Origin of the sequence: Streptomyces sp. NPDC089799 (assembly GCF_040684755.1) — a bacterium.
GTDB lineage: Bacteria > Actinomycetota > Actinomycetes > Streptomycetales > Streptomycetaceae > Streptomyces.
The window spans coordinates 245,634-299,129 of record NZ_JBFBGR010000008.1; the positions used below are offsets into that span (position 1 = coordinate 245,634).

General features: G+C 73.2%; 41 protein-coding genes, 1 rRNA gene and 1 other RNA gene (1 of these 43 cut by a window edge). 20 read left to right on the plus strand and 23 right to left on the minus strand.

Translation table 11 applies throughout. From position 1 onward, the window contains the following. Positions 1-1,331: the 3' portion of an SH3 domain-containing protein gene (locus AB0O36_RS11480; protein ID WP_365107445.1), read on the plus strand. Its footprint begins 232 nt before the window's first position; the window shows 1,331 of its 1,563 coding nt (coding positions 233-1,563); its start codon lies beyond the left edge, outside the window; it ends in the stop codon at positions 1,329-1,331. 95 nt (positions 1,332-1,426) lie between these two features. Here AB0O36_RS11480 and AB0O36_RS11485 read toward each other — a convergent pair whose 3' ends face one another. After that, positions 1,427-1,717, minus strand: coding sequence for a hypothetical protein (locus tag AB0O36_RS11485; RefSeq protein ID WP_365107448.1), 291 nt, complete (start codon positions 1,715-1,717; stop codon positions 1,427-1,429). A 75-nt stretch (positions 1,718-1,792) separates the two neighbouring features. Here AB0O36_RS11485 and AB0O36_RS11490 point away from each other — a divergent pair, with 75 nt between their 5' ends. Together AB0O36_RS11490 and AB0O36_RS11495 are read left to right on the plus strand one after the other, a co-directional pair. Continuing rightward, entirely contained in the window at positions 1,793-2,023 is a 231-nt protein-coding gene (locus tag AB0O36_RS11490; RefSeq protein WP_365107451.1) for an antitoxin, read from the plus strand. Between the two features lie 5 nt (positions 2,024-2,028). Continuing rightward, on the plus strand, positions 2,029-2,418 hold the full coding sequence (locus AB0O36_RS11495) for a type II toxin-antitoxin system VapC family toxin (RefSeq protein WP_365107602.1): 390 nt from the start codon (positions 2,029-2,031) through the stop codon (positions 2,416-2,418). Between the two features lie 49 nt (positions 2,419-2,467). Here AB0O36_RS11495 and ssrA read toward each other — a convergent pair. From ssrA to ftsE, 5 genes are all read right to left on the minus strand, one after another. Further along, positions 2,468-2,837: a transfer-messenger RNA gene (gene ssrA / locus AB0O36_RS11500) on the minus strand. 113 nt (positions 2,838-2,950) lie between these two features. After that, entirely contained in the window at positions 2,951-3,493 is a 543-nt protein-coding gene (smpB, locus tag AB0O36_RS11505) for an SsrA-binding protein SmpB (RefSeq protein WP_365107454.1), read from the minus strand. Between the two features lie 18 nt (positions 3,494-3,511). Beyond that, the gene (locus AB0O36_RS11510; RefSeq protein ID WP_365107457.1) at positions 3,512-4,756 is read right to left on the minus strand and encodes a S41 family peptidase; all 1,245 of its coding nucleotides are present in this window, start codon (positions 4,754-4,756) and stop codon (positions 3,512-3,514) included. A 67-nt stretch (positions 4,757-4,823) separates the two neighbouring features. Continuing rightward, a complete protein-coding gene (gene ftsX / locus AB0O36_RS11515) occupies positions 4,824-5,789 on the minus strand; it encodes a permease-like cell division protein FtsX (RefSeq protein WP_365107459.1) in 966 nt (321 codons plus the stop codon). 25 nt (positions 5,790-5,814) lie between these two features. Next, positions 5,815-6,504 carry a cell division ATP-binding protein FtsE gene (gene ftsE / locus AB0O36_RS11520; RefSeq protein ID WP_365107462.1) on the minus strand — a complete coding sequence of 230 codons (690 nt, stop codon included), beginning with the start codon at positions 6,502-6,504 and terminating at the stop codon, positions 5,815-5,817. Between the two features lie 215 nt (positions 6,505-6,719). On the opposite strand from ftsE, the gene AB0O36_RS11525 reads away from it, so the two are divergent. Further along, positions 6,720-6,911, plus strand: a complete 192-nt coding sequence (locus AB0O36_RS11525; protein WP_365107465.1) for a hypothetical protein — start codon at positions 6,720-6,722, stop codon at positions 6,909-6,911. Positions 6,912-7,090: 179 nt separating this feature from the next. Here AB0O36_RS11525 and prfB read toward each other — a convergent pair whose 3' ends face one another. Continuing rightward, the gene (gene prfB, locus AB0O36_RS11530; protein WP_365107468.1) at positions 7,091-8,203 is read right to left on the minus strand and encodes a peptide chain release factor 2; all 1,113 of its coding nucleotides are present in this window, start codon (positions 8,201-8,203) and stop codon (positions 7,091-7,093) included. A 267-nt stretch (positions 8,204-8,470) separates the two neighbouring features. On the opposite strand from prfB, the gene AB0O36_RS11535 reads away from it, so the two are divergent. Further along, on the plus strand, positions 8,471-9,472 hold the full coding sequence (locus AB0O36_RS11535; RefSeq protein ID WP_365107471.1) for a 2-oxoglutarate and iron-dependent oxygenase domain-containing protein: 1,002 nt from the start codon (positions 8,471-8,473) through the stop codon (positions 9,470-9,472). 665 nt (positions 9,473-10,137) lie between these two features. On the opposite strand, the gene AB0O36_RS11540 is transcribed toward AB0O36_RS11535, so the two are convergent. Both AB0O36_RS11540 and AB0O36_RS11545 read right to left on the minus strand, forming a co-directional pair. Next, positions 10,138-11,466, minus strand: a complete 1,329-nt coding sequence (locus AB0O36_RS11540; RefSeq protein ID WP_365107474.1) for a serine/threonine-protein kinase — start codon at positions 11,464-11,466, stop codon at positions 10,138-10,140. A 188-nt stretch (positions 11,467-11,654) separates the two neighbouring features. Next, positions 11,655-13,475: a serine/threonine-protein kinase gene (locus AB0O36_RS11545; protein WP_365107477.1), complete on the minus strand. Its 1,821-nt coding sequence runs from the start codon at positions 13,473-13,475 to the stop codon at positions 11,655-11,657. A 389-nt stretch (positions 13,476-13,864) separates the two neighbouring features. On the opposite strand from AB0O36_RS11545, the gene AB0O36_RS11550 reads away from it, so the two are divergent. The 5 genes from AB0O36_RS11550 (at position 13,865) to AB0O36_RS11570 (ending at position 23,816) form a co-directional block, all read left to right on the plus strand. After that, on the plus strand, positions 13,865-17,575 hold the full coding sequence (locus AB0O36_RS11550; protein ID WP_365107480.1) for an FHA domain-containing protein: 3,711 nt from the start codon (positions 13,865-13,867) through the stop codon (positions 17,573-17,575). Positions 17,576-17,788: 213 nt separating this feature from the next. Then, positions 17,789-19,159, plus strand: coding sequence for an ABC transporter substrate-binding protein (locus tag AB0O36_RS11555; protein WP_365107483.1), 1,371 nt, complete (start codon positions 17,789-17,791; stop codon positions 19,157-19,159). 35 nt (positions 19,160-19,194) lie between these two features. Next, entirely contained in the window at positions 19,195-20,502 is a 1,308-nt protein-coding gene (locus tag AB0O36_RS11560) for a sugar ABC transporter permease (RefSeq protein ID WP_365107486.1), read from the plus strand. After that, positions 20,499-21,419, plus strand: coding sequence for a carbohydrate ABC transporter permease (locus AB0O36_RS11565; protein WP_365107489.1), 921 nt, complete (start codon positions 20,499-20,501; stop codon positions 21,417-21,419). The genes AB0O36_RS11560 and AB0O36_RS11565 overlap by 4 nt, the downstream gene beginning before the upstream one ends. 108 nt (positions 21,420-21,527) lie before the next feature. Then, positions 21,528-23,816 carry a bifunctional glycosyltransferase family 2 protein/CDP-glycerol:glycerophosphate glycerophosphotransferase gene (locus tag AB0O36_RS11570; protein ID WP_365107492.1) on the plus strand — a complete coding sequence of 763 codons (2,289 nt, stop codon included), beginning with the start codon at positions 21,528-21,530 and terminating at the stop codon, positions 23,814-23,816. A gap of 248 nt (positions 23,817-24,064) precedes the next feature. Here the strand turns inward: AB0O36_RS11570 and AB0O36_RS11575 are convergent, their stop codons facing one another. After that, positions 24,065-24,724: a TetR/AcrR family transcriptional regulator gene (locus AB0O36_RS11575; RefSeq protein ID WP_365107495.1), complete on the minus strand. Its 660-nt coding sequence runs from the start codon at positions 24,722-24,724 to the stop codon at positions 24,065-24,067. Between the two features lie 160 nt (positions 24,725-24,884). On the opposite strand from AB0O36_RS11575, the gene AB0O36_RS11580 reads away from it, so the two are divergent. Both AB0O36_RS11580 and AB0O36_RS11585 read left to right on the plus strand, forming a co-directional pair. After that, positions 24,885-25,787, plus strand: a complete 903-nt coding sequence (locus tag AB0O36_RS11580; protein ID WP_365107498.1) for an ABC transporter permease — start codon at positions 24,885-24,887, stop codon at positions 25,785-25,787. Beyond that, positions 25,780-26,553, plus strand: a complete 774-nt coding sequence (locus AB0O36_RS11585; protein WP_365107501.1) for an ABC transporter ATP-binding protein — start codon at positions 25,780-25,782, stop codon at positions 26,551-26,553. The genes AB0O36_RS11580 and AB0O36_RS11585 overlap by 8 nt, the downstream gene beginning before the upstream one ends. Before the next feature lie 128 nt (positions 26,554-26,681). Here the strand turns inward: AB0O36_RS11585 and AB0O36_RS11590 are convergent, their stop codons facing one another. From AB0O36_RS11590 to AB0O36_RS11610, 5 genes are all read right to left on the minus strand, one after another. Next, positions 26,682-31,697 (minus strand): NAD-glutamate dehydrogenase, encoded by a 5,016-nt coding sequence (locus AB0O36_RS11590; RefSeq protein ID WP_365107504.1) that lies wholly within the window; start codon positions 31,695-31,697, stop codon positions 26,682-26,684. Positions 31,698-32,051: 354 nt separating this feature from the next. Beyond that, positions 32,052-32,765, minus strand: coding sequence for an HAD hydrolase-like protein (locus AB0O36_RS11595; protein WP_365107507.1), 714 nt, complete (start codon positions 32,763-32,765; stop codon positions 32,052-32,054). Then, complete coding sequence (locus tag AB0O36_RS11600; protein WP_365107510.1) at positions 32,762-33,262, minus strand: hypothetical protein; 501 nt, start codon at positions 33,260-33,262, stop codon at positions 32,762-32,764. Before AB0O36_RS11600 ends, AB0O36_RS11595 begins: the two co-directional genes overlap by 4 nt. 68 nt (positions 33,263-33,330) lie before the next feature. Continuing rightward, entirely contained in the window at positions 33,331-33,612 is a 282-nt protein-coding gene (locus tag AB0O36_RS11605; RefSeq protein WP_365107513.1) for a helix-turn-helix transcriptional regulator, read from the minus strand. Further along, positions 33,612-34,097, minus strand: coding sequence for a DUF2975 domain-containing protein (locus AB0O36_RS11610; protein WP_365107516.1), 486 nt, complete (start codon positions 34,095-34,097; stop codon positions 33,612-33,614). The genes AB0O36_RS11605 and AB0O36_RS11610 overlap by 1 nt, the downstream gene beginning before the upstream one ends. 489 nt (positions 34,098-34,586) lie before the next feature. On the opposite strand from AB0O36_RS11610, the gene AB0O36_RS11615 reads away from it, so the two are divergent. Further along, positions 34,587-35,099, plus strand: coding sequence for an Rv3235 family protein (locus AB0O36_RS11615; RefSeq protein ID WP_365107519.1), 513 nt, complete (start codon positions 34,587-34,589; stop codon positions 35,097-35,099). 235 nt (positions 35,100-35,334) lie between these two features. Here the strand turns inward: AB0O36_RS11615 and secA are convergent, their stop codons facing one another. After that, the gene (gene secA / locus AB0O36_RS11620) at positions 35,335-38,148 is read right to left on the minus strand and encodes a preprotein translocase subunit SecA (RefSeq protein ID WP_365107522.1); all 2,814 of its coding nucleotides are present in this window, start codon (positions 38,146-38,148) and stop codon (positions 35,335-35,337) included. A gap of 227 nt (positions 38,149-38,375) precedes the next feature. On the opposite strand from secA, the gene AB0O36_RS11625 reads away from it, so the two are divergent. Next, positions 38,376-38,969 (plus strand): GNAT family N-acetyltransferase, encoded by a 594-nt coding sequence (locus AB0O36_RS11625; protein WP_365107525.1) that lies wholly within the window; start codon positions 38,376-38,378, stop codon positions 38,967-38,969. 9 nt (positions 38,970-38,978) lie between these two features. Then, entirely contained in the window at positions 38,979-40,142 is a 1,164-nt protein-coding gene (locus AB0O36_RS11630) for a crosslink repair DNA glycosylase YcaQ family protein (RefSeq protein WP_365107528.1), read from the plus strand. Between the two features lie 51 nt (positions 40,143-40,193). On the opposite strand, the gene AB0O36_RS11635 is transcribed toward AB0O36_RS11630, so the two are convergent. The 6 genes from AB0O36_RS11635 to mtrA all read right to left on the minus strand — a co-directional run bounded on the left by AB0O36_RS11635 (position 40,194) and on the right by mtrA (position 47,575). Continuing rightward, complete coding sequence (locus AB0O36_RS11635; protein WP_365107531.1) at positions 40,194-40,907, minus strand: response regulator transcription factor; 714 nt, start codon at positions 40,905-40,907, stop codon at positions 40,194-40,196. A 183-nt stretch (positions 40,908-41,090) separates the two neighbouring features. Then, positions 41,091-41,846, minus strand: coding sequence for a ribosome-associated translation inhibitor RaiA (gene raiA / locus AB0O36_RS11640; protein ID WP_365107534.1), 756 nt, complete (start codon positions 41,844-41,846; stop codon positions 41,091-41,093). Between the two features lie 273 nt (positions 41,847-42,119). Continuing rightward, positions 42,120-42,872: a ComF family protein gene (locus AB0O36_RS11645; protein ID WP_365107537.1), complete on the minus strand. Its 753-nt coding sequence runs from the start codon at positions 42,870-42,872 to the stop codon at positions 42,120-42,122. Between the two features lie 232 nt (positions 42,873-43,104). Next, the gene (locus tag AB0O36_RS11650) at positions 43,105-44,961 is read right to left on the minus strand and encodes an LpqB family beta-propeller domain-containing protein (protein WP_365107540.1); all 1,857 of its coding nucleotides are present in this window, start codon (positions 44,959-44,961) and stop codon (positions 43,105-43,107) included. Next, positions 44,958-46,883: an MtrAB system histidine kinase MtrB gene (mtrB, locus tag AB0O36_RS11655; protein WP_365107542.1), complete on the minus strand. Its 1,926-nt coding sequence runs from the start codon at positions 46,881-46,883 to the stop codon at positions 44,958-44,960. Before mtrB ends, AB0O36_RS11650 begins: the two co-directional genes overlap by 4 nt. Before the next feature lie 2 nt (positions 46,884-46,885). Next, positions 46,886-47,575, minus strand: a complete 690-nt coding sequence (gene mtrA, locus AB0O36_RS11660; protein ID WP_199922743.1) for a two-component system response regulator MtrA — start codon at positions 47,573-47,575, stop codon at positions 46,886-46,888. Between the two features lie 244 nt (positions 47,576-47,819). Here mtrA and AB0O36_RS11665 point away from each other — a divergent pair, with 244 nt between their 5' ends. From AB0O36_RS11665 to AB0O36_RS11685, 5 genes are read left to right on the plus strand one after another with little or no spacing between them, the layout of a single operon-like run. Then, complete coding sequence (locus AB0O36_RS11665) at positions 47,820-49,112, plus strand: hypothetical protein (RefSeq protein ID WP_365107546.1); 1,293 nt, start codon at positions 47,820-47,822, stop codon at positions 49,110-49,112. 4 nt (positions 49,113-49,116) lie between these two features. After that, positions 49,117-49,782: a DUF4129 domain-containing protein gene (locus AB0O36_RS11670; RefSeq protein WP_365107549.1), complete on the plus strand. Its 666-nt coding sequence runs from the start codon at positions 49,117-49,119 to the stop codon at positions 49,780-49,782. Further along, positions 49,779-51,011 carry a DUF4350 domain-containing protein gene (locus tag AB0O36_RS11675; protein ID WP_365107552.1) on the plus strand — a complete coding sequence of 411 codons (1,233 nt, stop codon included), beginning with the start codon at positions 49,779-49,781 and terminating at the stop codon, positions 51,009-51,011. The genes AB0O36_RS11670 and AB0O36_RS11675 overlap by 4 nt, the downstream gene beginning before the upstream one ends. Beyond that, on the plus strand, positions 51,008-51,982 hold the full coding sequence (locus AB0O36_RS11680) for a MoxR family ATPase (protein ID WP_365107555.1): 975 nt from the start codon (positions 51,008-51,010) through the stop codon (positions 51,980-51,982). Before AB0O36_RS11675 ends, AB0O36_RS11680 begins: the two co-directional genes overlap by 4 nt. Continuing rightward, positions 51,982-53,292: a DUF58 domain-containing protein gene (locus AB0O36_RS11685; RefSeq protein ID WP_365107557.1), complete on the plus strand. Its 1,311-nt coding sequence runs from the start codon at positions 51,982-51,984 to the stop codon at positions 53,290-53,292. The genes AB0O36_RS11680 and AB0O36_RS11685 overlap by 1 nt, the downstream gene beginning before the upstream one ends. A 111-nt stretch (positions 53,293-53,403) precedes the next feature. Here the strand turns inward: AB0O36_RS11685 and rrf are convergent. Next, positions 53,404-53,496: ribosomal RNA gene (rrf, locus tag AB0O36_RS11690) — 5S ribosomal RNA — on the minus strand; the annotation flags it as partial.

A 53,496-nucleotide genomic window follows, 5' to 3' on the forward strand; every position in this document is an offset into this window, starting at 1 on the left:
GGACCACCTTCCCGGAGGCCCGCTTCTACTGGAACAACCAGCGGGCCGGCGCGCCCTGCACGCTGTCGGCCAACGCCCGGCAGCTGACCTGCAACGCGGCCACCCGGGCGGGCTTCACCTTCGCGGCGAACACCCGGACCAAGCTGGCCGTGACCGTGCGCGTGGACGCGAAGGCTCCCGAGGGCACCACGCTGGACGGCGGCGAGTGGACGACGGGCGCGTCCGACAGCGCGCTGTTCGCGGTCGCCACCCCGGTGACCGGGCCGAAGGGCGACAGGGGCGAGCGCGGCAACCCGGGTCCCGACGGGCCGCCCGGACCCGAGGGCCCTCCCGGACACGAGGGCAGGCCGGGCCACGAAGGCAAGCCGGGGCACGAGGGCAAGCCCGGCCACCACGGCAAGCCGGGGAAGCCCGGTCCCCCCGGACCCACCGGCCCCACGGGCGACACCGGCCCGACGGGCCCCACGGGCGACACGGGCCCCACCGGCCCCACGGGCGACACGGGCCCCACCGGCCCGACCGGCACCACCGGAGCAACCGGAGCAACGGGTGCCACAGGAGCGACGGGTGCCACGGGCAGCACCGGCTCGACCGGACCCACCGGGCCCACCGGACCCACCGGCTCGACGGGCGCCACCGGCCCGACCGGCCCGCAGGGCGCCACCGGGCCCACGGGACCGACCGGCCCCACCGGACCTTCGCAGGGCCCGACCGGACCGCAGGGCCCGACCGGACCGACCGGACCCACCGGCCCCTCGCAGGGCCCGACCGGACCGCAGGGCCCCACCGGCCCCCAGGGCGACACCGGTCCGACCGGACCGTCGGGCAACACCGGCGCCACCGGCCCGCAGGGCGACACCGGCCCGTCGGGACCGACCGGACCGACCGGCCCCTCGCAGGGCCCCACCGGCCCCCAGGGCCCGAAGGGTGACACCGGCCCCACCGGCCCCACAGGCCCCCAGGGCCCGAAGGGCGTCTGCAAGAAGTGCGGCAAGCCCCACCACGGCAAGGACCACGACCACGGGGGCAAGGACCACGGCGGCAAGGACCACGGCGGTAAAGACCACGGCGGCAAGGACCACGGCAAGGGCAAGTACAAGGCCCGCATCGTCTCGCCCGAGCAGAAGCTGAAGGTCCGCACGGGCCCGGGCACCGACCACGTGGTCAACGGCGTCATCAAGAACGGTTCCGTGATCGACGTGCAGTGCAAGGTCAACGCCCAGTCGGTGGACGGCAACTCGGTCTGGTACAAGCTCTCCGACGGGCGCGGCTGGATCGCCGCCCGCTACGCGCAGAACCTGAACAAGATCCCGTACTGCCCGGAGGACTGACCCCGGGAGCGTCCGGGCACCCGGACACCCGGACATGACGGGGGCCCCGCGACCGAACCGGTCGCGGGGCCCTCGTCCTCGCCCGGCATGAAGGGTCACTCGTACCGGGTGATGCGGCAGACGTACACGCACTCGTGCCGGGGGACGACCAGAAAGCCGATGAAGCCGCGCCCCCCGAGAATGTCGAATTCGCGAAGGCCGCCCGCCCGCCCGGTGGGCCGACCGACCGTTTCGGCATCACGGCCCAATACGGCCAACTCTGTGGCGATCCGCTCGACCTCCGCGATCGCGCCGGACGGCAGGCCACCGGTCACGTGTGCGTGGTCATCGGTGTTGTAGTCCCAGCTCCAGTCGCTCACACCCGGCGGGAGCACGGCGAGCACCACCTGACAGGTCCCGGCATGGGTCGCGACCCCTGGCGAGCGACTGCAAAGTGACTGCATTGACGATAAAATGCAGTCATGACTGCATTCACGATCCGGGAAGTCCCCGACGACATCGCCCGCCGCATGAAGATCCGAGCCGCCGAGGCCGGGCAGTCCCTCCAGAGCTACCTGCTCAGCCTCGTCACCAAGGACGCCACCCAGCCCACGCTCGCCGAAATGGCCGACCGCGCCGAGCGCTACGCCACGGAGGACATCGACATCCAGGACGTCCTCGATGTCATCGACGCAGGCAGGGCGGGCCGTTGATCGTCGTGGACTCCTCCGCCCTGGTCCTGTTCCTCACGGACAGGGGCTCCCGTGGCACCGCCGCCCGCCGGCGCGTCGGCGAGGAAGACACTCTCGCCGCTCCCCACCTGCTGGACACGGAGATCACGTCCGCCCTCCTGGGCATGGCCCGTGGCGCCAAAATCGACCCCACGAGCCTCGACGAGCACTTCAAGACCTACCAAGGGCTGCGCGTACAGCGGCACGAGACCGGCCCGCTGCTCCCCCGGATCCGAAAGCTGTACGCCGACCTCTCCGCCTACGACGCCACATACGTCGCCCTCGCCGAGGCCCTGGGCGTGCCCCTGCTGACGGCGGACGCGCGCATCGAACGAGGCGTTCAGAAGCCGCGTTGCACCATCGAGGTCATCACATGACGAAGGCCCCGCGACCGAACCGGTCGCGGGGCCTTCGCCCACATGGGATGAGTGGAGATGGCGGGAATCGAACCCGCGTCCAACGGTGCAGAACCAGGGCTTCTCCGTGTGCAGACCGCTGCGATTTTCTCAGCCCCGGAGATCACGCGGACAAGTCTCCGACGGGCTCAGTCACTGTTTGATTTCCCTCCAACCCCCGTGACCGGGGCTAGAGGTTTAGTTCCCTAGCTGATGCCAGGATCCGGGTCGGGAACAGCCCCGGGCTGACACTTCGCGAGTCGCTACTTAGGCAGCGAGGGCGAAGGAATCGCGCTTGGTGTTGGCGATTATTGGTTTCGGCGCGTGGTTAACGAGATCATTGCCGCTTCCTCGACACGCTTCCCCTGCTTCGACATCCGCTGTCGAAACCGATCATCCCCATGTTGATTTTTCAATGCACGCACCCTCTGTGAGGTGCGTGACCCATCGTACGTGACCAACGCGTACGGTCGCCAGCCCATTCCGGATGGGTCGAACGGGGCCCGGCCCGGGCTCAGCCGGCCTGGGCCGCCCGCTGTCGGCGGCGGGCCGCCGCGATCGCCCGGCTCGCCTCGCGCGTGTCCTGCTGTTCGCGCAGCGTCTGGCGCTTGTCGTACTCCTTCTTGCCCTTGGCGAGCGCGATCTCGCACTTCACCCTGCCGGACAGGAAGTACAGCGCGAGGGGCACGATCGTGTGACCCGTCTCGGACGCCTTCTGCTCCAGCTTGTCGATCTCCTCGCGGTGGAGCAGCAGCTTGCGCTTCCGCTTGGCGTGGTGGTTGGTCCAGCTGCCCTGGAGGTACTCGGGCACGTGGATGTTGTGCAGCCACGCCTCGCCGCCGTCGATCTGGACGAAGCCGTCCACCAGCGACGCACGGCCCATCCGCAGCGACTTCACCTCGGTGCCCATGAGGACCACGCCGCACTCGTACGTGTCGAGGATGTGGTAGTCGTGCCGCGCCTTCTTGTTCTGCGCGATGAGCTTGCGCTCCGGCCCCTTGTCCTGGGTCTTCTTCTTGGCAGGATTGCCCTGCACGTTCACGAGTCCCTTTGCCATAGTGCGGTCATTTTCGCACTACGGGGCCACCCCGTGGCCACCGAATACCGCGCGGGCCCGCTCCTCGGCCCGCTCGCCGCGCGCCGTCAGGTCCGGGGTGATGCCCCGGCCGTCCACACAGCGGCCCCCCGGGGTGCGGTACGTGCCCACGGTCAGCTCGGCCACCGAGCCGTCCGGGAGCTCCGTCGGCATCTGCACGGAGCCCTTGCCGAAGGTCCGGCTGCCCACGGTGACGGCGCGCCCGCGGTCCTGCAGGGCCCCGGTGAGCAGCTCGGCCGCGCTCATGGTGCCGCCGTCGACGAGGGCGACCAGCGGGCGGGCGGTGTCGCCGCCGCGGTCCGCGTACAGGGCGCGCTGGGAGCCCCGTACGTCGTACGTCGCGACCAGCCCGCCGTCCAGGAAGGCGGAGGCGGCCCGGACCGCCTCGGTGACCAGGCCCCCGGGGTTGCCCCGCAGGTCCAGGAGGATCCCGCCGCCGGGCGGGGCGGCCGCCACGGCCTCGCGGACCCGCTCGCCGGAGCCCCGGGTGAAGGCGGACACCCGGATCGCGGTGATGCCTCCGGGCAGGCCGCGGACGGTGACCGGGTCGGTGTGCAGCCGTTCGCGGACCAGCGTTTCGGCGCGGGGCACCCCGCCGCGTTCCAGGTCGAGGACCACGGAGGTGCCGGCGGCCCCGCGGAGGAGGGCGACCACGGCCGTGGCGGACAGGCCGGCGACGGGTCGTCCGGCCACCGCGACCAGCCGGTCCCCGGCGCGGATGCCGGCCCGGTCGGCGGGGCCTGCGGACTGCACCCGGTCCACCGGGACCAGGCCGTCGCGCTCCCGTCCGGGCCACAGGCCGACGCCGGTCCAGGTGCCGTCGAGGTCCTCCTCGAAGCCGGCGTACTCGGCGCGGTCGTACACCACCGCCCAGCGGTCGCCGCTGCGGCTGACCACGTCCTGGGCGGCCTTCTTGCCGGACTTCCCGTCGGCGACGGCGTCCGCCGCGGCCCGGGCCAGGGCGTCCCGGTCGACGGTCCCGGGAGATGCGGCGGGAGGCTGGGCGGCGGGGTCGCCCGGCGTCGCGCCGGGCGGTGCGAGAGGGGCGGCGGAGGCCGATAACCCGGCCCCTCCGGCCCGGGAGAGCTCCACCGTGCGGTCGTCGTGGGCGCCGAGGCAGCCGGTGCCGGCCGCGGTGCCCAGCGCACCGAGCAGCGCCAGCGTGAGGAAGGCCCCGCGACGCAGGTCACGGGGCCTGGGACAGAAGGCGGGACGGCCCGGCATGGCGCCGAGTCTAGGACAAGGCCCGTGGCGGGGCGGCCGGTTGGCCGGACCGCCCACGGGGCGCTCGTCACACCTTCAGGTACTTGCGCAACGCGACGAACGCCGCCAGCGAGGGCATCAGCACGCCGATGACGAGGACCAGCGGCAGCTTGGTCAGCACCGAGTCCCAGCCGATGAAGTTGATCAGTTCCATCTTGTCGCGGAGCGAGGCCCCGTGGTCGATCACGAAGTACTGGCCGCTGCCGAGCATGGCGCAGGCGAGCACCGCGCCGATCAGCCCGGCGAAGGCGGCCTCCATGATGAACGGCACCTGGATGTAGAAGCTGGAGGCTCCCACCAGCCGCATGATCCCGGTCTCCCGCCGACGGCTGAACGCCGAGACGCGCACCGTGTTGACGATCAGCAGCAGGGCCACGATCAGCATGATCATCATGATGCCGAGGGCGGCGTAGTTGAGGTAGTTCAGCATCCGGAACAGGTTGTCGAGGTACGACCGCTGGTCCTGCACCGAGTGCACGCCGTCCCGGCCCGCGAAGGCGCTGGTGATGACCTTGTACTTCTCCGGGTCCTTGAGCTTGACCCGGAAGGACTCCTGCATCTGGTCCGGCGTGATCGTGGAGGCCAGCGCGGTGTGCCCGTACTGCTCCTTGTAGTGCTTGTACGCCTCGTCGGCGGACTCGTAGCGGACCGTCTGCACGATGTCGAGCTTCTTCAGCTCGCCCTCGATCTGCTGCTTCTGCTCCGTGGTCACCGCGCCCTTGCCGCAGAGCGCGCCGCCGGCACCGCCTCCCGAGCCGGTGCCCGAGGTCCCGGCCTTGCCGCTGTCCTCGGCGTCGTTCTTGTTGCAGAGGTAGATGGTGACGTTGACCTTGTCGTACCAGTAGCCCTTCATCTGGCTCACCTGGTCGCGCATGAGCAGGGAGCCGCCGAACAGGGCCAGCGACAGGGCCACCGAGATGACGACGGCGAAGGTCATCGTCAGGTTGCGGCGGAGACCCACACCGATCTCCGACATCACGAACTGGGCGCGCATGGCGTCTCTACGGCCTTTCGGTCTTTCAGTGCTGGTAGCCGTAGACGCCGCGCGACTGGTCGCGGACGAGACGGCCCTGTTCGAGTTCGATGACGCGCTTGCGCATCTGGTCGACGATCTGCTGGTCGTGCGTCGCCATGATCACGGTGGTGCCGGTCCGGTTGATCCGGTCCAGCAGCTTCATGATGCCGACGGAGGTCTGCGGGTCGAGGTTGCCGGTGGGCTCGTCGGCGATCAGCAGGGCCGGCCGGTTGACGAACGCCCGGGCGATGGCGACGCGCTGCTGCTCACCGCCGGACAGCTCGCCGGGCCTGCGGTCCTCCTTGCCGCCCAGCCCCACCAGCTCCAGCACCTGCGGGACGGCCTTGCGGATCTCGCCCCGCGGCTTTCCGATGACCTCCTGGGCGAAGGCCACGTTCTCCGCGACGGTCTTGTTGGGGAGCAGGCGGAAGTCCTGGAAGACGGTGCCCAGCTGGCGCCGCATGTGCGGGACCTTCCAGTTGGAGAGCCGGGCCAGGTCCTTTCCGAGGACGTGCACCTGGCCGTGGGTGGCCCGCTCCTCGCGCAGGATGAGCCGCAGGAAGGTGGACTTCCCGGAGCCGGAGGAGCCGACGAGGAAGACGAACTCCCCCTTCGCGATCTCCAGGGACACGTCCCTCAGTGCGGGGCGGTTCTGCTTCGGATAGGACTTGGAGACACTGTCGAATCGGATCACGGGTGCACCAGGGTCGCCGGGAGTAGGTGTGCGTGACCATACGCGAACCGGCGCGGGGCGGGGACCCGGCATCCGGAGTTGCCCGATATGTTCCGGAGATGTCCACGGGCCGTTCCGGGCGGGCCGCGCCGAATGCCGAGGGAGCTGGCACAGTGGTAGGGGGAACCGGACGGTTCCTCCGGCCGTTGTTGCAGGGGACGAGAGGAGGAGAGCGCATGACATATGACCGGCTCGTGTGCGCGAACTGCGCCGCGCCCGTCAGCCAGGGCCGCTGCCCTGTGTGCCGGGCGAACCGGGAGCGCCTCCAGCAGGAGGGCCCCTTCGCCGGCCTGAACCCCACGGCGCTCATCGCGCTGATGGTGGTGCTCGTGGCAGCGCTGGCGCTGGTGGCGCACCAGACCGCCTAGCACCAGACCCCAGCCTGGCGCCCGTGCGGGGCGCCGTGCCGCCGCGTCCGATCGTAGGTCGTCGCAACGAAGAGCGAACATCGCAGCACGTGGAAGGGCCCGGACGACGTCCGGGCCCTTCTCGCTGCCATCTCGCTGCCACGGGTCCCGCTGCTGCTGCGGGCGCCTTGCGCGGTGCCTTACGCGGCGGGGGTCTCCTGCTGCTTGCGCCAGCGGATGCCCGCCTCCAGGAAGCCGTCGATCTCGCCGTCCAGGACGGCCTGCGGGTTGCCGACCTCGAACTCGGTGCGCAGGTCCTTGACCATCTGGTACGGGTGCAGGACGTAGGAGCGCATCTGGTTGCCCCAGGAGCTGCCGCCGTCCTTGAGGGCGTCCATCCTGGCCTGCTCCTCCTGGCGGCGCCGCTCCAGCAGCTTGGCCTGGAGGACGTTCATGGCGCTCGCCTTGTTCTGGATCTGCGAGCGCTCGTTCTGGCAGGAGACCACGATGCCGGTCGGGAGGTGCGTGATGCGCACCGCCGAGTCGGTGGTGTTGACGCCCTGGCCGCCGGGGCCGGAAGCGCGGTAGACGTCGATGCGGAGGTCGGAGTCCTCGATGTCGACGTGGTCGCTGGACTCGACGACCGGGAGCACCTCGACGCCGGCGAAGGAGGTCTGGCGGCGGCCCTGGTTGTCGAAGGGCGAGATGCGCACCAGGCGGTGCGTGCCCTGCTCGACGGAGAGGGTGCCGTAGGCGTAGGGGGCCTTCACGACGAACGTGGTCGACTTGATGCCGGCCTCTTCGGCGTACGAGGTCTCGTAGACCTCGGTCGCGTAGCCGTGGCGCTCGGCCCACCGCAGGTACATGCGCTGCAGGCGCTCGGCGAAGTCGGAGGCGTCGACGCCGCCGGCCTCGGCACGGATGTTGACCAGCGCCTCGCGCTCGGCGTACTCGCCGGACAGGAGGGTGCGGACCTCCATCTCGTCCAGCGCCTTGCGGACGGAGACCAGCTCGGTCTCGGCCTCGGCGCGGGTGTCCGGGTCGTCCATCTCCTCGGCGAGCTCGAAGAGCACCGCGAGATCGTCGATGCGGCTGCGCAGCGCCTCGGTCTTGCGGACCTCGGCCTGGAGGTGCGAAAGCTTGCTCGTGATCTTCTGGGCGGCCTCCGGGTCGTCCCACAGGGACGGGGCGGCGGCCTGCTCCTCGAGCACGGCAATGTCTGCCCTCATCTTGTCGAGGTCCAGGACGGCCTCGATCGACCCCATGGTCGAGGAGAGGGACTTCAGCTCTTCGGAAACATCGACGACTGCCACGGGTCCAGCGTAGCCGGTCCTCCGCCCGACCCGTCCGGCGTACCCTCGGGCTATGCCGATTCTCGTGAAGCGACGCCATGTCGACTACATGCGCGTCACGACCACGAGCTGTCTGCCGCCGGACAAGAACCAGCCACAAGCCTGATTCCTCCGGTCCTGTGCGCGGCTCGTGCGGCCCCGGCGCCACCCCTGCCGACGGCCTCTCCCCATCCGCTCTCCCGCCACCTTCCGGGAGCAGGACCCCGTGACATCCGAAACGGAGCCGTCATGTCGTCCGCCCATACCCCTCTGCCCGTGCTCGACCTCTCCCTCGCCGACGATCCCGCCCGGCGGGGCGCGTTCCGCGAGGAACTGCACGCGGCCGCCCGCGACACGGGCTTCCTCCACCTGACCGGCCATGGCGTCACCGCCGCCGAGACCGCCCGCATCCTCGAACTGACCCGGGCCTTCTTCGCCCTTCCCGAGGCCGACCGGCTGGCCGTGAGCAACCTGAACTCCCCGCACTTCCGCGGCTACACCCGGATAGGCCACGAGGTGACCGGCGGGGCCAACGACTGGCGCGACCAGCTGGACGTCGGTGCCGAGCGGGCCGCCCCCGAGGTGGGGCCCGGCGACCCGGCCTTCCTGTGGCTGGAGGGCCCCAACCAGTGGCCCGCGGCCCTGCCGGAGCTGCGGCCGGCGGTCCTGGCCTGGCAGGAGCGGCTGGCGGCGGTGGCGCACCGGCTGCTCCGGGAGCTGCTGGCCTCGATCGGCGCTCCGGAGGACTTCTTCGACGCGGCCTTCGCCGACAGCCCGCACCTGCACACGAAGCTGATCCGCTACCCCGGGGCCGACCCGACCGGTGCCGGGCAGGGCGTCGGCGCGCACAAGGACTACGGCTTCCTGACCCTGCTCCTGCAGGACTCCGTCGGCGGCCTCCAGGTGGTCCAGGACGGCGGCTTCCTGGACGTGCCTCCCCTCGACGGGGCGTTCGTGGTCAATCTGGGCGAGCTCCTGGAGATCGCCACCGAGGGCTACCTGAAGGCCACGGACCACCGGGTGGTGAGCCCGCCCGGTGCGGTGGAACGTTTCTCCGTGCCGTTCTTCTACAACCCGCGCCTGGACACGGTCGTACGGACGGTGCCGGGCGCGTACCTGGAGAAGGCGCCGGGACTCTCGGCGGACGAGGCGAACCCGCTGTACCGCGAGTACGGCCGCAACGAACTCAAGGGCTTCGTCCGCGCCCACCCCGGCGTAGCCCGCCGCTGGCACCCCGACCTCACGTCGTAGCCACCGCTCCGCCCCACCCCCAGCCGGGGCTCCGCCCAGCACCCGCCCAGGGCTGCGCCCCGGCCCCGCCCCGGTCTCCCGCTCCCGAGCGGGGCTCCACTCGGGACTACGGCCGAGCGCGGCGCTCCGCTCCAGGCCGCCCCGATCGGGGCTCCGCCCCGGGCCCGTCCCTGCGGGCTTCGGGCGGCGGTCGCGTACCAGGGGTGGGAGTGCGGCGAGAGGGGGACGGGGGTGGAGGGTGGGGTGTCCGGGACACTAAAGCGTGATGTGTGGCGCGCGCGCCGCCAGGCAGCCGGACCCCGCTCAGCGCGCCGTACATCATGCCGTCCCGGACACCCCACCCGGAGCCCCCGGCCCCCGCACCCGAAGCCGGCCCGCACCCAAACCCAGGCCAGGCAGCCGGATCCCCGCACCGGGAAGCAGGCCCACACCCAAAGCCCGGCCCGGCAGCCGGATCCGCGCGCCGGAAGCCGGCCTGCAGCCAGAGCGCAGTCCGGCCCGGCAGCCGGAGCCCTCGCACCCGGAGCCGGCCAACACCCGCCCCACCGGGCAGCCATCGCGCCCGAAACCGGCAGGCATCGCACGGCCCGGGCCGAAGCCGCGCCCGCCCGGCGCAGCCGGCCCGCCGAGCGCCAAGCGCCGCTGAGCCCGCCGAGCGCCGCAGGCTACGGGTGGGCCGGCTGGTGCTGCCGCGTGTCCCCCGGCCCCGGCCCGTCCGAGTCGGACGGGGACGCGGCCAGCCAGCTGCCGATCCCGACCGCCGCCGCCAAGGCGACCGCCGCCCCGGTCAGCATCAGCCGCCGCTTCCGCACCGCCTCCGCCCGGTGCCGCGCCGACCCCGGCCGGTACCCGCCCGCGGGCCGCGGCACCCGCGCCGTGCCCAGCGCGCCGCCCGCCAGCTCCTCCGGTCCCGGCACCCGCATCGACGTGTGCGTGTCCCGGCTGGAGTCCGTCGCCGATCCCGGCACCAGCGGCACCACCCGGCGGCGCCCGAAGCCGTCCCCGCCCCCGGCTGCCTCACCGGCCGCACCCGTCCCGCCCGCGCCACCGCCCGCGGCCACCGCGGCCTCCGCCGCCACCGCCGCTTCCTCCTCGGCCTCCGCGTCGTCCGGCTCGTCCACGTCCAGTGCAGGCATCCCCGCCAGCATCGGCAGCAGCTCCCGCAGCCGTACGGACATCTCGGAGGAGCGCAGCCGTGACGCCGGCGCCTTGGCCAGGCACTGGACGATCAGCTGCCACAGCTCGTCCGGGATCCCCGGCAGCGGCACCACGGTCTCGGTGACGTGCCGCCGCAGGACCGCCCCCGGGTGCCCGCCGCCGAACGGCGTGAACCCGGCCAGCAGCTCGTAGAGCACGGTGGCCAGCGCGTATATGTCCACGGCGGCCCGCGGCGGCAGCCCCTCGACGATCTCGGGCGCGAGGTAGTCGGGCGTGCCGATGATCCGGGTCGGCTGGGTGGACCGCGTGGTCGTCCCCGGCGGCGGTCCGGCCCGCCGCGGCGAGTCGATCAGCTTGGCCACGCCGAAGTCGGTCAGCAGCGCCGGGTGCGCGCCGCCGGGCCCCAGCGGCCCCTGCATGTCGAGCAGGACGTTCTCCGGCTTGACGTCCCGGTGGACCACCCCGGCCGCGTGCGCCGCGGCCAGCGCGTCCGCGACGTCGGCGCAGATCGCCACGGCGGCCTCCGGGGCGAGCCGGCGTTCCCGGTCGAGCCGGGTGCGCAGGTCGGTGCCCCGGACCAGGTCCATGACGAGCGCCAGGTCGTTGCCGTCCACCACCAGGTCGCGGACGGACACCACATGCGGGTGTTCCAGCCCGAGGAGCGCGCTGCGCTCCTGGACGAACCGCCCCACCAGCTCCTGGTCGGACGCGAGGTCCTCGCGGAGCAGCTTGACGGCCACGGGCCCGTCCGGGCCCTCCCCGAGCCACACCGTGCCCGCACTGCCCCGCCCCAGGATCTGGTGCGCGGTGTACCGGCTGCCGATCTTCCGTGCCACGACTGCTCCCTCACCGGCTGGCGTACGTGCCAAAACTACGCGGCCGGATGCCGCTCGTACGCCATTAGAGGGCCCAGTTCGCGGTGACCTTCACTTCTGCGGGCGAAAACCTCCCCCAGATGTCGACAAATCCACGAACTCGGCGCTAGGGAGACCCCACGGAAGCCCAACGGAGACCCCCGGAGACCTTACGGAGTCCCGGAACCACCGCTTCCGGTGCTGCCGCCGCTGCCGGCGAGATCCCCGATCCAGTCGATCGTCTCCGAGCCCCAGGTCCAGAGCTGGTCCCACCAGCCGCGGCCGGTGCCGACCCACTCCTGGAGCGGGGTGAGCTCCCAGACCAGCCAGCCCGCCACCACGAAGATCACGATGACGAAGAGGCAGCCCTTGAGGCACCCCAGCCCGGGGATGTGCATCGGGTTGGCGCTGCGCCGCCGCGGCTCGCGCGGCTCCCGCGCGGCCGGGGCGGGCCGCTGCGGCGGCGGGGCCTGCGGCGGCTGGTACTGGGGCCGGTGCGGCTGCGGCTGCTGCATCTGCGGAGGCGGCTGCGGCTGGTAGTGCTGCGGCGGCGGAGGCGCGTACTGCTGCGGCGGCTGCTGGTACTGCTGCGGCTGCTGGTACTGCTGGGGCGGATACGGCGCGGCCGGCGGCGGCCCCTGCCGGTACTGCTGGGGAGGCTGCTGCTGCGGTTGCTGCGGCCGTCGGCGCCCCGGCTCCTGGTACGGCGGCGCCGGCGGCGGGGTCTGCCGCTGCGGGCGGCGGCGCAGCGGGTCCTCGCCGGGGTCCAGGTACTGGATCTGGGTCTGCTCGTTGCGGTCGCGGACCGCCGCCATCTGCGTCTGCCAGGGGTGCGGCGCGTCCGGCCGCTGCACCGGCGGCATCACGGCGGTCGGGTCGGCCGCGGCGGGCCCGCCCGTCGCGGGCAGCACGGAGGTGGCGTCCTCCGAGCCGGGCCCCCCGGGGGTGCCGGGCGCACCGACGGGCGGCAGCACGCTGGTCGCCGCGTTCGGGTCGTAGGCGTCGTACGCGCCCGCACCCGCGGGTGCCGCGGAGCCGGCGGGCAGCACCTGGGTCGCGTCGGCGGCGCCGGGCGTCTCGGGGACCGGGGCCGGCGAGGGGTCGGGGGCGAGCAGCGCGCCCACGCCGAGGGCGGCCTCGACGTCGGCCGGGGCGGAGTGCACGCCGATGCCGGCGGCGACCACCCGCAGGGCGCGGGCCAGGCTCTCGGCGCCGGGGCGCTCGTCGGGCTCCTTGCGCAGGCAGCGCTCGATGACCGTCCACAGCGGTTCGGGCACGGTGGAGGGACGCTGCGGTTCCTCGCTGAGGTGGCGGTGCAGCACCTCCAGCGCCGTCCCGCCGGCGAACGGCGGGCGGCCGGTGACCAGCTCGAAGAGCAGGATGCCGGCGCCGTAGACGTCCACGGCGGAGGTCTGCGGGCGGCCCTCGGCGGATTCGGGGGCGACGTAGGCCGGGGTGCCGACGAACTCGTGCGTCCGGGTCAGGCCCGGGGAGTCGGCCAGCCGCGCGATGCCGAAGTCGGTGAGCATCGGGCGCATCTGCCCGTCGCGCTCGTCGAGCAGCACGTTGGCCGGCTTGAGGTCGCGGTGGACCACGCCGTCGGCGTGGCTGGCGGCGAGCGCGTCGGCGATCTGCGCGGTCAGCAGGCTCGCGGCGACCGGGGTGAACGGGCCGTTCTCGCGGATGTACCGGTGCAGGTCGGGGCCCTCGACGAGGTCCATGACCAGCGCGAGCAGGTCCCCCTCCACCACCAGGTCGCGGGTGCGCACGATGTTGGGGTGGGTCAGGCGCAGGAGCACCGACCGCTCGCGCAGGAAGCGCATGACGATGTCGGCGTCATTGGCCAGCTCTTCCTTGAGGACCTTGATGGCCACTGTCTCGCCGGGCCCGCCGGGCTGGCCCGAGTCCTGCTGGCGCGCACGCCAGACGGTGCCCGTGGCGCCGCGGCCGAGCGGCTCCTCGAGCAGATATTTGCTGCCGACTGGCCGCACGTCTCGCGCTCCCCTGCTGATGCTGTCTCGCTGTTGTTTCCAGTCCGCCCACTCTAGGGGGTGTCCCCGTGGAAGACGCGGGCTGCGCGAGGTTGGTTGCCGTACGCGTGTGCGAGCAGTGACGCTTTACGTCCGTATATGCGCCACCGGGGTGCGCGGTAACGATCGATCAAGATCAATTACGGGTGGGTGCCGGGCGTGTTGTCGGCGACAGGTGCGAGGATGCACCCGTACGGAACACCGGGCGGGGAGCCCCGTGTTCCGGGCAGACCTGACCGGACGGGCGCGTCCGTGCCGGGTGGGGGGCGGACGGTCGGGCAGCGATGCCCCGGCCCGGGCCGGGTCCCCGCCGGGCGCACGCGCACCGCGCAGAAGGGACCGCGACGGCGATGCAGATCCGGCTGACCGTCATCGGGCCGCGCAGCGGCCACCAGAGCGCGCCCGCGCCCGCCAGCTGTGACGTACTCGTCACCGCACCCGTCGGCACGCCGCTGTCGGCGGTGGCCTCCGGGCTGGCCGGGGCGGTCGGCGGCCCGGACACGGGCGGCACGGTCGTGCTCTACGCCGGGGCCGACCGGCTGGATCCGCAGCGGGCCGTGCTGGGCGAGCCGCCCTTGGTGGACGGGGCCGTACTGGCCGTCCACGGGCCGGTCCCCGACCGGCCCGGAGGACCCGCGCAGCTGGCCCTGCTGGCCCGTTCGGAGCGGCCGGCGCTGCTGGAGGTGGTGGCCGGGCCGGACGCGGGCGGCGTGCACCTGCTGCACCCCGGCGAGGTCCGGATCGGCCGGTCCGGCGACGCGGACGTACCGCTCGACGACCCGGACGTCTCGCGGCAGCACTGCGCGGTGCTGGTCGGGGAGGACGGCCGGGTCGCCGTCACCGACCTGAACTCGACGAACGGCACCACGGTCGACGGCACCGCCGTCGGACCGGCCCCGGTCGCACTGCCGCCGGGCGCACTGCTGCGCGTCGGCGAATCCACCCTCCGGCTGTCCCCCGCGGGCACCCCGGTCCCGCTCCCCCTGACCCCGGACCTGGAGGGCCACCTGACCCTCCCGCCGCCCCCGGCGCGGTACGACGCCCGGCCCGCGGCCACCCCGCCGACCGGGTACGGCGCCCAGGAGTCGCCGTCGGCCGGTGCCGACCCGTCCGGGCGGCCCGCCCACGGGGCGGCACCGGGCCACGGGCCCTCCCCGTCCGGCGGGGCACGCCCCGGCCCGGGGGGGCACTCCCCCGGCTCCCACACCGGCCAGGGCACCCCCGGACCGTCGTCCGGCCACGGCCCCGCAGGCACGGCCGCCCGCGCAGCCGGCCACGACCAGGACCCGTACGGCGCTCCCGGCAGCCCCGCGCACGGCACCGCCGCCCGCGCAGCCGGCCACGACCCGGGCCCCCACGCCGCCCCCGGCACGGCCGCACCGGCCGGTCACGGCCGCCCGCCCGCACCGGACCAGGGCCACGCCCCGGCCACGGCCCATCCCATCCTGCCCGCAATGCCCTCCCAGGCCCGTCCCGCCGGGCCGGCGGACCCTACGGCCGGGCACGCCCCGGCCCCGTACGGCACCCCCGGCACCCCGGCAGCCGCGCGCCCCGGCACGGCGACCCGCCCGCCCGCTCACGACCCGGGCCCGCACGCCGCCCCCGGCACGGCCACGGCGCCGGCCGGCCACGGCCACCGGCCCGCCGGAGCCGGGGACCGGGGCGCGGGAGCGCCCGGGGGCCCGGGCCGGGCCCCCCTCGCGGCGGAGCCGCACGCCGGTACGGCGGGGCAAGCCCGACCCGCACAGCCCGCCGGAGGCGGCCGCGCCCCCGCTCCGCAGCAGGGTGCCGCGGCCGCGCCCGCCGCCGTCGGCTACGCCCCCTTCGGCCACCGCCCGCAGGGCGGCGGACCCGCCGGAACCGGTGCGCCCGGCACGGGCGGAAGCCCGGGCGCGGGCACCGGCGCGGGCTCCCGGCTGCGGGCGTGGGCGCGCAGGTGGGTGGGCCGGGAGGCCGCGGCCGCGGACGAGGACGTGGCCGAGACCCCGGCCGGCCTGCTGCCGGACGAGGGCAACCCCGCCACGCTCCTGCTGGCCGCGCTCGCCCCGAGCGCGGAGCTGTGGGCCGGCGCCGCCCCCACGGTCAGCGCCCACCCCGGCCGGCCCACCGACCGCCCCGCAGCCCCGCTCACCGTCGCGCTCGGCGCCGGCAGCCGCGTCACGCTGACCGGGCCCGGGGCCGGCGCCCTCGGCCTGGCCGGCCCGCGGGCCCGGCTGACCGGTCTGACCAGGTCCGTCCTGGCGCAGCTCGCCGCCCGCCACGGCCCCGGCGAGCTGGAGATCGTGCTGCTGGCCAACGACCGGACCCGGCCGGCCGAGCAGCGCGTACAGGACTGGGGCTGGCTCGGCTGGCTGCCGCACACCCGGCCCGCCCACGGCCAGGACTGCCGGCTGCTGCTCGCCTACGACCGCGACCAGGCCGCCGCCCGCGCGGCCGAGCTCTCGCGGCGGCTCGACGACGGCCCGCTCGGCTCCGGCTGGTCGGCCGCCGAGCCGGACGCCGTACGGCAGGCGGCGGAGGCGTACCGCGGTCCGTACACGGTGGTGCTGGTCGACGGCGACCCCGGCCCCGGCCCGCTCCGCGACCTCACCCGGCGGCTCGCCTCGCACGGCCCGGCCGCCGGGATCCACCTGCTCTGCGTGGCCGAGGCCCCGGCCGCCAGCCCCGCCTCCCCGGTCACCGAGACCTTCGAGGCGGCCTGCGCGGCGGCGCCCGCGTTCCGCGACTGCGGGACGGTGGCCCTGCTGAGCGGGGACGTGGCCACCGCCGTCCGGGTCTTCCCGGTGTCCGGCGGCCGCCTCGGCGCCGACTCCGGCACGGCCACCGCCGACGGCGTCTCCGCCGCCTGGGCGGAGCGCTTCGCCCGCGCCCTCGCGCCGCTGCGCACCGGCAGTGCCGTGCCGGCAGCCGCCCGCCCCGCGGCGGCCCTGCCGCAGACCGCCCGGCTGCTCGACGAACTCGGCCTGGCCCGGGCCACCCCCGCCTCGCTGATGGCCCGCTGGGCCGAGGCCACCGACCAGGGGCAGTCCGTCGGCGGGCACGCCCAGATCGTGCTCGGCAGCGGCCGGGGCGGCCCGGTCGGCCTGGAGCTGGTCTCCGAGGGCCCGCACCTGGTGATCGAGGGCCCGCCCGGCAGCGGCCGTACGGAGCTGCTGCGCTCCGTCGCCGCCTCCCTCGCCTCCGCCGCCCGCCCCGACCGGCTCGGTCTGCTGCTGCTCGACGGCGCGGGCGGCAAGCGCGGCGAGGGCCTGGCCCCGTGCACCGACCTGCCGCACGTGTCGGCGCACCTGGTCGCCTCCGACCCGCTGCGGATGCGGGAGTTCGCGCAGGCCCTGGGTGCCGAGCTCAAGCGCCGGGACGAGCTCCTCGCCGGGGTGCCGTTCACCGAGTGGCACGAGCAGCGCGAGGTCTCCGACCGGATGGTCGCGCCGCGCCGGCCCGCCCCCGGCGAGCTGCGCGGGGAAGGCCGCGGCGATCTGGACTCCCCCCGTACCGGCACCCTCCGGCTGCGCGCGCAGGCCGGCGACCGGTCCAGGGCGGAGGCCGGCCCGGCCCCGCTGCCCCGGCTGGTGGTGCTGGTCGACGACTTCGACGCGCTGACCTCGCCCGCCCTGGGCAGTACGGGCCGCCCGGCCGCCGGCTCGGTCGTACGGGCCCTGGAGGCGGTGGCCCGGGAGGGCGCCCGGCTCGGGGTGCATCTGGTGACGGCCGGCGCCCGACCGGAGCGCACCGCGGACACCGAGCCGGCCCGGCAGTCCCGGCTGCGGGTGGAGCTGGACGCGCCCGACCGGCCCGGTCCCGGCCGGGGCGTGCTGCACCACCCGGAGGGGCGGATGACCCCGTTCCAGGCGGGCCGGGTGACGGGCCGTATCCCGCGCACGGCCACCCAGCGGCCGACGGTGGTGCCGCTGGAGTGGGAGCGGATGGGCGACCCGCCGGCCCGCCGTCCGGTGCGCGAGCTGGGCAACGGGCCGACCGACCTGGCCCTGCTGGCCAGCGCGCTGGACCGGGCCTCCCACCTGGTGTCGGCGATACCGGTGGCGTTCCCGCCCGCGCCGTAGCCCCCGCGCGCAGGCGGCCCCGTACGCCGCGGTCCGACGCATCGGGACCGGTCGGGGCACCGCCCGTTCGCCCGGGTGGAGCCCGGCCGACCCGACCGAGTCGGTCCGGGCGGGGGACGCGGTATTGCCCGCGGACCGTGTCCGGCGTAGACCTTGTGGCACGGAACACACCACGGGACACCACTGGACACCACCGGCATCGGGGGCCAAGCCATGCGCATCCGCGGACGAAGCCGTACGACGACACACGCCTGGGTGGCGCTGGCCGCCACCTCGGTGCTCGCTCTGGGCGCCTGCAGTGACGGGGGCGACGGGAACGGGACGGAACGGAGCGGCCAGGCGCAGCCGGGCAGCACCCCGGGCGTCTCCTTACCCGACCTGTCCGGCGAGAAGGTCGAGGTCGCGGCCGTCTGGACCGGTCCCGAGCAGGAGAACTTCGGCAAGGTCCTCAAGGAGTTCGAGAAGCGGACCGGCGCGAAGGTCACCTTCGTGCCCGCGCAGGACCCGATCGTGACCTTCCTCGGCACCAAGGTGGCCGGCGGGCAGCCGCCGGACGTGGCGCTGCTGCCGCAGGTCGGCGCACTGGTGTCGGCCGTGCAGAACAAGTGGGCGCAGCCGCTGGGCCCGGAGGCCCGGGCCCAGCTGGACAGGAACTACTCGAAGGGCTGGAAGGAGCTCGGCACGGTCGGCGGCACCCCGTACGGGGTGTACTACAAGGCCGCCAACAAGTCCCTGGTCTGGTACAACGCCAAGGCGTTCGAGGCGGCGGGCGCGAAGGTGCCCAAGACCTGGCCGGAGTTCCTCGCGACCGCGGAGACCCTGTCGGCCTCGGGCGTGCCCGCGGTGTCGGTGGCCGGCGCGGACGGCTGGACGCTGACGGACTGGTTCGAGAACGTGTACCTCTCCCAGTCCGGTCCCGAGAAGTACGACAAGCTGGCCAAGCACCAGATCAAGTGGACGGATCCCAGTGTCGGCGAGGCCCTGCGGACCCTGGCCTCGCTGTTCGGCCGCAAGGACTACCTGGCGGGCGGCCAGACCGGGGCGCTGGCCACCGAGTTCCCCAAGTCGGTGACGCAGACCTTCACCGGCGGCGAGCAGCCGGCCGCGGCGATGGTCTTCGAGGGCGACTTCGTGGCGGTGAACATCGCCCAGACCGACGCGAAGATCGGCGAGGACGCGAAGGTGTTCCCCTTCCCGGCGGTGGGCGCCAAGGCGCCGGTGGTGTCGGGCGGTGACGTGGCGGTGGCGCTGAAGCCGTCGAAGGGCGCTCAGGCCCTGCTGACGTTCCTGGCGTCGCCGGACGCGGCGGAGATCCAGGCCCGTGAGGGCGGCTTCCTCTCGCCGAACAAGTCGGTGCCGCCGGAGGCGTACCCGAACGACATCCAGCGGGAGATCGCGAAGTCGCTGATCGCGGCGGGCGACGACTTCCGGTTCGACATGTCCGACCAGGCCCCGGCGTCGTTCGGCGGGACCCCGGGCGCGGGCGAGTGGAAGGTGCTGCAGGACTTCCTGAAGAACCCGTCCGACGTGGCGGGGACGCAGGCGAGGCTGGAGGCCGAAGCGGCCAAGGCGTTCGGGAACTGATCCCGGTGCCCGGGACGTCACGGGCACGGTCCGCCGTGCCGGGACCCGAGCGGCGGCGGCAGCGCAGGCGGCACCGGCTGGTCGCGGCCGCCTTCCTGCTGCCCGCGCTGGTGCTGCTGGGCGCGCTGGTGCTGGAGCCGATTGTGTATTCCGTCTACCGCAGCCTCCTGGACCGGTCCGGCGGCTCCTTCGTCGGGCTGGACAACTACGCGGAGATCCTGCGGGACGACGGCATCCGGAAGGCGCTGAAGAACACGGCGGTGTGGGTGGTGCTGGCGCCGGCCCTCGCGACCGCGCTGGGCCTGGTCTTCGCGGTGCTGACGGAGCGGGTGCGCTGGGGCACCGCGTTCAAGCTGGTGGTGTTCATGCCGATGGCGATCTCGATGCTGGCGGCGGGGATCATCTTCCGGCTGGTCTACGACCAGGACCCCGACCGGGGCGTGGCGAATGCGGTGTGGGTGGGGGTGCACGACACCTTCGCGGAGTCCTCGGCGTTCCCGAAGGCCCGGCCGGGCCGGGACTCGCCGCTGGTGCCGGCCGGCGGGGGCGCGTTCGCGACCCGGGAGCCGGTGCGGGCGGGCGTGCCGGTGCTGCTGCCGATGGTCGGCGTGGCGCCCGCGGCCCTGCCCGGGGACACGGAGCCGGCCCGCCCGGCGGCGGCCGCGCCGGGGAAGGTCACGGGCACCGTCTGGCAGGACTTCGCCCGGGGCGGCGGCGGCCGCACCAACGCGGTGGACCCGGCCGAGCCGGCGTACGCGGGGCTGCGGATCGAGGCGGTCAGGGACGGGAAGGTGGTGGACTCCACCCGGGCCAGGGCCGACGGCACCTTCACCCTGTCGGCGAAGGCGGACGGGGCGGTGCTGCGGCTGCCCGCGGACAACTTCCGGGAGGCGTACGCGGGCGTGGACTGGCTGGGGCCGTCCCTGGTGACCCCGGCGGTCATCGGCGCGTACGTCTGGATGTGGGCCGGGTTCGCGATGGTGCTGATCGGGGCCGGGCTGGCGTCGGTGCCCCGGGAACTGCTGGAGGCGGCCCGGGTGGACGGGGCCAACGAGTGGCAGGTGTTCCGCAGGATCACCGTGCCGGTGCTGGCTCCGGTGCTGGCGGTGGTGCTGGTGACCCTGGTGATCAACGTGATGAAGGTCTTCGACCTGGTCTTCGTGATCGCCCCCGGGTCGGTGCAGGACGACGCGAACGTGCTGGCGCTGCAGCTGTACCGGACCTCCTTCGGCACGGACGCCGACCAGGGTCTGGGCAGTGCGATCGCGGTGCTGCTGCTGGTGCTGGTGGTCCCGGTCATGCTCTACAACATCCGCCGGCTGCGGAAGGAGGGCTCCCGATGAGCGGGCCCGTGCACAACCCGCCCGTGCCGGGCCGGCCCGCGGGGTCCCCGGCGGCCGGTCCTCGGCGGACCTCCGTGGCCGCGCGGCTCGCCGCCCGGGCCGGGGGCGGTGCCGTCCGGGTCTTCCTGGTGCTGGCGGCCCTGTTCTGGCTGCTGCCGACGCTCGGCCTGCTGCTGTCCTCGTTCCTGTCGCCCTCCGACCTGAACCGGGAGGGCTGGTGGCAGGTGCTGACCGCGCCCTCCCGGCTGACCGCCGCCAACTACGGTGACCTGCTGGCGAACGAGACCATCACCAAGGCGCTGCTCAGCACGGTGGCGATCACCGTCCCGGCGACCCTGCTGGTGATCACGCTGGGGGCGTTCGCCGGATACGCCTTCGCCTGGCTGGAGTTCCCCGGGCGGGACTGGCTGTTCCTGCTCGTGGTGGGGCTGTTGGTGGTTCCGGTCCAGGTCGCGCTGATCCCGGTGTCCGAACTCTTCGGGTCCGTGGGGCTGTTCGAGACCACGGCCGGGGTGGTGCTGTTCCACACCGCCTTCGGGCTGCCCTTCGCCGTGTTCCTGCTGCGGAACTTCTTCGCGGAGATCCCGCGCGAGCTGCTGGAGGCGGCGCGGCTGGACGGGGCGGGCGAACTCCGGCTGTTCGCCCGGGTGGTGCTGCCGCTGGGCGCCCCGGCCATCGCCTCGCTGGGCATCTTCCAGTTCCTGTGGGTGTGGAACGACATGCTGGTCGCGCTGGTCTTCGCCGATTCGGCGAACCCGCCGATCACGGTGGCGCTGCAGCAGCAGGTCCGGCAGTTCGGCAACAACATCGACGTGCTGGCGCCGGGGGCGTTCCTGTCGATGGTGGTGCCGCTGCTCGTCTTCTTCGCGTTCCAGCGGCAGTTCGTGACGGGGGTGATGGCGGGGGCGGTGAAGTGAGGGCAACCGGTGTTGACGCCGGGTAACCCGATTGCCGCACTCCGCGTAACCCGATGATCTCCGGAGCGGTTCCCGGGCCATATGCCCGCGCCGACCCCTGGATGTCCCGTGCCCCGGTTCAGCGTCATCGTGCCCGCGTACAAGGTCCAGGCGTACCTGCAGGAGAGTCTGGACTCGGTCCTGTCCCAGTCGTACGAGGACCTGGAACTGATCGTCGTGGACGACGCCTCCCCGGACGCCTGCGGTTCGATCATCGACGAGAACGCGGCGCGCGATCCCCGGGTGAAGGCCGTCCACCTCGCCCGGAACCTGGGCCTGGGCCCGGCCCGCAACGCCGGTCTGGCCCGGGCCACCGGCGACTACGTCCTCTTCCTGGACGGCGATGACACCTTCACTCCCGGCGCGCTGCGGGCCATCGCCGACCGGATCAAGGCCACCGACACACCGGACGTCCTGCTCTATGACTACGCGCGCGCGTTCTGGACCGGCGAGGTGGCGCGCAACCGGCTCTCCCGGCTGCTCGCGGAGGACGGCCCTGCCTCGTTCCGGCTCACCGACCGGCCCTCGCTGCTGGGCCTGCTGATGGTGGTCTGGAACAAGGCGTACCGCCGCGAGTTCGTGGAACGCGAGGGCCTGGCCTTCCCGCCCGGCCTGTACGAGGACACGCCCTGGACCTATCCGGCGCTGCTGACCGCCGACTCGATCGCCGTCCTGGACCGGGTGTGCGTGCACTACCGGCAGCGCCGGACCGGCAGCATCCTGGGCACGGCCGGCCCCCGCCACCTGGAGATCTTCGACCAGTACGACCGCCTCTTCGCCTTCCTGGCGGCCCGGCCCGAGCTCGGCTCCTGGGAGCCGGCCCTGCACCGGCGCATGGCCGAGCACTTCTGCGCCCTGTTCGGCAGTCCGGTGCGGCTGCCGCGCGAGGTGCGCGCGGAGTTCTTCCGGCGGGCCGCCGAGCAGCTGCGCCGTCACCGGACGGAGGGCGGCGGGGCGCTGCCCGCGTCCCGGACGGCCCGGCTGCGGCACTCACTGATGCTGCTGGGCCTGCGGCGCACCTACGTGGCGCTGACCAGGCTGCGGCGCGGCGGCCGGACCGCCGTACGGTGGGCCGCGGCGGCCCGGCAAGGGCTGCGGGAGGCACTCGGCCGGCTGTACTACCGCACGCTGCGGGCGCTGCCGCTCCGCCCGGACCTGGCGGTGTTCAGCGCGTACTGGCACGGCGGCTACGCCTGCAACCCGGCGGCGATCGAGGCGAAGCTGCGGGAGCTGGCGCCGGGGATGCGCACGGCCTGGATCTGCGCGCCGGAGCACGCGGCGACGCTCCCGCCGGCCACGGCGGCACTGCGGCCGGGGTCCTTCGCCTACTGGGCGGCGCTGGCCCGCGCCCGCTACCTGGTCAGCAACGTGAACTTCGACCGGGCGCTGGTGAAGCGGCGCGGCCAGGTGCTGCTGCAGACGCAGCACGGCACCCCGCTGAAGCGGGTCGGGCTGGACCTGCTGGACCGGCCCGCGGCCACCCCGACCGCGGACCTGGCGGGGCTGTTGCGGGGGGCCGACCAGTGGGACTACCTGCTGTCGGCGAACCGGCACTCCACGCTGGTCTGGGAGAAGGCGGTGCCGGCCCGCTACACGACGCTGGAGTACGGATACCCGCGGAACGACGTGTTCCAGCGCGCCACGGCCGTCGAGGTGGCGGAGCTGCGCCGGCGGCTGGGCATCCCGGCCGGCACGACCGCGATCCTGTACGCGCCCACGCACCGGGACTACCGGCGGAGCCGACCGGACCACCTGGACTTCGAAAGGGTCCTGCGGGACCTCGGCCCCCGTTTCGTGCTGCTGACGCGGGCGCACCTCACCTACCGCCCGGGGCCGTTGACTCCGGACCGCTGTCAGCTTCCCCGCCTGATCGACGTCTCCGCGCACCCCTCGGTCGAGGAGCTGTGCCTGGCCTCGGACGCCCTGGTCACCGACTATTCCTCGCTGATGTTCGACTACGCGGCGCTGGACCGGCCGATCGTGATCCACGCGGACGACTGGGAGGCGTACGAGGCGGCCCGCGGCACGTACTTCGACCTGCGGGGGTTCCCGCCGGGGGCGATCGCCCGGACCGAGGACGAGCTGGTGGACATCTTCTCGACGGGCCACTGGCGCGGATCGCGTTCCGCCCAGCTCCGGGCGGCCTTCCGGGCCCGGTTCTGCGCGCTGGACGACGGACGGGCGGCGGAACGCGTGGTGCGCCGGGTCTTCCTGGACCAGCCGGACCCGGTCCCGCCCTTCCTCCCGCCGGAGTCCCTCCGCCCGGCCCCCACCGCCTCCCCGACGGCGCCTCCCGGAGCAACCTCCCCCACCCTCACGGAACCGCTGACAGACCTGGCCACACCCTTCTGGCCCTAGCTTGGCGCCCGGACGCCGCGCCGTGTGGGCAGGCGTGCCGCAGGGGCGGCACGGGTGGGCACACGGCACACCGGCGCACACCGGTCGCGCAGCGTGTGCCTGGACCCCGACCCCGCACTACGGGGTCGGACCCTGCTCGGGGCGGAGCTCCGCTCCCGGGCGGTGCCGGGCCCGGCGAAGCCGGCGCTCCGCCCGAAGGGGCGGCGTCGGCGGAGCCGCGCCAGACCCGCCTGCCCGGCCGGCCATGCCTACGCGCGAAGGCCCGCCACCGCCGCGCGCGCCAGCGCGTCCAGGCAGGCGCGGTCCACGGCGTCGCCGACGACCACCTGCCGCCAGTACAGCGGCCCGATCGCCAGGTCGAGCGCCCGCTCCGGATCGGTGTCCGGCGCCAGCTCGCCGCGCGCGACCGCCTCGGCCACGATCCCCCCGGCGAGCCGCCGCTGGCCGTCCAGCAGCGCTCCCCGCACCGCATCGGCGATCTCCGGGTTCCGCGCCGCCTCCACCAGCAGGTCGGGGATCACCGCCGAGGCCACCGGATGCCGCAGCACGTGCGAGGTGACCTCCAGCAGCGCCCGTACGTCCCCGTACAGCGACCCGGTCGCCGGCACCGGCACGCCCTCCGCCGCGAAGGCGCCGATCAGGTCCAGCACCAGGTGCAGCTTGGACTTCCAGCGGCGGTAGACCGCCGTCTTGCCCACGCCCGCGCGCCGCGCGATCCCCTCGATCGACATCCGTGAGAACCCGACCGCCGCGAGCTCCTCCAGGACGGCCGCGCGGATCGCCTCGGTGACGTCCTCGCGCAGCACGGCCGCGCCCGCCGGTGCCCGCCGGGGCGTGGCGGCGGGAGCAGCGGGAGCGGAGGGAGCAGCAGGAGCAGCGGAAGCGGGAGCGGAGGGGTCGCTGGTCATGCACAGAGCATAGCCGGGAACGCCGCCACCCTACCGTCACGACGATACGGTTGCGTTCCGACGAACCCCGCCCTACTCTCGCCGTAGCGACGATACGGACCCGTTCCGTCCTCCCGGCGGTCAACCGCCCGGAGGCGACCCAAGGCGAAAGCGACCCCGCGTGATCACCACACCCCTGGACCGGCAGGCGGCCCCGCGCACTCCCGCGGAACTCGCCGCCGCCCACGGCCTCACCGTCAGCGGCGCCCGCCCCTCCCTCTCCCGGTACGTCCGGGACCTGTGGGGCCGCCGCCACTTCGTCACCGCCTTCGCGACGGCCCGCATGGCGGCGCAGTACAGCGGCGCCAGACTCGGCCAGCTCTGGCACCTGGTGACCCCGCTGCTCAACGCGTTCGTCTACTTCTTCGTCTTCGGCGTGGTCATGAAGGCGAGCCACGGCGTCCCCGACTACCTCCCCTTCCTCCTCACCGGCGTCTTCGTCTGGGACTTCATCGGCAGCTCGGTCAACGCCGGCACCCGCGCCATCCACGGCAACCTCGGACTGGTCCGCGCCCTGCACTTCCCCCGCGCGAGCCTGCCCATCGCCGTCGTGGTCCAGCTGTTCCAGCAGCTGCTGGTCACCATGGGCGCCCTGCTGATCCTGCTCCTCGCCTTCGGGCAGACCCCCACCGCGGCCTGGCTGCTGGCCGTTCCCGCCCTGCTCCTGATGGCCGTGTTCTGCGCCGGCTGCGCACTGGCCATGGCCCGGATCGGCGCCAAGACCCCCGACGTCAGCCAGCTGATGCCGTTCGTCCTGCGCACCTGGATGTACGCCTCGGGCGTGATGTGGTCCATCGACACCATGCTCGGCAAGGACCGGTTCCCCCACTGGGTGCTGCTCGCCCTGAAGACCAACCCCGCCGCGGTCTACATCGACCTGCTGCGGTTCGCCCTGATCGACGGCTTCCGGGCCCACAACCTGCCCCCGCACGTCTGGGCCGTCGCCGCCGGCTGGGCGCTGCTCGCCGGCGTCGGCGGGTTCGTCTGGTTCTGGAAGGCAGAAGAGGAGTACGGCCGTGGCTGACCTGACCCACCCCACCGTCATCGCCGAGGACGTCCACGTCGTCTACGAGGTCCACGGCAGCGGCGGCGGCCGCGGCACCGCCACCGCCGCGCTCGGCCGCATCCTCCGCCGGAAGGACCCCCGCCCGCAGACCCGCCGGGTGCACGCCGTACGCGGCGTCACCTTCACCGCGTACAGGGGTGAGGCCATCGGACTGATCGGCTCCAACGGCTCCGGGAAGTCCACCCTGCTCCGCGCGATCGCCGGACTGCAGCCGGTGGCGTCCGGCCGGGTCTGGTCACAGGGGCAGCCCTCGCTCCTCGGCGTCAACGCGGCCCTGATGAACGACCTGACCGGCGAGCGGAACGTGATCCTCGGCGGTCTGGCCATGGGCATGACCCGGCAGCAGGTCCGCGACCGCTACGCGGAGATCGTCGAATTCTCCGGCGTCAACGAGAAGGGCGACTTCGCCTCCCTCCCCATGCGCACGTACTCCTCCGGCATGGCGGCCCGGCTGCGGTTCTCCATCGCCGCCGCGAAGAACCACGACGTGCTGATGATCGACGAGGCCCTGGCCACCGGCGACGCCCGCTTCCAGCGCCGCAGCCAGGCCCGGATCGAGGAGCTCCGCAAGGAGGCCGGCACCGTCTTCCTGGTCAGCCACGGCATCGGCACCATCCGCGAGACCTGCGACCGCGCGATCTGGCTGGAACGCGGCGTCCTCCGCATGGACGGCCCGGCGGAGGAGGTCTGCGCCGCGTACGAGGCGTTCACCAGGGCCGGGTGAGGCACCCTCCCGACCTCCGCTCCCGCCCCCGCCCCGGCGGAAACGGCCACGCGGAAGCGGCCGGGCGGAAACGGCCCCGGCCCCCGGACCATGAAGGTCCGGGGGCCGGGGTTCACTCCGTGCGGCGACTAGCCGTGCGCCCGCAGCAGGCTGCGCATCGTGCGCATGGCCACCGACAGGTTCGCCAGGTCGAAGTCGTCCGAGCCCTGGATCTCGTCGAGCGTGGTCCGCGCGCGGCCCAGGATCGCCGCGTTCTTCTCCTCCCAGGCCTTGAAGCGCTCCTCGGGAGTGGCATCGCCCTCGCCCACCGCCAGCACGTCCGCGGTCAGCCCCGCGTGTGCCGCGAACAGGTCCTCGCGGATGGAGGCACGGGCCATCGACTGCCAGCGGTCGGCCCGCGGCAGCTCGATGATCCGGTCCATCAGCTGGGTGATGTCCAGGCGGTCGGCCAGGTCGTAGTAGACCTCCGCGACGCCCAGCGGGTCGATGCCCGTACGGTCCGCGATCGCGACGATGTCCAGGGTCGGGAAGGCCGAGGAGAACCCGGCGACCTTCGCGCCCAGCTCCTCCGGCACGCCCGCCTCGGTCAGCTCGTCCAGCACCAGCTGGTACCACTCCAGGTCCGCGCCGCGCACCAGCTTCGGCAGCTCCGACCAGACCTGCGTGACCCGCTCGCCGAAGAAGGCGATGGTCTCGCCGATCTGCAGCGGCTGCGGCCGGTTGTTGAGCAGCCAGCGGGTGCCGCGCTCGACCAGGCGGCGCGAGTGCAGCCGGATCCGGGTCTGCACGTCGGCCGCGACCCTGTTGTCCAGCGCCTCGACCGCGTCCCACACCTCGGCCAGGCCGAAGATCTCGCGGGCCGAGAGCTGCGCCCGGACGATCTCCTCCAGGGAGGCCCCGGTCTCCTCGCGCAGACGGTGCAGGAACGTCGAGCCGCCGGTGTTGACGGTGTCGTTGACCAGCAGCGTGGTGACGATCTCCCGGTGCAGCGCGTGCGCGTCGATCTGCTCGGGGAACTTCTCCCGCAGCGCCGTCGGGAAGTACGCGTGCAGCAGGGTGCGCAGGTACGGGTCGTCCGGCAGCGTGGTGTGGACCAGCTCGTCCGCCACCGTGATCTTGGTGTAGGCGAAGAGCACCGCCAGCTCGGGCTGGGTCAGTCCCTCGTTGCGGTTGAGCAGCTCGCGGACCTGCCGGTCGTTGGGCAGGAACTCCAGGGCCCGGTCCAGCTGCCCGTCGCGGCCCAGGCGGCGCATGAAGCGCTGCTGGGCGTGGAGCAGGCTGGGCGCCTGGGCGCTGCCGTTGGCCAGGGCGGTGTTCTGCGCGTAGTTGTTGCGCAGCACCAGGCGGCCGACCTCGTCGGTCATCTCGGCGAGCAGCTTGTTGCGCTGCTTGAGGGTCATGTCCCCGTCGGTGACCAGCGCGTTCAGCAGGATCTTGATGTTCACCTCGTGGTCGGAGGTGTCCACGCCGGCGCTGTTGTCGATGGCGTCGGTGTTGATCCTGCCGCCCTCGCCGCCGGCGCCGGTGCGGGCGTACTCGATCCGGCCCAGCTGGGTCAGGCCGAGGTTGCCGCCCTCGCCGACGACCTTGACCCGCAGGTCCTGGCCGTTGACGCGGATCGCGTCGTTGGCCTTGTCGCCGACGTCGGTGTGCGACTCGGAGGAGGCCTTGACGTAGGTGCCGATGCCGCCGTTCCACAGCAGGTCGACCGGGGCCGCCAGGACAGCCTGCATCAGCTCGGCCGGGGTCATCTTGGTGACGCCGTCCTCGATGCCCAGGGCCTCCCGCATCTGCGCGTTGACCGGGATGGACTTCGCGGTGCGCGGGTGGATGCCGCCGCCCGCGGACAGCAGCGCGGTGTCGTACTCGGCCCACGAGGAGCGCGGCAGCTCGAAGAGGCGGCGGCGCTCGGCGTAGGAGACGGCCGCGTCCGGGTGCGGGTCGATGAAGATGTGCCGGTGGTCGAAGGCGGCGACCAGGCGGATGTGCTCGGAGAGCAGCATGCCGTTGCCGAACACGTCACCGGACATGTCGCCGACGCCGACGACCGTGAAGTCCTCGGACTGGGTGTCGTGGCCCAGCTCCCGGAAGTGCCGCTTGACGGACTCCCAGGCGCCGCGGGCGGTGATGCCCATGCCCTTGTGGTCGTAGCCAGCCGAGCCGCCGGAGGCGAAGGCGTCGCCGAGCCAGAAGCCGTACTCCTGGGCGACGCCGTTGGCGATGTCGGAGAAGGTGGCGGTGCCCTTGTCGGCGGCGACGACCAGGTAGGTGTCGTCCTCGTCGTGGCGGACCACGTCCTTCGGCGGCACGACCTCGCCGCCGACCAGGTTGTCGGTGATGTCGAGCAGCGCCGAGATGAAGATCTTGTACGAGGCGATGCCCTCGGCGAACCAGGCGTCGCGGTCCACCGACGGGTCCGGCAGGTTCTTCGCGACGAAGCCGCCCTTGGCGCCGACCGGGACGATGACGGTGTTCTTCACCATCTGCGCCTTGACCAGGCCGAGGATCTCCGTACGGAAGTCCTCGCGGCGGTCGGACCAGCGCAGGCCGCCTCGGGCGACCTTGCCGAAGCGCAGGTGGACGCCCTCGACGCGCGGGGAGTACACCCAGATCTCGAAGGCCGGGCGCGGGGCCGGCAGGTCCGGGATGGCCTGCGGGTCGAACTTCATCGACACGTAGGAGTGGGCCTCGCCGGCGGCGTTCTTCTGGCCCCTGCTGTCGCTTCCATCGCTGGCGCTCTGGAAGAAGTTCGTCCGCAGCGTCGCCTTGATCATCGTCAGGAAGGAGCGCAGGATGCGGTCCTCGTCGAGCGAGGCGACCTGGTCCAGGGCCCCGTCGAGCTCCTCCAGCATGGCGTCGACGAGCTCGGTGCCGGCGGACTGGCGGCCGGGCGACATCCGGGCCTCGAAGAGCGAGACCAGCAGCCGGGTGGTGTGGACGTTGTTGCGGAGGGTGTCCTCCATGTAGTCCTGGGAGAACGTGGAGCCGGCCTGGCGCATGTACTTGGCGTACGCGCGCAGCACGACGGCCTGCCGCCAGGTCAGCCCGGCGCGCAGCACCAGCGTGTTGAAGTTGTCGTTCTCGGCGTCGCCCTGCCAGACCGCGGCGAAGGCGTCCTGGAAGCGCTCGCGGGCGTCGTCGCCCAGGAAGGACGCCTCGCCGTTGCCGGCGGGCGCGGGCAGCCGCAGGCCGAAGTCGTAGATCCACGCGTTGGCGCGGTCGGCGCAGCGCAGCTCGTACGGGCGCTCGTCGGTGACCTCGACGCCCAGCCGCTGCAGCACCGGCAGGACGGCGGACAGGGACACCGGCTCGCCGGTGCGGTAGATCTTGAAGCGGCGCTCGCCGGGGCGGGCGCCGACCGGCTCGTACAGGGACAGCGCGAAGTCGCGGTCGCTGGCGACCAGCTTCTCGATGTGCAGCAGGTCGGCGACGGCCGCGCGCGGCGAGTGGTCCGACTTGTAGCCCTCGGAGAAGGCGGTGCCGTAGCGGCGCAGCAGCTCGGCGGCGCGCTCCTCACCGCACTCGGCGATCAGCGCCTCCTGGAAGCCGTCGGCCCAGGAGCGGGCGGCCTCGACCAGACGGGCCTCGACGTGCTCGATGTCGCCGTCGGTCAGGACGGGCAGCACGGTGCCCTGGGGGACGCGGATGACGAAGTGGATCCGGGACAGGATCGACTCGGTGTTCCAGGCGGTGAAGTCGACGCTGGTGCCGCCGAGCTCCTCCTTGAGGATGTCCATCAGGCGCAGCCGGACGCCGGTGGTGAAGCGGTCGCGCGGCAGGTAGACGAGCGCCGAGTAGTAGCGGCCGTACTCGTCCTGGCGCAGGTACAGCCGCAGCCGGCGGCGCTCCTGCAGGTAGAGCACCGAGGTGACGATGGACTGGAGCTGGTCGACCGGGGTCTGGAACAGCTCGTCGCGCGGGTAGGTCTCCAGGATCTGCGTCAGGTCGCGGCCGTCGTGGCTGTTCGCCTCGAAGCCGGCCCGCTCCAGGACCTCGTCGACCTTGCGGCGGATCACCGGGACGCGGCGCACCGACTCGGTGTACGCGGCGGAGGAGAACAGGCCGAGGAAGCGGCGCTCGCCGACCACGTTGCCGTCGGCGTCGAACTTCTTGACGCCGACGTAGTCGAGGTAGCTCGGGCGGTGCACGGTGGAGCGGCTGTTGGCCTTGGTCAGCACCAGCAGCTTGTGCTCGCGGGCCTTGGCGCGGGCGTCGGCGGGCAGCCGGTTGAAGGACGGCGAGACCGGGTGGCCGTCCTCCTTGCCGTGGTGCGGGTCCGAGCGCAGGATGCCGAGGCCGGTGCCGGGCACGGCGGACAGCGCGTCGCCGTCGACGAGGTTGTACTCGCGGTAGCCGAGGAAGGTGAAGTGGTCGTCGGAGAGCCAGCGCAGCAGCTCCCGGGCCTCTTCGAGCTCGTACTCGTGCAGGTCGGGGGCGACGGGCTCGTCGGGCAGGCCGTCGGCGATGCGCAGCGCGGCGTCGCGCATCTTCTCCCAGTCCTCGACGGCCTCGCGGACGTCGGACAGGACGCGGAGCAGGTTGGCGGTGATCTGCTTGAGGTCGGCGCGGTCGGTCTCGCGGTCCATCTCCACGTGGATCCAGGACTCGACGAGGGCGTCGTGCGGGCGCTCGGCCTTGCCGCCGCCCGCCTTGCCGCCCTGGGCCTCGCCGTTCGGGGAGAGGATCTCGATCAGCTTGCCGGTGACGTCACGGCGGACGACGACCTGCGGGTGGATGACGAGGTGGATGCCACGGCCCTGGCGGGACAGCTCGTTCGTCACGGAGTCCACGAGGAAGGGCATGTCGTCGGTGACGACCTCGACCACCGAGTGGCTGGAGGTCCAGCCGTTCTCCTCGACGGTCGGCGTCTGGACGCGCACGTTCGCGGTGCCCTGCGGCCGGTTCTCGGCGAGACGGAAGTGGGAGAGAGCGGCACCGAAGACGTCGACGGGGTCGCGGTCCGTCATGTCCTCGGGTGCGGTGTGCAGGTAGTAGCGCTGGAGGTAGTCGAGCACCGTGTCGCGGTCTGGCCGGCCGGCCTGCTCGGACCCAGTCGGAAGTAGCCCCCCGGCCGGGCTGTTCTCAGCTACCCGGGCCGCCCGTGCGAGCAGCTCGGCCTTTGCTTCGTCCAGCTTGGTCTGCATGTCCTCATGGCTCCTGTCGCGCGCCGTTGCGTGACGTAGGTGAAGGAAGGAAACGCGGAAATCGCAGTCGACGACGACGCTATGTCGAGGTGGGATGTCACCGGAACGGATTCGGCCAAGATCGGCCAGGGGGTCCGGTCGTTCCGCGCGCGTGAAACAGCGAAGGCCCGGGCGCGCAGGTGCGTCGCCGGGCGCAGGCCGGGGGCGTCGGTGCCCCCGATGGCTATCGCGCTGATCACGGGTACAAGGCTATCTCGCCACACCCCCGGCGCGTCATGAGCTGTATGTGTACAAAACCCGGTGGGGAACTTTGACACTCTGGACAGCGCGCGGGGGCGTTCGGGCGTGCAGTGCCTATTCGGCCAGGTCGCGGGCGGTGCGCACGGCTTCCTCGAGCGTGTCGACGACCGGAACACCGGCTGATTCCAGACTGGTCCGGCTGTGCGAACCGCCGGTGTAGAGGACCGCCCGGGCGCCGACGTGCGCGGCGGCCGCCGCATCGTCCAGGGCGTCGCCGATGAGCACGGTCCGGGCGGCGGTGACGCCGTCGGCGGCCAGCGCCCGAAGGTGCCGGACCAGGTGTCCGGCCTTGCTGGTGTGGGAGGGGCCGACCCGGCCGTCGACGCGCAGGAAGTGGCCGTCGATGCCGTGCGTGCGGACGAGCGGCACCAGCCGGTCGTGCGGGGCGAGGGAGAGCAGGGACTGGCTCAGCCCGGCCCGCTGCCAGTCGCCCAGCAGCTCGCGGGCGCCTTCGGCCAGCCCGGAGTCCGCGGCGGCGGTCCAGTAGTGCCGGTGGAAGGTCTCGTCCATGACGAGCCATTCCTCTTCGGTGGGCAGCCGGCCCATGATCCGCTCGTAGAACCGGGGCACGGGTACGACGTACAGGTCGCGGTAGCGCTCCAGGGTGATCGGCTCCAGGCCGAGCTCCGTGAAGGAGGCGTTGGTCGCGGTGATGACCGCGTCGATGTCGTGGAGCAGCGTGCCGTTCCAGTCCCACACGAGGTGCGGGCCGCGCGGGCCGGGGGCCGCCGGGGCGGCGGCTATCGGGTCGGGGTCCAGGGCGCTCATCGGACCAGCCCGGGGATCTCCTGGACGCCGTACCAGAGCAGCTCGTGGTCCTCGGCTCCGTCCACGGTGAACTGCGCGTCGCCGTCCCCGGCATCGGCGGCGGGGAGCGCCTCGGCTGCGGCGGCCACGTCCTTCTCGGCGTCGGCGGCGTCCACGTGCACGGCGGCGGCCACGGCGAGCCGGACGGTGCCGGCCAGGGTGACCTGGCCGAGGGTGGCCTCGTCGAGCCCGGGGGCCGCGGTGGCGGCCTTGTCGGCCACGTCGACGGCGACGACGACCCGGCGGCGGGGCGCGGCGGCGTCCTCGGCGAGCATCCGCAGCGAGGCGGCCGCGGCCCGCCCGAGGGCGGCGTACTCGAGCTCCTCGATGTCGTCCGACACGTACCACTCGCGCAGGGCGGGGGTGACGGCGTACGCGCGCACGGGTGCGGGCCCGAGCTCGCCCGCCTGGTGCACCTCGGCGAGCCCGGAGAGGGTGAGGGGGACGTACACGCGCATGGCCGGCTGCTTTCCGTAGTCGAGACGCCCTCAGGATACGACCGCCCACCCCCGCGGCGGTCTCCGGTTCACTCGCCCCGGGCGTCCCTGTTCTCCCCGCCCGCGCCGTCCTCGCCGTCCTCCCCGTCCTCGCCGTCCTCCCCGTCCTCGGCCTCCCAGCGCAGCAGGTCCCCCGGCTGGCATGCGAGTGCCTCGCAGAGCGCGGCGAGGGTCGCGAAGCGCACGGCCTTGGCGCGGCCGTTCTTGAGCACCGCCAGGTTGGCGGGGGTGATCCCGACGCGGTCCGCGAGTTCGCCCACGGACATCTTCCGCCTGGCCAGCATCACGTCGATGTCGACGGCGATCGGCATCAGATGACCCCGTCCAGTTCGGCCTGCATCCGCGTGGCCTCGCCGTCGCGCGCGACGGCCTGGGCGAGCAGCATCCGCAGTACGAGCACGATGAGGGCGACCCCCAGGATGGCCAGGCCGATCCCGGCCATGATGACGGTGACGCCCGGGTCCTCCCGCTGCCCCGGCGCGTTGACGGCGGTGACGGCGAACCACAGGAGGGCGATCGCCACGATCGCGCCGATCACTCCGTCCACGTACCGGAAGGCCGCGTGGGAGAACACGGTTCCGCGCCGCACCATCGCCACCAGCCGCCCTACGCAGACCAGGGCGACCTGGACCGCCGCCATGCCGAGGAACGTGATCACGCGCATCGGGGTCAGCGGCATCGACCCGTCCTCGGGATCGGTGAACAGCGCCCACACCATCAGCACCTGCACGCCCACCGTGCCGGCGAACACCACCACGAGCACGGCGCGCAACGCGCCCACCGCCAGCTTTCCCATGACCCACCCTTCCATCGACTTCCGATAAAAATCTATCGAGATTCGATAGCCAAAGCAAGGGGTGACGCCACCGAGCGGACGCGGGGCCGGGCGGGGTGCGTGAGCGGCCGGATCGGTTCGGCCCATCGGGTTCCCGGCGGAGCCCGAAGGGCCTGCCCCTCCAGTGGCGGAGTGGTCCGTCCGGGGGGTCGTACCGTCCCCCATCGAAGGGCATCCGGAGGGCGGGGCGACGTCCACCGGAGGCGTCCGCCCGCCGCCCGATGCCCTTGCGGGGCAAGGGCCGGGTACCCCGGATAGGTGAATCCGGCCGGGCCTCCGCAGGGGCTCGGGGCTGCGTTGCGGGCCGCGCCCGGCAGACCGTAGGAATCCCCCACCAAGTTACCGCCCGGTACTCGCCGGGCCGGACCTCCGGGGGGACCCTCGATGCCCACGAACGCGGACACGAGCGCAAGCACGAGCACGAGCGCGAGCACGGGTATGGGCACGGGCATGGGCACGGCACCGGCGTCGGCCGCCCGCACCAGGACCGCCGACGGTGCGGGGACCGGCGGCCCCGCGGGCACCCGGCGCCCGCCGGGGCACCCGGGCGACGGCGCCCGCCGGCGCACCCCCGCCCGGACCCGCCCGGCGTCCCGCCGCGACCAGCGCCGCCCGGTCCTCTCCTCGCCCGACCCCCGCCGGGTCACCGCCCCGCACTACTGGTTCGCGGAGGCGCTGCTGGCCGTGCTGAGCGGTCAGCGCCCGGTGCACTTCCTGCTCGGCCACACCGTCGGCCCGGCGTACGAGCAGCTCATCACGCTCACGCAGGAGGGCCTGCCGCGCCACGGGTTCCGCCCGGTCCTGCGCCACTGCGGCCGGTTCCTCCCCCGGGCAGGCGTCATCGAGGCGTTCGCCCGCGTGGCGGTCGGGGACCGCGTCACCGCCATGGCCTTCCGCCTGGAACGCGGCCAGGACCTCCGCTGGCGCTGCGCCGCGGTCGAAATCGCGCCCCGCCCCTACTGACCTGACCCACCCCCGAGGACACGCCGACGGCGCCGCAGGCGCCTGGCGGCCTCCAGGAGCCGCGTCGGCGTCGAGGCGTTAGGGGAAAGGGGTGGGCTGGGGTGGGGTGGGGGAAGACGCCCGCTGGGCCCACCACGGCCCCGCACGGCAGCGCAACGCGGCCGGGGCCGGGCCCCGAAAAGGAGCCCGGCCCCGGCCGGAGGAGATGCGCAGGGGCGGAACACCGCCCCTGCGGTCACTTCTTGCGGCGACGGCCCCCGGCCGCCTTCGCGGCCTTCCGCCGCTCCGCCCGCGTCAGCCCGTCACCCGCGGGCTGCCCGTCCGCGTCGAAGTCGCCTTCCACGACACCGCCCTCGCCGTCCACCGTGGGAGCGGAGAAGTGCAGCCGGTCCGGCCGCTGCGGCGCGTCCAGCCCCTTGGCGCGGATCTCGGCCCGCGGCGCCGGCGGCGCCACGTCCGGCACGGAGCCCTGCGCGGAGTCCTGCACGGAGTTCTGCACCGGAACCTCCTCGACCTGCTGCTCCACCTGGACCTCCAGGTTGAACAGGTAGCCGACGGACTCCTCCTTGATGCCCTCCATCATGGCGTTGAACATGTCGAAGCCCTCGCGCTGGTACTCGACCAGCGGGTCCTTCTGCGCCATCGCCCGCAGGCCGATGCCCTCCTGCAGGTAGTCCATCTCGTAGAGGTGCTCACGCCACTTGCGGTCCAGCACCGACAGCACGACCCGCCGCTCCAGCTCCCGCATGATGTCGGAGCCCAGCTGCTTCTCGCGCGCCTCGTACTGCTCGAAGATGTCGTCCTTGACCGACTCCGCGATGAACTCGGCGGTGATCCCGGCCCGGTCGCCCGCGGCGTCCTCCAGCTCGTCGACCGTCACCTTCACCGGGTAGAGCTGCTTGAACGCGCCCCACAACCGGTCCAGGTCCCAGTCCTCCGCGAAGCCCTCGACCGTCTCGGCCGCGATGTACGCGTCGATCGTGTCGTCCATGAAGTGGCGCACGTGCTCGTGCAGGTCCTCGCCCTCCAGCACGCGGCGCCGCTCGCCGTAGATGACCTCGCGCTGCTTGTTCAGCACCTCGTCGTACTTCAGGACGTTCTTGCGCGTCTCAAAGTTCTGCGTCTCGACCTGCGACTGCGCCGACGCGATGGCCCGGGTGACCATCTTGTTCTCGATCGGCACGTCGTCCGGCACGTTCGCCATCGCCATGACCCGCTCGACCATCTGGGCCTTGAACAGGCGCATCAGGTCGTCGCCCAGCGACAGGTAGAAGCGGGACTCGCCCGGGTCGCCCTGACGGCCGGAACGACCGCGCAGCTGGTTGTCGATACGGCGCGACTCGTGCCGCTCGGTGCCCAGCACGTACAGCCCGCCGAGCGCCTTGACCTCCTCGAACTCGGCCTTCACGGCCGACTCCGCCTTGGACAGCGCCTGGGGCAGCGCGTGCGCCCACTCCTCGATGTGCTCCTCGGGGTCGAGGCCGAGCTGGCGCAGCTCCGCCTCGGCGAGGTCGTCCGGGTTGCCGCCGAGCTTGATGTCCGTACCGCGGCCGGCCATGTTCGTGGCGACCGTGACCGCGCCGCGGCGGCCGGCCTGGGCGACGATCGTGGCCTCGCGCTCGTGCTGCTTGGCGTTGAGCACCTCGTGCGGGATGCCGCGCTTGCTGAGCTGCTGCGAGAGGTACTCGGACTTCTCGACCGAGGTGGTGCCGACCAGGATCGGCTGGCCCTTCTCGTGCTTCTCGGCGATGTCGTCGACGACGGCGGAGAACTTGGCGACCTCGGTCCGGTAGATGAGGTCCGGCTGGTCCATCCGCTGCATGGGCCGGTTCGTCGGGATCGGCACGACGCCCAGCTTGTAGATCTGGTGGAACTCGGCGGCCTCGGTCATGGCCGTACCGGTCATGCCGGACAGCTTGGAGTACAGGCGGAAGAAGTTCTGCAGGGTGATCGTGGCGAGGGTCTGGTTCTCGTCCTTGATGTCCACCCCTTCCTTCGCCTCGATCGCCTGGTGCATGCCCTCGTTGTAGCGGCGGCCGGCGAGGATACGGCCGGTGTGCTCGTCGACGATCATGACTTCGCCGTCCATGACGACGTAGTCCTTGTCCTTCTTGAACAGTTCCTTCGCCTTGATGGCGTTGTTCAGGTAACCGACGAGCGGGGTGTTCACCGACTCGTAGAGGTTGTCGATGCCGAGCCAGTCCTCGACCTTGGCGACACCGGACTCGTGGATGCCGACCGTGCGCTTCTTCTCGTCGACCTCGTAGTCGCCGGTCTCCTCGATGCCCTTGAGCGGGTTGCCGGGCTCACCCTTGGTGAGGCGGGTGACCAGCTTGGCGAAGTCGCCGTACCACTTGGTGGCCTGGTCGGCCGGGCCGGAGATGATCAGCGGCGTACGGGCCTCGTCGACGAGGATCGAGTCGACCTCGTCGACCACGGCGAAGTTGTGGCCGCGCTGCACCAGCTCGTCCTTCGACCACGCCATGTTGTCGCGCAGGTAGTCGAAGCCGAACTCGTTGTTCGTGCCGTAGGTGATGTCGCAGCCGTACTGCTCGCGGCGCTGCGCCGGGGTCATGTTCGCCAGGATGCAGCCGACGGACAGGCCCAGGAACTTGTGGACCCGGCCCATCAGCTCGGAGTCGCGCTCGGCGAGGTAGTCGTTGACGGTGATCAGGTGGACGCCCTTGCCGGACAGCGCGTTCAGGTACGCGGGCAGGGTGCCGACCAGGGTCTTGCCCTCACCGGTCTTCATTTCGGCGACGTAGCCGAGGTGCAGGGCCGCACCGCCCATGAGCTGTACGTCGTAGTGGCGCTGGCCGAGGACTCGCTTCGCGGCCTCGCGCACCGTGGCGAACGCCTCGGGCAGTAGGTCGTCCAGGCTCTCGCCGTCCTGGTAGCGCTGCTTGTACTCGTCCGTGAGCGCCCGCAACTCGGCGTCGGAGAGGTTGACGAAGTCCTCTTCGATGGAGTTGACCTGGTCCGCAATGCGGTGCAGTTTGCGCAGGATCTTGCCTTCGCCTGCACGCATGAGCTTGTTGAAGACGGACACCGAGGTTTGTCTCCTTGCCGGTCGGGCCTGGCACTGGTTCGTGACGGGCACGGCAGGTGGACCCCACCGCAACGGTCATCGTAAGCGAGGACGCCACCGCGCCGGGAGGTCTGCCGCGGCCGCGGGGCGGCACCGCGCCCGGAATGAGAACGTACGGGGGACACGGAAGGTGCCGCCCTTCCCGAAATCTGTTCGCCCGGACCGGCCGCCGGCCGCAGAATGCGCGCATGGAACCGACCATCCTGGCCACCGAGCGGCTGACCCTGCGCCCCCACACCCCCGAGGACGTCGACGAGGTGTTCGCCGCCTGCCAGGACCCCGAGATCCAGCGGTGGATCCCGGTCCCCCTCCCCTACGGACGCGCCGAGGCGGAGGCGTACGTGGCGCGGGTGCCCGAGGGCTGGCGCGACGGCACCGAATTCAACTTCGCGGCGCGACTGGGGCCCGACGGAACGGGGCCGCTGGTCGCCACCCTGGGCGTGGTCCCGCGCGGCACGCACGCGCACGAGATCGGTTACTGGACGGTCGCGGGGCACCGCGGCCGCGGCTACATGACCGAGGCGGTGCGCGCCGTGGCCCGCTGGGCCTTCACCGAGGCCGGCTGCGTACGGCTGATCTGGCGCGCCGGGGCCGGGAACCACGGCTCCCGCGCGGTCGCGGAGCGGGCCGGGTTCGTGATCGAGGGGCTGCAGCGGGCGGGCATGGAGCACCGCGACACCCTGCGGGACTGCTGGGTGGGGGCTCTGCTGCCGTCCGACCTGGGCCTGCCCTCCCGGCTGCCGTACCTGCCCTCGCCCGCCGTTGTCGGTGCCGAGGTCTAGGGTGCGGCCATGACGACCGTGGTCTCGCTCTCCGCCGATGAAGCCCGCCGTATCGCCCTGCGCGCCCAGGGGTTCATCGGGAGCCCGGACCGGCGCGGCGGGGTCCGGGGGGTGCTGCGGCACCTGGGGGCGGTGCAGCTGGACACGATCTCGGTGCTGGCGCGCTCGCACGAGCTGATCCCGTACGCGCGCCTGGGCGCGGTGGGCCGTTCCGCCGTCGAGCAGGCGTACTGGACCGAGCAGCACGCCTTTGAGTACTGGTCGCACGCGGCGTGCATCCTGCCGATCGAGGAATGGCCGCATTTCGCCTTCAGGCGGCGGGCCCGGCGGGCCCAGGGCCACCGCTGGCACAGGATGAAGGACCGGGAGGGCTCCTGCCGGCTGGTCCTGGACCGGCTGCGGGCCGAGGGGCCGCTCACCTCCACCGAGCTGGGCGGCGCGAAGAACGGCGGCCCCTGGTGGGACTGGTCCGAGACGAAGATCGCGGTGGAGTGGCTGCTCGACACCGGGGACGTGGTGTGCGCCGAGCGGCGCGGCTGGAAGCGGGTCTACGACCTGGCCGAGCGGGCGGTCCCGGACGGGCTGCTGCACGACGATCTGGACGACCGCGAGTGCCTGCGCCGCCTGGTCGGGCTGGCGGGGAAGTCCCTGGGGATCGGCACCCGGGCGGACATCGCGGACTACCACCGGATCAAGGGCGGGCAGTTCGACGCGGTGATCGCGGACTCCGGCCTGGTGCCGGTGGAGGTCGAGGGCTGGGGGAAGCCCGCCTGGGCCGACCCGGAGGCGCTGGGCGCGGCCCCGCGCGGCCGGCACCGGACGACGCTGCTGTCGCCGTTCGACTCCCTGGTCTGGGACCGCCCGCGGACCGAGCGGATCTTCGGCTTCAGCCACAGGCTGGAGGCGTACGTGCCCCGTGAACAGCGGGTGCACGGCTACTTCGCGATGCCCCTGCTGGCCGCCGGGCAGCTCCAGGGCCGGGCGGACCCGGCCCGTGAGGGCGGCACCCTGGTGGCCCGGCAGCTGTCCCTGACCTCACCGAAGGCCGCTCCGGCGATGGCGGCCGCGCTGCGGGAGGCTGCGGAGTGGGTCGGCTGCGACGCGGTCCGGGTGGACCGGGCGCAGTCGCCGGCCGAAGCGGCGGCGGTCACCGCCGAGCTGGCCCGCCTCTGACCCTCCGGGCGGCGCCGGGCCGGGGCCGGCCCGGCGCGGGCCGACGGCACCTCAGCGGATTTCGAGGATCTTCTCCCGCATCGCGTACACCACCGCCTCCATCCTGGAGTGCAGCTGCAGCTTCTCCAGGATGTTCCGCACGTGGTTCTTCACCGTGTTCTCGGAGATGAACAACTCCTTGGCGATGTCACGGTTGTTCATGCCGGTGGCGACCAGCTTGAGGACCTCCAGCTCGCGGTCCGTCAGCCGCGGCGCGGGCAGCAGCCGGCGCTCGTCGGTCCGCTGGATCATCGACTTGAACTCGGTCAGCAGTTTCGACGCCATCGACGGGCTGATCTGCGACTGCCCGTCGGCGACGGCGCGGATCGCGGTGGCCACCTCGTCGGTGGAGATCTCCTTCAGCAGGTAGCCCGTGGCCCCGGCCTTGATCGCCTCGTAGAGGTCCGCCTCCTCGTCGCTGATCGTCAGCATGATGATCTTCGCGGAGGGGGCCACCTCCTTGATCGAGGTGCACGCCTCGATCCCGCCCCGGCGCGGCATCCGCACGTCCATCAGCACGATGTCCGGCAGCAGGTCCGCCGCCTTGTCCACCGCCTCCGCGCCGTCCCCGGCCTCGCCGACGACCTGGATGTCCTCCTCCTGCGCGAGGACGATCTCCAGTCCGCGCCGGAACAGCGCGTGGTCGTCCACCACCAGGACCCGGATCGGCTCACGGCAGCCCGCATCGTCGTCGTCACCGCGCACCGGTCCGAAGCTGTCCGCCATCGTTCCTCCCCCTGCAGGCCATGGACCGTGGCCCGAAGTCCAGTTGACTGTCCGCCATGATTCCATGCCGGGACGGTAACCGTCGGAAGCACTTCGGACCGGTTTGGCTCATACGGGTGCCCCCGCGGGACCGCCTGAGCGATCCGCGGGGGCACCGGGTGTCGTGTGTGCCGCCGGCAGCCGTCAGCTGCCGAGCGCGCCGCCCGCGCCGCCGGCCTCGACCACGCCGGAAGTGGCGGCGTCGGGGCTGAGGTGGATCACGCCGTAGTCATATCCGTGGCGCCGGTAGACGACGCTGGGCTGCTTGGTGTCGGAATCGACGAACAGGTAGAAGTCGTGGCCGACCAGCTCCATCTCGTAGAGAGCCTGGTCGAGTGTCATGGGTGCCGCCGCGTGCGTCTTCTCGCGGACGATCAGGGGGCCTTCGCCCTGCACTTCGAGCGATCCGATCCGGGTCGTCGGGATCGCGTCCCACTGCTCCTCGGAGACAACTTCTCCGTTTCCGTTCAGGGTTGCGGCGTCCGGTACCGCGTCGGGTACCTCGGCCGCGGTGAGCCGCCCGTTGCCACGGCGGCTGTGGCGCTTGTCGTGCTGCCGGCGCAGCCGGGCTTCGAGCTTCTCGTGTGCCAGGTCCAGCGCCGCGTACGCGTCGCCTGCTGCGGCCTCCGCACGGATCACGGGACCGCGCGATCGGACGGTGATCTCCACGCGGTCGGAACGGTCGGCCTGACGCGGGTTGAGCTCCTTGGACACCTCGACGTCAAGGCTGATCACCTTGGCGTCATACTTCTGGATCTTGTCCAGGTTGAGCTTCTCGGCCACGTGCTTGCGGAACCGCTCGGGCACTTCGGTCTTGCGGCCCTTGACGACGATGTCCACGCAGAACTCCGTTCCCGGATGACTTCGCCCTTCGCCGGGCGAAGCGTCTCCCTCTTGCACCAGACTCCGGTGGGCACCGGAGTCTCGGACTTGGCGACTTTCACCTCCTCCTCCCCCATCGGCAAGATCACCACCCCACCGACTTCGGGAGTCGGGAGCCACCAGCTGCACACGTGTCCCGACTGCGTCGGCGCCCAAGGATCGCCAGTTCCTTACAACCGAACATAGCTCTGATGGACGGTTGTCGGCACCCGCTACCGGGACAAACCTCCGTTCAGCTGACCCTTCCCTCTTACTACCTGCAACGATGCGCGTTCCCCACCGGTTCCAAATCTATTCACGATTTATTTGCTCCAAACGATTTTTCGAACCTTCCCGGCCTCCGTCCGCGAAGGCGTCCGCCGGAGCTGCGACGACCGCCGCGCCCGCCACCGCCAGCCCGGCCGCCCGGACCGCCCGCGCCGCCTCCGCGAGCGTCGCCCCCGTGGTGATCAGATCGTCCACCAGGACCAGGCCGCCCCCGCCGGCCGGCGCGGCCCCCGCACCGCCCGGCCGCACCTCCAGCGCCCCGGCCAGATTCGCCCGGCGCTGCCGCGCGCCCAGCCCCGCCTGGTCCGCCACCGCCCGCCGCTGCCTCAGCACCGGCGCCACCCGCGCGGGCATGCCGCCGCGCCGCAGCTCCGCCGAAGCCGCCAGGGCGATCCGGCGGGCCGGATCATGGCCGCGCGCCCGTACCTGCCGCCGGGCCGACGGCACCGGCACCAGCACCACACCGCCGTCCGGCGCCCGCGCCCCGCCCGCACCCGCCCGTACGGCGCCGGCCAGCGCCCGCCCCAGCACTCCTGCCAGCGGCAGCGCCCCGCGCTCCTTGTGGGCCAGCAGGACCGCCCGTACGACCCCTTCGTACGGCACCGCCGCCCGCACCTCCGGCAGCCCCGCCGGCTGCGGCCGGGGCCGCACCGCCCCCGCCCGCGCCCCGCCGAACACCTGCCCGCACGCCCCGCACACCATCGTCCGCGCCTCCCCGCACCCGGCACACTCCACCGGCAGCACCAGCCCGGCGAGCTCCTGCCACCATCCCCGCACGCCTCCACGATGCAGGGCCGGCCCACGCCCCCGCGACCCCTGTGGAAAACCCCGCGCGCAGCACGGAACGACCGCGAACCGGCCCCGGACCGGCCAGGACACCGGACCCCGGACCAGCCGGTGGTCCGGACCCCGGACCGACCCGAACCAGCCGGAACCCCGAACCCGCAACCAGCAGCGACCCCGGACCGGGGACCCGGGACCCGGGATCAGCCGTGCCCCGGCCCCGGGATCAGCCCGGATACACCGGTGCCCGTCCGCCCGCCGCCACGGTGCGCCACTGCGACCCCGGCGGCAGCCACACGATGCCGTCGTCCTCCGAGTACGCCACCACCGGCTTCTTCTCGTCCTCCGACGCGGCCACCGCGGTCACCCCGGTCGCCCCGGGCAGGCTGCCCGCCGCCATCGAACCGTCGGCCTGCATGTACCGGGCCTGCGAGACCCCGCCGCTCTCCCGGCCCACCACCAGCAGCCGGCCCCGCGGCGCCCAGCTCATCGCCGTCACGTCCGCCATCTGCGGCGCCGCCGGGCGCAGCTCGCGCACCGACACCGGGCCGGCCGTCCCCGACCCCTCGGGCCGCTCGACCCGTCCGATCAGCAGTTCGTTCTTCTTCGCCCCGTCCTTGCCGACCCTGGAGACCAGCAGCGCCATCCGCACGCCGTCCGAGGACGCCTTCAGCGCCTCGATCCGCCCGTCCAGCCCCACCACGTCCACCTTCTGCGGGGTCCCGGTCCCGGCGGGGATCCGCCACAGCACCGGGTTCTGCGGGTCACGGTCGGCGACCCACACGTCGCCCCGCCCGTCCCAGCTGGGCGCCGACAGCCCGTCCTTGACCCGGCTGTCGATCACCGGGTCCGGCAGCGGCCCGGCCTGGGTCAGGGACACCACGTACAGGTGGTGCCCTTCCTGGCCCACGACGGCCGCCCGCTTCTCCTCGTACGCCACGGCGGCCGACGCCAGCTTGAGCTGCTGCGCCGTGGCCAGCGGCCCGCCCACCGGAGTCGCGGCCCCGGGGGTGCCCTCCGGATCGCTCGGCAGCGTGATCTTCGTCAGCCGCCCGCCGTCGATGAAGTACTGGTGCGTCGGGGACGCCACCCGGCCCGCTATGCCCGTGGCCACGGCCTCGGTCACCCCGCAGATCACGGACTTCTTGTCCGGGCGCACCAACTCCACCCGGGCCACCCGCGAGGAGGCCAGGTCACGCACGGTGTACATCAGCTGGGTGGCCATCCGCTCGCACTGCGGACCCGCCACGTTGTCCGCCTTGTCGTTCAGCGGCACGCGCAGGGTGTCCTGGGCGTCGTACGAGAGGGTCTTGGTCCCGTCGAGCAGGGTGGTGCCGGAGGGGAAGGTGGAGGTGACCACCGGCCCGAGCCACTTGGACGGACCGTCCAGCAGCGACTTCACCGTCTGCGTCATCCGGTCCATCCGGGAGTCCGGATCGGTGCGCTGCCGCACGTACACGGGGTCCGCGACGAGCGTGTCCGAGGCGAAGTAGTACTTGTTGACCGGCATGAAGATCCGCTGGAAGTCGGACTCGCTGAGCACCAGGCCGTCGGGCGGCGAGTCGATCCGCCACTCGTTGTCCTCCTTGACCAGCTGGAGGTGCCGCTCGTACGGCTTCCGCCCGACCTCCGGGTGGTAGGTGCTCCGCTCGTCCACGGTGGCCACCCGGGTGCCGTACAGCTTGAAGCCGGGCGGCGCGTCGGGGTCCTTCCCCTGCTTGTCCGAGGACACGTCACGGCCGGAGGCGAGCACGGTGATGCTGGCGTTCGGCTTCCAGGTCTGCGCGGCCTCCTTGCTCAGGTACTGCCGGGCGGTCGCCAGCTGCGGATCGTCACTGGTCATGGCCTCCAGGAAGCCGTCGACGATCTCCCGCGGCCCGGCCTTGGGGGCCGGCGGCACCCCGTACACGCGGACCTCCGAGTCGGCGCCCTGCGAGGCGGAGACCTGCTTGACCTCGCCGTGGTCGGGCATGGAGGCGCAGCCCGCCAGCAGCAGGCCGACACCGCCCAGCGCGAGGACGCCCCGCGCCCGCAGCACCCGGCCCCCGCGCGGTTCGGCGCCCCTGGCCGCCTTGGCGTTCACGCTCGGCCTCCCCCCTCGTTGCCGTCTCGTTCCGGGCCCTCTCCCGGGCCTCCGGGCCGGGCCACCACCCGTGCCCCGTTCCCGGGCAGCGCCGTCGGGTCCGCCGGCACCGGCACCGCCGTGGCCACCGCGGGCCTCGGAGGTATCGGCGACCGCGGGTCGCCCCCGCCGGGCGCCGGCTGGTCCTGCTCCCGCTTCCGGGCACCGCGCGCGGCCGCCGCCCTGGCCCGGTTGGCGCGCGAGTCCTCGGGCTCCAGCGGGATCGGGGAACCGCGCAGCGGCTCGTCGGCGGTGCGCGGCAGCGTCAGCCGGAACTGCGAACCGCCGCCCGGCTCGCCCCACGCCTGCAGCCAGCCGCCGTGCAGCCGGGCGTCCTCGACGGCGATGGACAGGCCGAGGCCGGTGCCGCCGGTGGTCCGGGCACGGGCCGGGTCGGCCCGCCAGAACCGGTTGAACACGCGAGTGGCCTCGCCCGGCTTCAGACCGACGCCGTAGTCCCGGACCGCGACGGCGACCGCACCGCCCGCCGAGGCGAGCCGGACCACCACGTCCCGGCCCTCGCCGTGCTCGACGGCGTTGACGACGAGGTTCCGCAGCACCCGCTCCACCCGGCGGGCGTCCGCCTCGGCGACCACGGGCTGGGAGTCGCCGAGCACCCGGATCCGGGTGCCCTTGGCCTCGGCCAGCGGCTCGGCACCGTAGATGACCCGGCGTACGACGTCCCGCAGGTCTATCGGCTCGGCCTCCAGCGCCGCCGCACCCGCGTCGAACCGGCTGATCTCCAGCAGGTCGGCCAGCAGCGACTCGAACCGGTCCAGCTGGCCCGCCAGCAGCTCCGCGGAGCGTGCCGTGACCGGGTCGAAGTCGGCGCGGGCCTCGTGGATGACGTCGGCGGCCATCCGGACGGTCGTCAGCGGGGTGCGCAGCTCGTGCGAGACGTCGGAGACGAACCGCCGCTGCATCCGCGACAGGTCCTCCAGCTGCTGGATCTTGTTGTGGAGGCTCTGCGCCATCTTGTTGAAGGCCTCGCCGAGCCGCGCGATGTCGTCCTCGCCGGTGACCTTCATCCGTTCCTGCAGCTTGCCCGCCGACAGCCGCTCGGCGATCCCGGCCGCCATCCGCACCGGGGTGACCACCTGCCGGACGACGAGCCAGGCGATCGCGCCCAGCAGCACGACCACGAACAGGCCGGCGGTCGCGATGGTCCCCTTGACCAGGGTGAGGGACTCCTCCTCCTGGGTCAGCGGGAACAGGTAGTACAGGTGGTACGGGTCGCCGTTGACGTCGGTCAGCTGCTTGCCGATCACCAGCGCAGGCTCCGCGTGGGAGCCCGGCGTGCTGTACCGGATCTTCGAGAAGGTCTGGTACGCGCCCGCCCGGTTGTCCACGGCCTTGCGCAGCGCGTCCGGGATGCTCGTCGCCGGATCCACGTCACCGGAGGCACGGGCCCCGCGCACACCGCGCGAGGAGTCACCGCTGCCGGCCCCGAGCGCGACCACCTCGAAGGCGGTCTGCCCGCCCGAGGCGAGCTGCTTGACCAGCCCGTTCATCCAGGTGCTGGCGTCCCGCCCGGCGTTGTTGTCGAGGGTGGCGGGATCCTGGCCCTCCGCCACGGACGGGGTGTTCGCCTTCTCCTGGGCGACCGCGAAACCGCCCGCGGCCTGGCTCTGCGCGGCCTCCTGCTTGGCGTCCAGCAAACCGTTGCTGACCTGCCCGATGACCACGAAGCCGAGCAGCAGGACCACGACGAGCGACATCAGCAGGGTGGCGGCGACCACCCTCAGCTGGATGTTCCGCCGCCACAGGCGGACGGCGGGCAGCAGCGGCCGGCGCGCCAGACGCGTCAGCAGCCGCAGCACGGGACGGCCGGGCGCCCCGTCGTGGAGCAGCCGGCCGGCCCACGGGGACCTGCCGGAGTTCATGGTCAGCTCGGTCCGGCCTTGTATCCGACGCCGCGGACCGTCACGACGATCTCCGGGCGCTCGGGGTCCTTCTCGACCTTGGAGCGCAGCCGCTGGACGTGCACGTTGACCAGCCGGGTGTCGGCCGCGTGCCGGTAGCCCCACACCTGCTCCAGCAGCACCTCGCGGGTGAACACCTGCCAGGGCTTGCGGGCGAGCGCGACCAGCAGGTCGAACTCCAGCGGCGTCAGCGCGATCGACTGGCCGTCCCGCTTCACGGAGTGCCCGGCCACGTCGATGACCAGGTCACCGATGGCCAGCTGCTCCGGCGCGGGTTCCTCCGACCGCCGCAGCCGGGCCCGGATCCGGGCCACCAGCTCCTTTGGCTTGAACGGCTTGACGATGTAGTCGTCGGCCCCTGACTCCAGGCCCACGACGACATCGACGGTGTCGCTCTTCGCGGTCAGCATGACGATCGGCACGCCGGACTCGGCGCGGATCAGCCGGCAGACCTCTATGCCGTCCCTTCCGGGCAGCATGAGATCCAGCAGCACCAGGTCCGGCTTGGCCTCTCGAAAGGCAGCCAGGGCCTTGTCGCCGTCCGCGACGAACGACGGCTCGAAACCTTCTCCACGCAGCACAATGCCGAGCATCTCGGCCAGCGCGGTGTCGTCGTCGACGACAAGGACGCGTCCCTTCATGGTTGACATCATCCCATTACCCAATCGAGACCCGGCGTGAGCTGGCACACAGCGGGGATATCCAGCGGGAATGCCGGTTCCGGTCGACCAGTGTGCACCGCCCCCGGGGCCCTGTCGAAGGCGGGAACGGAGTCCGGTGCCGAAGAACGGGACCGGTGCGAAGGGGCGGGCAGGTCCGCCCGGAGATCACTCGTGGCACGATGGCTGCCGACCAGCGCCCCGCCCCTGGCGTACGGGCATCCCTGAAGGAGCCACGATGAACGACTCTCCGGGCTGGGCCTCGCCCGGGTCCGACCCGTCCGAGGGCGACCGGCCGCAGCAGCCGGCACAGCCCGACCGGTCCGGGGACCCCGGCCGTACGGCGCAGCCCGGCGAACCCGGCACCAAGTGGTCCGCGGAGCAGCCGCCGGCCGGCTCCGGAACGCCCCGGGACGGCGTCTGGGGCAACCCCGGCGCCGGCCAGACCCCGCCGCCCTCCTCCACCCCGCAGCCCGGCACCGGCTGGGGCTCGTACGGCGGCCGGCCCGGCCAGACCCCGTCGGGCAGCCCGTACGGGGCCCCCGGCGGCTGGGGCAAGCCCCCGGCGGCCAAGCCGGGCGTCATCCCGCTGCGCCCGCTCGGCCTCGGCGAGATCCTCGACGGCGCGGTCACCACGATGCGCACGCACTGGCGCTCGGTCCTGCCCATCACCCTGGCCGTGGCGGTGCTGATCGAAATCATCAGCCTCACGCTCCAGCGCACGGTGCTGTCCGGGTACGCCGTCGTACCCGACGAGTCCGCGACGCCCGAGGAGGCGTTCAAGGCCCTGGGCGACAGCATGGTCGTCAGCATGGCCGACAGCTTCATCCAGCTCGTCGGCTCGGTGATCGTGACCGCGCTCCTGATGATGGTCTTCAGCCGTGCGGTGCTCGGCCGGCCCTCCAGCGTCGGCGACGCCTGGCGCGAGGCCCGGCCCCACCTGCTCAAGCTGGCCGGACTCACCCTGCTCCTGATGGCCGGCGCGCTGGCCATCGCCGTCGTCCTGATGCTGCCCGGCGCGCTCCTCGACAGCGCCGGACTGGTCGCCCTGGGCGCCATCGGCGCACTGGTCCTCATCGCCTGGCTCTGGGTGAAGTTCGCCCTGGCCGCACCCGCACTGATGCTGGAACGCGGCGGCGTCGTCACCTCGCTGCGCCGGTCCGCGAAACTGGTCCGCGGCGCCTGGTGGCGGATCTTCGGCATCTCCGTCCTCACCAGCCTCATCACCGGCTTCGTCGCGATGATGATCGTGAGCGCGTTCGCCGTCGTCGGCTCCCTCTTCACCGACGAAGGGGTGTCCGGCTTCGTCGAGGGCACCTCGACCGACAGCTGGGCGTTCCTGATCATCGCCGGGATCGGCGCCGTGATCGCGCTGACCATCGTCATGCCGATGCAGGCCGGCGTCACCGCGCTCCTCTACATCGACCAGCGGATCCGGCGCGAGGCCCTGGACCTGGAGCTCGCCCGCGCGGCGGGCGTGGAGGGCTACGGCACCACGCCCGGCACCGCGCCGCCGGCCACGGGGAGCTGATGCGGTGACCGGCCCGGGGGGACTGCCCATCAGCGAGACACCACCGGTGACGACACCGCGCGAGGCCGCCCGCGAGGCGGCCGAACGCGAACTGTCCAAGCCGATCTACCACGAGAACGACCCGAACCTCTTCACCCGCCTCCTGAGGAAGTTCTTCGACTGGATCGACGACCTGTTCGGCTCGGCCGCCGGGGCGACCCCCGGCGGCACGCTGGGCCTCGTCGTGATCGTCCTGCTGGTCGCCGTGGCCGTAGCGCTGCTGTGGTGGCGGCTGGGCACCCCCGAGCGCTCCCCCGCGGGCGGCGGCGCGCTCTTCGGCGAACGGGACCGCACCGCCGCCGAGCACCGTGCCGCCGCCGAGGCCCACGCGGCCGCCGGACGCTGGACGGAAGCCGTCCAGGACCGCATGCGGGCCCTCGTCCGCTCCCTGGAGGAACGCACCCTCCTGGACCCCCGCCCGGGCCGCACCGCCGACGAGGCCGCCGCCGAGGCGGCCACGGCCCTCCCCGGGCACGCCGAGGGGCTCCGGGCCGCCGCCCGCGCCTTCGACGACGTCACCTACGGCGGCCGCACCGCCGACCGCGCCGTGTACGAGCGCCTCCGCGACCTCGACACCGCCGTCGAACGCACCCGACCCGTCCTGACCGGGCCGACGGGAGCGTCCGCATGACGGGAACCACCCAGAGCCCGACGACCACGAGCAGCACGGCCGCCACCTCCGCCGCCGCCTCCACCTCCACGGCGCCCGGCGCCGGGGACCTGTGGCGGCGCTTCCGCGGCTTCCTGGTCTTCCTCGCCGTACTGGTCACGGCCGGGGTCGTCCTCGCCCTCTTCCGCTCGGGCGCCCACCACGGATCCCTCGACCCCCGCTCCGCCGAGCCGGCCGGCAGCCGGGCGGTCGCCGAACTGCTCAGGGAACGCGGCGTCACCACCCGGGTGGTGACCACCGCTCAGGAAGCCGCCCGCGCCACGGGATCCGGCACCACCCTGCTCATCGCCTCCCCGAACCTCCTCGGACCCGACCGGACCGCCGAACTCCGCGCCGCCACGGAACGCTCCGGCGGCCGCACCGTCCTCCTCTCCCCCCGCGACGCCGCCGCCGGCGCCTTCGCGCCCGGAACCGACGCCCTCGACGCCGGACCCGGCACCGTCCACGCGCCCGCCTGCACGCTGCCCGCCGCCGTCTCCGCCGGCACCGCCCGGACCGGAGGCGACGTCAGCTACCGCACCGTCACCCCCACGGCGACCGGCTGCTATCCACAGGACGGCCGCCCCACCCTGCTCGTCGTCCCCGGCACCGCCGGCGGCGACACCGTCCTCCTCGGCAGCGCCGCCCTCCTCCGCAACGAGAACCTGGCCGACGGGGGCAACGCCTCCCTCGCCCTCCAGCTCCTCGGCTCCCGACCCCAGCTCGTCTGGTACCTGCCCTCCCTCGCCGAAGCCACCGCGGCCGACGCCACCGAGGAGAAGACCTTCGTCGAGCTCATCCCGGCCGGCTGGGGCTGGGCCCTGCTCCAACTCACCCTCGCCGCCGCCGTGGCCGCCCTCTGGCGCGGCCGCCGTCTCGGCCCCCTGGTCACCGAACGCCTCCCGGTCGCCGTCCGCGCCTCGGAGGCCACCGAGGGCCGCGCCCGCCTCTACCGCCGCGCCGGCGCCCGCGACCGCGCCGCCGACGTCCTGCGCGCCGCCACCCGAGAACGCCTCGCCGCCCTGCTCGGCGTACCGGCCTCCCGGGCCCACGACCCGGCCGCCCTGCTGCCCGCCGTATCACACCGACTCACCGGCTCCGCACGGGACCTGACGTCCCTTCTGTTCGGCACCACGCCCGCCGACGACGCGGCACTCGTCGCGCTCGCCGACCACCTCGACGCCCTCGAAAGAGAGGTCCGCACCTCATGACGTCCCCGACCACCGTCCACGCGGACGACGCACGCGCCTCCCTGGAAGCGCTCCGCACCGAGATCGGTAAGGCCGTGGTCGGCCAGGACTCCGCCGTCACCGGTCTCGTCGTCGCCCTCCTGTGCCGCGGCCACGTCCTCCTCGAAGGCGTCCCCGGCGTCGCGAAGACCCTCCTGGTCCGGGCCCTCGCCGCCTCCCTCGAACTCGACACCAAGCGTGTCCAGTTCACCCCCGACCTGATGCCGTCCGACGTCACCGGCTCCCTCGTCTACGACGCCCGCACCGCCGAGTTCTCCTTCCAGAACGGCCCGGTCTTCACCAACCTGCTGCTCGCCGACGAGATCAACCGCACCCCTCCGAAGACCCAGTCCTCCCTCCTCGAAGCGATGGAGGAACGCCAGGTCACCGTCGACGGAGTGCCGCGCCCGCTGCCGGAGCCCTTCCTCGTCGCCGCCACCCAGAACCCCGTCGAGTACGAAGGCACGTACCCCCTTCCCGAAGCCCAACTCGACCGCTTCCTCCTGAAACTGACGGTCCCCCTGCCCTCCCGCGAGGACGAGATCGGCGTACTCACCCGGCACGCCGCCGGCTTCAACCCGCGCGACCTGCAGGCCGCGGGCGTACGCCCGGTCGCCGGACCCGCCGACCTGGAGGCCGCCCGCCAGGCCGTCGCCCGCGTAGCGGTCTCCCCCGAGATCGCCGGCTACGTCGTCGACATCTGCCGCGCCACCCGCGAATCGCCCTCCCTCACCCTGGGCGTCTCCCCGCGCGGCGCCACCGCGCTGCTGTCCACCTCCCGTGCCTGGGCCTGGCTGACCGGCCGGGACTACGTCACCCCCGACGACGTGAAGGCGCTCGCCCTGCCGACCCTCCGCCACCGCATCCAGCTCCGCCCCGAAGCGGAGATGGAGGGCGTCACCGCGGATTCCGTGCTCAACTCCGTCCTGTCCTTCGTCCCCGTCCCCCGCTGATGGGGTTCACCGGACGCACCGCCCTGCTGGCGGCCCTCGGCAGCATCCCCGTCGGCGTCCTCGAACCGAGCTGGGCGGGGATCCTGGCGGTCAACGCACCGCTGGCCCTGGCCTGCGCCGTGGACTGCGCCCTGGCCGTCCCGGTCCGCACCCTGCGGCTGGAACGTTCGGGCGACACCTCGGTCCGCCTCGGCGAACCCGCCGAGGTGCACCTCTCGATCACCAACCCCGGCGGGCGCCCGCTCCGCGCCCGTCTGCGTGACGCATGGCCGCCCAGCAGCTGGCTGCCCGGCACGGAGACGGCCGCGTCCCGGCACACCCTGACCGTCCCGGCGGGTGAACGCCGACGGGTCACCACCCGCCTCCGGCCGACCCGCCGCGGGGACCGCACCGCCGACCGGGTCACCATCCGCTCGTACGGGCCCCTGGGCCTCTGGGCCCGGCAGGGCGGCCACGTCGTCCCCTGGACGGTCCGTGTCCTGCCCCCCTTCACCAGCCGCAAGCACCTGCCCTCCAGGCTGGCCCGGCTCCGCGAACTGGACGGCCGCACCAGCGTCCTGACCCGCGGTGAGGGCACCGAGTTCGACAGCCTCCGGGATTACGTCCCCGGCGACGACACCCGCTCCATCGACTGGCGCGCCACGGCCCGCCGCCACAGGGTGGCCGTCCGCACCTGGCGCCCGGAGCGTGACCGGCACATCCTGATCTGCCTGGACACCGGCCGTACCTCGGCCGGCCGGGTGGGCGACGCGCCCCGCCTGGACGCCGCCATGGACGCGGCCCTCCTCCTGACCGCGCTGGCCACCCGCGCCGGCGACCGCGTGGACCTCCTGGCCCACGACCGCCGCACCCGCGCGCTCGTCCAGGGCCGGGCGGCCGCGGACACCCTCCCCTCCTTCGTGAACGCGATGGCCCCGCTCGAACCCGAACTGGTCGAGACGGACGCCCGCTCCCTGGTCTCCACCATCCTCCGCAGCGCCCCGCGCCGTTCCCTGGTGGTGCTGCTGACCAGCCTGGACGCGGCGCCCGTCGAAGAGGGCCTGCTCCCGCTCCTGCCCCAGCTCACACAGCGCCACACGGTGCTGCTGGCCTCCGTCGCCGACCCTCGGGTCGCGGCCATGGCCGGCGCCCGGGGCTCCGCCGACGCCGTGTACGAAGCGGCTGCGGCCACCCAGTCCCAGTCCCAGCGCCGCCGCACCGCCGACCAGCTCTCCCGCCACGGCGTCACCGTCGTCGACGCCACCCCGGACACCCTGGCCCCGTCTCTGGCCGACGCCTACCTGGCCCTGAAGGCCGCCGGCCGCCTGTAGAAACGCAGAAACAAGAAAGGCCCCCGCAGTGACTGCGGGGGCCTTTGGCCATCCATACGGCAAACGCAAGAAAGCCCCGGACCATAAGGTCCGGGGCTTCCCGCAATGATTGTTCGGCGGCGTCCTACTCTCCCACAGGGTCCCCCCTGCAGTACCATCGGCGCTGAAAGGCTTAGCTTCCGGGTTCGAAATGTAACCGGGCGT

Bases quoted from the DNA above. Each gene is read 5' to 3' on its own strand.
- AB0O36_RS11535 (WP_365107471.1), top strand. From the start codon at position 8,471: ATGTCGTCCGCCCATACCCCTCTGCCCGTGCTCGACCTCTCCCTCGCC.
- AB0O36_RS11665 (WP_365107546.1), top strand. From the start codon at position 47,820: ATGAACGACTCTCCGGGCTGGGCCTCGCCCGGGTCCGACCCGTCCGAG.
- AB0O36_RS11615 (WP_365107519.1), top strand. From the start codon at position 34,587: ATGGGCACGGCACCGGCGTCGGCCGCCCGCACCAGGACCGCCGACGGT.
- smpB (WP_365107454.1), bottom strand. From the start codon at position 3,493: ATGGCAAAGGGACTCGTGAACGTGCAGGGCAATCCTGCCAAGAAGAAG.
- AB0O36_RS11575 (WP_365107495.1), bottom strand. From the start codon at position 24,724: ATGACCAGCGACCCCTCCGCTCCCGCTTCCGCTGCTCCTGCTGCTCCC.
- AB0O36_RS11595 (WP_365107507.1), bottom strand. From the start codon at position 32,765: ATGAGCGCCCTGGACCCCGACCCGATAGCCGCCGCCCCGGCGGCCCCC.
- ftsX (WP_365107459.1), bottom strand. From the start codon at position 5,789: ATGCGCGCCCAGTTCGTGATGTCGGAGATCGGTGTGGGTCTCCGCCGC.
- AB0O36_RS11590 (WP_365107504.1), bottom strand. From the start codon at position 31,697: ATGCAGACCAAGCTGGACGAAGCAAAGGCCGAGCTGCTCGCACGGGCG.
- AB0O36_RS11525 (WP_365107465.1), top strand. From the start codon at position 6,720: ATGACATATGACCGGCTCGTGTGCGCGAACTGCGCCGCGCCCGTCAGC.
- AB0O36_RS11680 (WP_365107555.1), top strand. From the start codon at position 51,008: ATGACGTCCCCGACCACCGTCCACGCGGACGACGCACGCGCCTCCCTG.
- AB0O36_RS11625 (WP_365107525.1), top strand. From the start codon at position 38,376: ATGGAACCGACCATCCTGGCCACCGAGCGGCTGACCCTGCGCCCCCAC.
- AB0O36_RS11510 (WP_365107457.1), bottom strand. From the start codon at position 4,756: ATGCCGGGCCGTCCCGCCTTCTGTCCCAGGCCCCGTGACCTGCGTCGC.
- mtrA (WP_199922743.1), bottom strand. From the start codon at position 47,575: ATGATGTCAACCATGAAGGGACGCGTCCTTGTCGTCGACGACGACACC.
- AB0O36_RS11675 (WP_365107552.1), top strand. From the start codon at position 49,779: ATGACGGGAACCACCCAGAGCCCGACGACCACGAGCAGCACGGCCGCC.
- AB0O36_RS11685 (WP_365107557.1), top strand. From the start codon at position 51,982: ATGGGGTTCACCGGACGCACCGCCCTGCTGGCGGCCCTCGGCAGCATC.
- AB0O36_RS11635 (WP_365107531.1), bottom strand. From the start codon at position 40,907: ATGGCGGACAGCTTCGGACCGGTGCGCGGTGACGACGACGATGCGGGC.
- AB0O36_RS11565 (WP_365107489.1), top strand. From the start codon at position 20,499: ATGAGCGGGCCCGTGCACAACCCGCCCGTGCCGGGCCGGCCCGCGGGG.
- AB0O36_RS11555 (WP_365107483.1), top strand. From the start codon at position 17,789: ATGCGCATCCGCGGACGAAGCCGTACGACGACACACGCCTGGGTGGCG.
- AB0O36_RS11630 (WP_365107528.1), top strand. From the start codon at position 38,979: ATGACGACCGTGGTCTCGCTCTCCGCCGATGAAGCCCGCCGTATCGCC.
- AB0O36_RS11600 (WP_365107510.1), bottom strand. From the start codon at position 33,262: ATGCGCGTGTACGTCCCCCTCACCCTCTCCGGGCTCGCCGAGGTGCAC.
- AB0O36_RS11490 (WP_365107451.1), top strand. From the start codon at position 1,793: ATGACTGCATTCACGATCCGGGAAGTCCCCGACGACATCGCCCGCCGC.
- AB0O36_RS11605 (WP_365107513.1), bottom strand. From the start codon at position 33,612: ATGCCGATCGCCGTCGACATCGACGTGATGCTGGCCAGGCGGAAGATG.
- AB0O36_RS11550 (WP_365107480.1), top strand. From the start codon at position 13,865: ATGCAGATCCGGCTGACCGTCATCGGGCCGCGCAGCGGCCACCAGAGC.
- mtrB (WP_365107542.1), bottom strand. From the start codon at position 46,883: ATGAACTCCGGCAGGTCCCCGTGGGCCGGCCGGCTGCTCCACGACGGG.
- AB0O36_RS11610 (WP_365107516.1), bottom strand. From the start codon at position 34,097: ATGGGAAAGCTGGCGGTGGGCGCGTTGCGCGCCGTGCTCGTGGTGGTG.